Below are 50,396 nucleotides of genomic sequence, written 5' to 3'. Positions count from 1 at the left end.
CCTCTGCCTAGGAGGACTGCAGGTCACACTCCCCACGAGAACCTGAGGAGCCGCACACATGTGCTAATCGTAGCGGCCCCCACCGACAACGCGCTCACGCCAAAACCACTGTTACACAAGTGAAAAGAGTGAAATCAGAACCAGTTCGGCTGCATCTCCAGCGTGGTGCGGTCCAGGCTCGCGAGCAGATCGAGTTGTGGGCCGACCCGGGGCAGTTCGTAGCGGAAGAAGTACTGCGCGGCCCGGCGTTTGCCGTCGTAGAAGTCTCCGGTCCGCTGACCGACGGCCAGCAGCTGTTCCAGCCACATCCAGGCGATCACCATGTGGCCGAAGGCCTCCAGATAGATCGCACTGTTGGCCAGCGCGGCGTCGATGTCGCCGGAGGCGAACATGCCCGCGGTGACCGTGACCAGTCGCTGCACCACCGCGTCGAGTTGTGCTGCGGCATCGGCCAGCTGGCCGCCGGCGGCGCGCGCGGCCGCAATGCTCTCGGCCATCGCCTGTTGCAGCGCAGCCAGGCTCGCTCCGCCACGCTGAACCACCTTGCGGCCCAACAGGTCCAGGCTCTGGATGCCGTGGGTGCCTTCGTGGATCGGGTTGAGCCGATTGTCCCGGTAGTGCTGTTCGACGTCGTACTCGCGGGTGTATCCGTAGCCGCCGTGCACCTGAATGGCCAGGTCGTTGGCGGCCAGGCACCACTGCGAGGGCCAGCTCTTGGCGATCGGGGTGAGGATGTCCAGCAGCGCGGTGGCATGCTCGGATTCCGCATCGGAGGCGGCGGTGTGCGCGATGTCGACGAGCCGCGCGCAGTACAGTCCCAACGCCAGCGCCCCCTCGACGTAGGACTTCTGTGCCAGCAGCATCCGTTTGACGTCCCGTGCTCGATGATCGGAACCTGCTCCGTCGCCGGGTCTTTCGTCGTCGCCGGGCGTCCCTGCGGCCGGCTGCGGGCGTAGTCCAGCGACTTCAGGTAGCCGGTGTAGCCCAACGCGATCGCGCCCATGCCCACCCCGAGGCGGGCTTCGTTCATCATGTGGAACATGTAGTTCAGCCCGCGGTGCGCCTCGCCCACCAGGTAGCCGACCGCGCCCGGCTCGCCGCCCGGCCGGTGGCCGCCCTCGCCGAAGTTGAGCACGGTGTTGGTGATGCCGCGGTAGCCCATCTTGTGGTTGAGTCCGGCCAGCACGACGTCGTTGCGCTCACCGAGAGCGCCGTCGGGCCCCACCAGATACTTCGGCACGATGAACAGCGAGATGCCTTTGGTGCCCGCCGGGCCGCCGGGGATCTTGGCCAGCACCAGATGGACGATGTTGTCGGTCAGTTCGTGATCGCCACCGGAGATCCACATCTTCGATCCGAACAACCGATAGGTGCCGTCGGGCTGGGGTTCGGCGCGGGTGGTGATGTCGGCCAGCGATGATCCGGCCTGGGTCTCCGACAGGCACATGGTCCCGAAGAAGCGGCCGGCCAGCATCGGTCGCACGAACGCGTCGATCTGCTCGGCGCTGCCGAACTTGGCGAGCAGGTTCGCGTTCGCCATGGTCAGCATCGGATATCCGGCGGTGCCGACGTTGGCGGCGAACAGCCAGGCGAAGCCGGCCTGGGCCACCGTCGCCGGAAGTTGCGCACCGCCCAGGGCGTAATCCATTGCCATGCCGATCAATTCGGCCTCGGCGCAGGCGTTCAGCGCCTCCTTGACCTCGCCGATGATCGTCACCGTCGTCCCGTCGAAGGTGGGCTCGTTGGCGTCGCTCTTCTTGTTGTGCGGCGCGAAATAGCGAGTGGCCAGCTGTTCGCAGAGGTCCAGGGTGGCGGCGAACGTCTCCCGGGAGTGGTCGGCGAATCGCGAGCGCCGGGTCAGTTCTTCGACCCGCAGCCAGTCGAACAGCAGAAAATCCAGGTCTTGCCTAGACAGCAGGACAGACTTCATTGCGATCCTCTCAATCGAGGCCCAGTAGCGCGTTCTCGACGACCTCCGGCAGTGCCGGGTGGATCCAGTATTGACCGCGGGCCATCTCGGGTGCGGTCAACCCGAAACTCATCGCCTGGATCAACGGCTGGATGATCGACGACGCCTGATGGCCCATGATGTGCGCCCCCAACAGTCGCCCGCTGCCGCGTTCGCCGATCAGCTTGACGAACCCGGTGGTGTCCTCCATGGCCCAGCCGTAGGCCACGTCGCCGTAGTCCTGAATCTTCACCGAGATGTCGAATCCCTGTGCGATGGCCTGCGTCTCGGTGAGTCCGACGGTGGCGATCTGCGGATCGGTGAACACCGCGAACGGAACGTAGCGGTGATCGGTGGCCCGCATCGCGGCGGTGTCATCCCAGTCGCACAGCAGGTTGTGCTGCACCACCCGGGCTTCGTGGTTGGCCACGTGCTTGAGCTCGAAGGGGGAGGAGACGTCGCCGAGTGCGAAGACGCCGCGCGCCGAAGTTCGTTGGTACTCATCGACGCTGACCCGCCCGTCGGAGACCTCGACGCCGGCCAGCTGCGCGTCGAGCAGATCCCCGTTGGGTATCCGGCCGGTGGCCACCAGCAGGGCCTCGGCCCGCACAGAAGATCCGTCGTCGAGCCGCACCTCGACGCCCGTGCCGACGTTGCGGGCGCCGGCCACGGTTCGGCCCCTGTGCAGGTCCCACTTTCCGGCCGCGACGTCGGTGTAGCGCTGAGCGACGGTCTCATCGCAGTGCCGCAGCATGGTCTGGCCCCGGACCACCACACTGACCCGGACGCCGAGCGCGGAGAACACGTGGGCGAACTCCGCCGCCACGAATCCGGCGCCGACGATCACCAGGGACTCGGGCAGTTCGGCGATGCGCATGATGTCGTCGCTGGTGTGAAAGCGCACACCGCTGTCGGCGATCGCCGCCGGGACGGTGGCGCGTGCGCCCGCGGCGATCACCACCTGCTCGGCGGTGAACTCGTCACCGGTCGCGGTGCGCAGCAAGTACTTACCGTCGCTCCCGACCGGTCCGAACCGCGTGTGCGCGCCGTACACGTCGATGTTCGGCAGCCCGCGCCGGTACTCCTCGCCGCCGGCGGCGATCGGATCGATGCGCCCGAACACCCGCGCGACGATGTCGGGCCAGCGGATCCGCTCGATCCGGGCGTCCACGCCGTAGCGGGCCGCGTGGGTCACCGCCGCAGCCACCTCGGCGGCGTAGACGAACATCTTCGTCGGGATGCACCCCACGTTCAGGCAGGTGCCGCCGAAGGTGCCCTGCTCGCAGATCGCCACCCGCTTGTCGGCGTAGCGCTCATCGAGAATGCTGTTGCCCGAACCGGTTCCGATGACCGCCAGGTCATAGCTCTCCATTGCGCCAGCTTAGAGCCTGTGCCGGATAGCCTGGACAGCGTGCCTGCCCCCGCCACCACCGATATCGCACTGATCGGCGCGGGCATCATGAGCGCCACCCTGGGGGCGATCCTGCGCCGGCTGGAACCGGACGCCTCGATCACCGTCATGGAGCGATCCGAGGCTGCCGGCACCGAGAGCAGCGGCGCGTGGAACAACGCCGGCACCGGTCACGCCGGCCTGTGCGAGCTGTTCTACACGCCGCAACGGCCCGACGGCTCGATCGACGTCGCCAAGGCGGTGCGCGTCAACGAGCAGTTCCAGGTCACCCGTCAGTTCTGGGCGTACGCGGTCCAACACGGCATGATCGAGCGACCGCGCGACTTCGTGCATCCGATCCCGCATGTGAGCTTCGTCCACGGCGCGCACGGCGTGGACTATCTGCGGCGGCGCCACGACGCACTGGCCGATCACCCGTTGTTCGCCGGAGCGGAGTTCATCACCGACTTCGCCGAGTTCGCCGCGCGCCTGCCGCTGATGGCGGCCGGCCGCGATCCCGATATCCCGGTGGCGCTGGACTGGGCGTCGCACGGCACCGACGTCGACTTCGGGGCGCTGACCAGGCACCTGATCGACTACGGCGCGCGCAACGGCACGACGGTGTTGTTCGGTCACCAGGTGCGCACCATCGCCCGGGCGTCCGGCGGCCGGTGGGAACTGGATATCAGGGACCGTCGCACCGGTCAAAGCTCAAGAATCACAGCGAAATTCGTCTTCGTCGGCGCCGGCGGCGCGAGCCTGCCGCTGTTGCAGCGCTCGGGCATCCCGCAGGCGAGGGGGTTCGGCGGATTCCCCATCGGCGGGGTGTTCCTGCGCAGCGGGGCGGCGCAGCTCACCGCCGGGCACCGAGCCAAGGTGTACGGCGCACCGGCGCCGGGCGCCCCGTCGACCACGGCCCCGCATCTGGACGCCCGGACAGTCGACGGCGCAGATTGGCTGCTGTTCGGTCCGTTCGCGGGCTGGTCACCGAAATTCCTCAAGAACGGCCGGCGCAGCGATCTGGCCAGGTCGATCCGCCCCGGCAATGTGACGTCGCTGCTGCGTGCCGGGCTCGGGGAGCGGGAACTCATCGGTTACCTGATCAGCCAACTGCGGCGCACACATTCGGCCCGCACGCAAGAACTGCGCGACTTCGTTCCCGGCGCGCTGGAGCAGGACTGGTCGCCGGTTCGGGCCGGCCAGCGGGTGCAGGTGATCCGCGGCGGGCGGCTCGAATTCGACACCACCATCGTCCATGCCGACGACGGCAGCATCGCCGGGTTGCTCGGCGCCTCCCCGGGGGCGTCGACCGCGGTGCCGGCCATGCTGGAAGTGCTGCGACGCTGCTTTCCCGGCCGGGTGGGGGACTGGACGCCGACGTTGCGGGAGATGGTTCCGTCGTTGGGCACGCGCCTGGCCGATCAGCCCGCGCTGTTCGAGCAGGTATGGCGGTGGGGGACCCGGGCACTGGAGCTTTAGAGTTACCGGGTGACCGAGAACCCCTACCTGGCCGGACTGCGGCTGGCCGGCCGCAAGGTTGTCGTGGTTGGCGCCGGCGGCGTCGCGCAACGACGGCTGCCGCTGCTGATCGACAGCGGAGCCCAGGTAACGGTGATCGCGCCCGAAGCCACCCCGGCGGTCGAGGCTCTGGGGGAGCGCAAGCCCGGCATCACGCTGGTCTCACGCGCCTACCGCGACGGCGATCTGGCCGACGCCTGGTATGCCATTGCCGCCACCGACGACGCGGACGTCAACGCCGCCGTGGTCGCCGAGGCGGACCGGTGCCGGATCTTCTGTGTGCGTGCCGATCTGGCCGTCGAGGGATCTGCGGTCACCCCGGCGACCTTCGGCTACTCCGGCCTGTCGGTCGGCGTCCTGGCCGGTGGCGAGCACAGTCGGTCGGCGGCGATCCGCTCGGCGATCCGCGAAGCCCTGCAGTCCGGCACGATCACTGCCGAGACGTCCGACGTGGTGCGCGGCGGGGTGGCACTGGTGGGCGGCGGGCCCGGCGACCCGGAACTGATCACCGTGCGGGGCCGCCGCATGCTGGTCCACGCCGACGTCGTGGTGGCCGACCGGCTGGCCCCGCCGGAGCTGTTGGCCGAACTGCCGCCGCACGTCGAGGTCATCGACGCCGCCAAGATCCCCTACGGGCGGGCGATGGCCCAGGACGCCATCAACGCGCTGATGATCGAACGCGCCCGGGCCGGCAAGTTCGTGGTGCGGCTCAAAGGCGGCGACCCGTTCGTCTTCGCCCGGGGCTATGAAGAGGTACTGGCCTGCGCGGAGGCCGGGATTCCGGTGACGGTGGTCCCCGGCGTGACCAGCGCCATAGCGGTGCCGGCGCAGGCAGGTGTTCCGGTCACCCACCGGGCGGTGAACCACGAGTTCGTGGTGGTCAGCGGGCACGTCGCACCCGATGACCCCGAATCGTTAGTCAATTGGGATGCGCTGGCCGCAATGCGCGGAACCATCGTGCTGCTGATGGCCATCGAACGCATCGAGCAGTTCAGCGCGGTTCTACAAAAAGGCGGCCGACCTGCGGATACGCCGGTGTTAGTGGTTCAACACGGCACCACGCCGGCCCAACACACCCTGCACGCCACACTGGCCGACGCGCCCGAGAAAATCCGCGCGGAGGGCATTCGACCTCCCGCAATCGTCGTTATCGGCGCTGTGGCGGGCTTTGGGCTTTAAACATCTCTTAATATTACTGTAGGGTAGCCCGTTATGACTGCTCTCGATGATGCAGGACGAACGACCGCGCAGTGGCAGGCACAGGGTGCCGAATCAGTGCCGCCCGGCCGGAGCGAGGCAAATATTGTGAGCCGGACCCGCCGATTCGTGGCATCGCTGCTGCCGTCCCGCCGATTCATCTACGCCGTGATCGCCATCGGTGGCATGCAGCTGCTGGCCACCATGGACAGCACCGTGGCGATCGTCGCCCTGCCCAAGATCCAGGACGAGCTGGGCCTGTCCGACGCCGGCCGCGGCTGGGTGATCAGTGCCTACGTGCTGACCTTCGGCGGTCTGATGCTGCTCGGCGGGCGGCTCGGCGACACCATCGGCCGCAAGCGCACCTTCATCAGCGGCGTCGCGCTGTTCACCATCGCCTCCGTGCTCTGCGCGGCGGCCTGGGACGCCCCGACCCTGGTGATCGCCCGGCTGCTGCAGGGCGTGGGCGCGGCCATCGCCTCACCGACCGCGCTGGCGCTGATCGCCACCACCTTCCCGAAGGGGCCGGCGCGCAACGCCGCCACCGCGATATTCGGCGCGATGACCGCCGTCGGCTCGGTGATGGGCCTGGTGATCGGTGGCGCGCTGACCGAGGTGTCCTGGCGGCTGGCGTTCGCGGTCAACATCCCCATCGGCCTGCTGATGATCTACCTGGCCCGCACCGCCCTGACCGAGACCAATCGGGAGCGGATGAAGCTGGACGCCGCCGGCGCGCTGCTGGCGACGCTGGGCTGCACCGCCGCGGTGTTCGCGTTCACCATCGGCCCGGAGAAGGGCTGGATCTCGACGATCACCATCGGTTCCGGTGTGGTCGCGGTGCTGGCGCTGCTGGCGTTCGCCGTGGTGGAGCGCACCGCCGAGAATCCCGTGGTGCCGTTCAGCCTGTTCCGCGACCGCAACCGGCTGCTGACCTTCGCGGCGATCTTCCTGGCCGGCGGTGTGCTGTTCACCTTGACCGTGACCATCGGTCTGTACGTGCAGGATCTGATGGGCTATTCGGCGCTGCGTGCCGGCGTGGGATTCATTCCGTTCGTGATCGGGCTGGGCGTCGGACTGGGTCTCTCCTCCCAGCTCGTGCGTAAGTTCCCGCCCCGGGTGCTGGTGATCTCCGGTGGTGTGGTGTTGCTGGGCGCGATGATCTACGGCTCGACGATCAACCGGGACCTCCCGTACTTCCCGAACTTCGTGACGTTGATCGTGCTCGGTGGGCTCGGGATCGGTGTGATCGTGGTGCCGCTGACGCTGTCGGCGATCGCCGGTGTGGGTTTCGACCAGATCGGCCCGACCTCGGCGATCGCACTGATGCTGCAGAACCTGGGCGGACCGATCGTGCTGGCGGTCATCCAGGCCGTCATCACCTCGCGCACCCTGTACCTCGGCGGCACCAACATGCCGGTCAAGACCATGAACCCCACCCAGATCGCCGCGCTGGACGCGGGCTATACCTACGGTCTGTTGTGGATTGCCGCGGTGGCGGTGCTGGTCGGCGCCATCTCACTGCTGATCGGCTACACCGCTCAGCAGGTCGCACACGCCCAGGAGGCGCAGGACGCCTTCGGCGCCGGCAACATGTAACTTCGCCGCCAATCCCGGCCGGCGCCAGGTCAGGTTGTCAGCAGGTCATCCTGACGGGTGCTCAGTGTCCCACCGCCGGCCAGTGTCAGCACAGTCCATCGCGGGTCGGCTGCCGCGGTAGAACATGCCGCGGGATAACGGAATTCACTGATGGCGGCCCGTGGCGCGTACAACACGTCATCGGAGAGGGAACCCGCCCCCAGGTCCATTCGGTGACGCAGCAGCGGGCGGTGATCCAGGTCGACTCGCAGCGCGCCCGACCAGAAGCCCTGCCGCTCCCCGGTCCTGCCGACCTGCACCCGCTCCCGCAGACGCATTGACCCGCCGCCGCAGAGGTGCACGGCGGTGACACAGGCATGCCGGGCGTCGGCGGCGACGATGGTCGGCTCAAGATCGACTTCCAGGTCGCCTGCCACCTCCATCTGCCAATTCGCTTGCGAGGTCAGGGTCGTGGCACCGGGCAGCACCACGGTGGCGGCCGCGCTGCGCAGCGTCAGCCGGGCGCCGGGCTCCACGATCAGGCGGATCTCGATGACGTCGCCGCCCAGGGGAGTGGCGGCTGCCGACACCAGGTGCACCGTGTCCGCTCCGGTACGGCGGGCTGCCAGGCCGCCACCGAATTCGATGCGCGGCAGCCGGTTCGGGCAGGCGACCACCGTGACGCGGGAATGCATCAAAGGTTCGAATGCTCGCGCAACTGGTCCCGGACCCAGGCCAGGACCTCGGTGGCGGTCGGGTCCTCCGTCAACGACTGCAGCACGGTGGGCCGGCCGTCGCGGACCGTCGCGGCGTCGCGGGCCATCACTCCCAGATCCGCGCCGACCATCGGTGCCAGGTCGGTCTTGTTCACCACCAACAGATCCGAGAACGTGACGCCGGGACCGCCCTTTCGCGGCACCTTGTCGCCGCCGGCCACGTCGATGACGAAGATCTGCACATCGATCAACCCCGAGGAGAACGTCGCAGTCAGATTGTCGCCACCGGACTCGACCAGAATCAGGTCGAGCCCGCTGTGTGCGGCCGTCAGATCGTCGATGGCATCCAGATTCGCGGTGATGTCGTCGCGGATCGCGGTGTGCGGGCAGCCGCCGGTCTGCACGGCCGAGATCCGGTCGTCGGGGAGCACGGCGTGCTTGCGCAGGAAGTCGGCGTCCTCGGTGGTGTAGATGTCGTTGGTCAGCACCGCCAGTGACAACTCATCCCGTAACTGTCGGCACAGCGCCGCGACCAGCGCGGTCTTGCCGGAGCCGACCGGACCGCCCACGCCGATGCGCAGCGGTTCCCCGGGCTTGCGGACCCGTTTCGGCCGATCGGAATGGGTGTGCGGCGCACCGTCGAGGAAATGGGGTGGCATGAGGTTCCTTTCACGAAACGAATAGGGGGCGTTCGCGGGTGGCGTGCCGCTGAGCGAGCGTGTCCAGCAGAGGGTCGGACAGGTCGGCCAGGCCGGTGGTCGCTTCGGCGGCGGTGCGCTCGCACAGCTCCGCCAGACTGAATGTCAGGGCGGCGACATCGGCCGGATCCAGTGCCAGCAGGCGCTGCGCAGCGGTCGCCGGACTGGTCATCGAGCTGTACACCAGCGTCAGCGTGTTCTCACCGGGGCTCAGGCCGCTGACCGCACCCACCAGGCCGGCGACGGTGGCCAGGTGTGGCCGGGCGTCGAGCCCGTCCCAGCACGGACCGGGCCAGACCCGCCGCGCCAGCCGCGCCAGACCGCGTCCCTGACTGCGGGACGCCAGCCGGGAGGCCGGGGCCGGGGTGCGGGCGTCGGTCTCGTCGTCGGCATCGGCGACGCTGAGATCGCCCCGGTGCACCGCTGCCGCGATCGAGGCGGTGACCAGCCCGTGGCTGCGGATACGGCGCACCAGAAACGCCTCCAGCGTCGCCAGATCGATCACCAGTCCACTGGTCACGGCCTCCTCGAGGCCGCCGGAGTGCACGTGTCCGCCGATCGGCAACCGCGAATCGGCGAGGGAGAGCAGCGTTGCCAATCCAGACATCAGGGTGCCATCAGAACAGGAAGTAGCGTTGTGCCATCGGCAGTTCAGCCGCCGGTCGTTCCTCCCACACGTCGCCGTCGATGCGCACGGTGAAGGTGTCGGGGTCCACCACGATGTCGGGCAGTGCGTCATTGAGCGGCATCTGGGCCTTCCCGATCGAGCGGACATCGGCCACCGAAACCAGTCGCCGCTGCACCGCCAACTTCTGGGCCAGGCCTGCTTCGATGGCCTGCGGCGACACGAAGTGCACCGACGTCGCCGCGGCGGTCTTCGGGGCGGCGCCGAACATCGGCCTGGGAAAGACCGGCTGCGGCGTGGATATCGACGCGTTGGCGTCGCCCATTTCGGCCCAGGCGATCGCGCCGCCTTTGAGTACCGCGTGCGGGCGGACACCGAAAAACGCCGGTTCCCACAACACCAGGTCGGCGAGCTTGCCCACCTCCACCGAGCCGACCTCGTGGTGCAACCCGTGGGTGATCGCCGGGCAGATGGTGTATTTCGCGATGTAGCGCCGCACCCGGGTGTTGTCGGCCGCGCCGTCGCCGGGCAGGGCGCCGCGGCGGTGCTTCATCACATGGGCGGTCTGCCAAGTACGCAGCACCACTTCGCCGATGCGGCCCATCGCCTGAGAGTCGCTGCCGATCATCGAGATCGCACCCATGTCGTGCAGCAGGTCCTCGGCGGCGATGGTCGACGGCCGGATCCGGCTCTCGGCGAATGCCAGGTCTTCGGGCACCGCGGGATTGAGGTGATGGCAGACCATCAGCATGTCCAGATGCTCGTCGATGGTGTTGACCGTGTGGGGGTGGGTGGGATTGTTGGAACTGGGCAACACATTGGGTTGTCCTGCGACGGTGATGATGTCGGGCGCGTGCCCGCCGCCGGCCCCCTCGGTGTGGTAGGCGTGGATCGGCCGGCCGGCGATGGCGGCAAGGGTGTCCTCCACGAAACCCATCTCGTTGAGTGTGTCGGCATGCAGCGCCACCTGCACGCCGGCGGCCTGCGCGACGGTCAGGCAGGCGTCGATGGCCGCGGGTGTGGCGCCCCAGTCCTCGTGCAGCTTGAAACCCGATGCGCCGTCACGCAACTGCTCCCACAACGAGGCTGCGTTGACGGTGCTGCCCCTGCCGAGCAGTGCGACGTTGACCGGCCACGAGTCCAACGCCTCGAGCATCCTCGCCAGGTGCCAGCCGCCGGGGGTGACGTTGGTGGCCTGGGTGCCCTCGGCGGGCCCGGTGCCGCCGGCGATGAGGGTGGTGATCCCGGAGCCGAGCGCTTCGGGAATCTGCTGGGGGCAGATCAGGTGGACGTGGCAGTCGACGGCGCCGGCGGTGACTATGCGGCCATTGCCGCTGATGATCTCGGTCGACGGTCCGACCACCAGATCCGGATGGACGCCGTCCATCGTGTCGGGGTTTCCGGCCTTACCGATCGCGACGATGCGCCCGTCGCGGATCCCGATGTCGGCCTTGATGATTCCCCAATGGTCAATGATGACCGCGCCGGTGATGACGGTGTCGGGAGCGCCATCGGCCCGGGTCGCACGTGCCTGGCCCATCGACTCGCGCAGCACCTTGCCGCCGCCGAAGATCGCCTCCTCGCCGGAATGCCCTGGCCCACCACTGCGATCTTCGGTGATCTCCACCAACAGATCGGTGTCAGCCAGCCTGATCCGGTCGCCGGTGGTCGGCCCGAACAATTGCGCATAGCGCTCTCGGGACAGTCGAGCCATCAGTCGTCCAACCTCCCCGGCGGGTTCAGTGTGAGGCCGGGCACCTCACGGCGTCCGCCAAGCGGTATCAGCCAAACGGTGCGCGGCACCCCCGGTTCGAAGCGAACCGAGGTGCCCGCCGGGATGTCCAGCCGGCGACCGTGGGCCGCGGCCCGGTCGAACGACAGCGCCGTGTTGGCCTGCGGCAGGTGGACATGACTGCCGACCTGGATCGGGCGGTCGCCGGCGTTGACGATCTGCATCTCCAACCGATCGGCGCCTGCATTGATCTCGATCTCGTCGGGACCGAACAGGATCTCTCCGGGGATCACCGTCAGCCGATCGGATGGTGCACGGAGACCAGCTTGGTGCCATCGGGAAACGTTGCCTCGGCCTGCACCAGATCCAGCATCTCGGGAACGCCCTGCATGACGTCGTCGCGCCCGAGCACGTCGCGCGCGCTGGCGATCAATTCTGAGACGGTCCGTCCGTCACGCGCGCCCTCGAGAATGTGGTCGGTGATGATCGCGACGGCTTCGGGATGGTTCAGCCGCAGCCCCCGAGCGCGACGCCGGCGCGACAGCTCAGCGGCATAGGACAACAGCAGACGTTCCTGCTCATGCGGGCTGATGCGCATATCACGCGATCATGCCATGCGGCGGCGGGGAGGTTTCGGGTATCGGACCCGATAGGCTGGCGCGCTGTGATCACCCGGATGTCCCAGCTGTTTCTGCGTACCCTGCGCGAAGACCCCGCCGATGCCGAAGTTCCCAGCCACAAGCTGCTGATCCGGGCCGGCTACATTCGGCCCATCGCGCCAGGGCTGTACAGCTGGCTGCCGCTGGGTCTGCGGGTGCTGCGCAACATCGAACGGGTGGTGCGCGAGGAGATGAACGCCATCGGCGGGCAGGAGATCCTGTTCCCGGCGCTGCTTCCGCGCGCACCGTATGAGACCACCAACCGCTGGACCGAGTACGGCGACGGCCTGTTCCGCCTGCAGGACCGGCGGCGGAACGACTATCTGCTCGCGCCCACCCACGAGGAGATGTTCACCCTGACCGTCAAGGGTGAATACAACTCCTACAAGGACTTCCCGGTGGTTCTCTACCAGATCCAGACCAAATACCGCGACGAGGCGCGGCCGCGCGCCGGCATCCTGCGCGGCCGTGAGTTCGTGATGAAGGACTCGTACTCCTTCGACGTCGACGACACCGGGCTGGGTGCCGCCTATGACGCCCACCGGGCGGCCTACCAGAAGATCTTCGACAGGCTGGGGCTGCGCTACGTGATCGTCGCGGCGACGTCCGGGGCGATGGGCGGCTCGGCCTCCGAGGAGTTCCTGGCCGAAAGCGAGAACGGCGAGGACACCTTCGTGCGCTGCGTGGAGTCGGGGTATGCGGCCAACGTCGAGGCCGTCGTCACCGCCCGCCCGCAGCCCCTACCGGTGGCCGGGCAGCCCGAGGCGACCGTGCACGACACCGGTGACACCCCGACCATCGCCACCCTGGTCGACTGGGCGAACACGGCTTTGGGCACGACCGTCACCGCCGCCGACACCCTCAAGAACGTCATGGTCAAGGTCCGCGAACCCGGGGGCCAGTGGGAGTTGCTGGGCATCGGGGTCCCCGGTGACCGGGAGGTCGACGACAAACGGCTGGGCGCAGCGCTCGAACCCGCCGAGTACGTGCTGCTTTCCGAGGCCGACTTCGCCAAGTACCCGTTCCTGGTGAAGGGCTATATCGGTCCGAAAGCTCTGGCCGACAACGGGGTCCGCTATCTGGTCGACCCGCGCGTGGTGGACGGCACCAGCTGGATCACCGGTGCCGATCAGCCCGGTAAGCACGTGGTCGGGCTGGTGGCCGGCCGCGACTTCACCGCGGACGGCACCATCGAGGCCGCCGAGGTGCGCGACGGCGACCCCTCACCGGACGGCGCCGGGGAGTTGGTCAGTGCCCGCGGGATCGAGATCGGCCACATCTTCTCGCTGGGCCGCAAATACACCGACGCCTTCACCGCCGACGTGCTCGGCGAGGACGGCCGGCCGGTGCGCCTGACCATGGGGTCCTACGGGATCGGGGTATCGCGACTGGTGGCGGTGATCGCCGAGCAGCAGCACGACGAGCTGGGGTTGCGCTGGCCGGCGCAGGTCGCCCCGTTCGACCTGCATCTGGTGATCGCCAACAAGGACGACGCGGCGCGGGCCGGCGCCGAGGAGCTGGCCGCCGAACTGGACCGGCTCGGGGTGCAGGTGCTGCTCGATGACCGCACCGCCTCGCCCGGGGTGAAGTTCAAGGACGCCGAACTGCTCGGGATGCCCCTGGTGGTGGTGGTCGGCCGCGGCTGGGCCGACGGGGTGGTGGAACTGCGCGACCGCCTCGCCGGCGAGAAGCGCGAACTGGCCGTCGGCGCCGAACTGGCCGGGCAGATCGTCGCCGCGGTCCGCGGCGAAACCGGTTAGCCCGGCGCCATCCGGCACAGGCTGCCACGGGCCGCGCGCATGAGTTTGGCGGCCTGATCGTGGCTGGCGCCGTGCTCGGCCCCGACCTGGTCGATCACCGCCGCCGAAGGCTGGCCGGAGTACAGCAGATGGCACATGTACTTACCGGCCTGCAACAACTCGTCGTCGTCGCCGGGAAAGGTGCCACGCGCGGTGTTGAGGAATCGGATGTCGTCAGAGGTCAACGGGATCGGGTAGGCCGACGCCGGCCCGGCGGCGACCCCCAGCAGTGCACCTGCGGCAGCCGCAGCCGCGGCCAATCGGACGCTTCGACTCACCATTGCGGCTCCCATCAGTCCTCGCCGCCAGGGAATGGGCGGGTGATCGGCCAGTTGCCCAACGCGCGATTCCAGTGCGCAGCCAGCACCGCGCTCTGGCCCAGCGCGGTCGCGGCGAACTCGCGGTCGGCGGCGTCTCGGGTCTGCTCGACCACCGCGCGCCACGCCGTCGCGGTGTCGTTCTCCATCCGGACCGCCAGCCGCAGTGCGTCACCGGAGGAGTTCACCGGCAGCGGCAACTGGTAGCCGGCGGCGGCGGGCGGGGCCTCGACGGCGCGGCTGGTCAGAATCGTGATCGTCCGATCACGGCGCTCGCGGTGTTGGCGGATGGTCGCCACCACCAGGCCGTTGAACTCCGGCAGTGAATAGGCCGACACCAGCCCATAGCCGTAGACGACCCCGTGTTCGGTGGCCAGTGCTTCGCGCAGGGCCGCGTCGGGGCCATCGATCGGTTCGGTGGACGTCACGACTGCACCGCCAAGGCGACCGCGTAGGAGGCCGTGCAGGACGCCGCGATCGAGGCGAGCAGTCCCGCCCGGTAGCCGGATGAGGCGATCGCCAGCTTGCTGGAACTGTCGGCCGCGGCGCGCAGTGCGTTGACCACCTGCGTCACCGTGGGGGCCGGAGCATCCGGTACCGCGGTGGCCGTGCTGGTCTGCGATGTTTCGGGGGCGGGGCGCCCGGATGCTCGGATGATCTCGGTGGCCAGCGCCCGGGCGTGGTCGGCGCGCTCTTGCGAAACCTGCGCCAGCGCGGTGGCCTGGGCCGTGTCGTCCGGCCCGGTCAGGGCAGTCCCGGCCGCGGCGGCCAGCTCACTGTCGTGCTGCGCCAACAGTCGTTGCGCCTCCAGGGCGTCTACCTCCGGTGGAGTCGGCGCCGAGCCGCACGCCGGTGCCGCCACGGCGAGCAGCGCGAGAATCCCGGCGCCGGTCAGTACGCGCCGCCGGTCGATAGCGGTCAGGGGGCCGGACATCTGAGACATCCTGCCACTGCGGGTCGGGCGGGCGTATCCTTGGTATCCGGTTCCGGCTGCGCCTGGCGCGCGGGAATGCGTTGACCGCACAACTCAAGATGAGGAGCTCGCCGTGGCCACCGGGCTACCTTCCCAGACACAGGTGATCGAGCTGCTCGACGCTGAGTTCACGCGCGCCGGATACGAGATCGAAGACGTCGTCATCGACGCCGCCGCACCGTTACCGCGAATCACCGTGATCGCCGACGGCGACACCCCCCTGGATCTGGACACCGTCGCGGCGTTGTCGCGCTCGGCGTCGGCTTTGCTCGACGAGCTGGACTTCGACGCCCCCTACGTTCTGGAGGTCAGCTCACCCGGTGTGCAGCGACCGCTGACCACGGTGAAGCACTTCAGGCGCGCTCACGGCCGCAAGGTCGAAGTGACCCTGACCGACGGATCCGGTCTCACCGGCCGGGTGGGCCTGGTCGCCGACGACGACGTGCTGACGCTGGTGGTGCGGGCCGGGCGGGACTTCAACCTGCGCCGATTACCGCTGAGCGAGATCAGCCAGGCGGTCGTGCAGGTCGAGTTCTCACCGCCCGGTGAACGCGAGTTGGAGTTGGCGGGCCGGCAGGCCCCGGATGCCGGAATGGAGAGGCGCCAATGAACATCGACATGGCCGCGTTGCACGCGATCGAGGCCGACAAGGGCATTCCGGTCGACGTGGTGGTGGACACGATCAAATCGGCGTTGCTCACCGCCTACCGGCACACTGAGGGGCACCAGGCCGACGCGGTGATCGACGTCGACCGCAAGACCGGCGTGGTGCGCGTGCTGGCCCGCGAGACCGACGAGGACGGCAACGTCCTCAGCGAGTACGACGACACCCCGGAGGGATTCGGCCGGATCGCGGCGACCACCGCCCGGCAGGTGATCCTGCAGCGGCTGCGGGATGCCGAGAACGAGAAGGCCTACGGCGAGTTCTCGGCGCGGGAAGGCGACATCGTCGCCGGCGTGGTGCAGCGCGACGCCCGGGAGAATGCCCGGGGTGTGATCGTGGTGCGGCTGGGCACCGAGGCCAAGGGATTCGACGGAGTTATCCGGCCCGCCGAGCAGGCGCCCGGCGAGGGCTACGAGCACGGCGACCGGTTGCGCTGTTACGTCATCGGCGTCACCCGGGGGCTGCGCGAACCGCGCATCGAGCTGTCGCGCACCCACCCGAACCTGGTGCGCAAGCTTTTCGCCCTGGAGGTGCCCGAGATCGCCGACGGCTCGGTGGAGATCGTCGCGGTCGCGCGCGAGGCCGGCCACCGATCCAAGATCGCGGTGGCCTCGGCGGTGCCGGGGCTCAACGCCAAGGGCGCCTGCATCGGGCCGATGGGCCAGCGGGTGCGCAACGTGATGAGCGAGCTGGCCGGCGAGAAGATCGACATCATCGACTTCGACGAGGACCCGGCACGGTTCGTCGGCAACGCGCTGTCGCCGGCCAAGGTGATGTCGGTGACGGTGATCGACCAGGCGACGCGCGCCGCCCGGGTGGTGGTCCCGGACTTCCAGCTGTCGCTGGCCATCGGCAAGGAGGGCCAGAATGCCCGGCTGGCGGCCCGGTTGACCGGCTGGCGGATCGATATCCGCAGCGACACCCCCGAGCCGGGGGAGGACGATCATCCTGAGCACGACGCCAGTCAGGGTGCCGTGGGCGGTCGATAGCGGTCCTGGGTCTCCGACGTTGGTTCGGGACCACGTTGGTTCGGGACATCGCCGTTGTATGGGTAGACTGAGCCGTGATCCAGCGCGAGGTTTCGTCAACGGGCTCGCGGACGCACCGCTCCCCACGGGGACCGGTGCGCACGTGTGTCGGGTGCCGAAAACGCGAATTGGCCGTCGAATTGCTTCGAGTGGTCGCTGTGTCGACGTCGGACGGCAATGGGGCCGTGGCCGTTGACCGGGTGGGTAACCAGCCGGGACGGGGTGCGTGGCTGCACCCCGCGCCGGACTGCCTGCAGGCGGCGATCCGGCGACGAGCCTTCGCACGCGCGCTGCGGATCAGCGGTTCCCCGGATGTATCCGGGGTGGAGGAGTACTTCGATCACCAAGATCGGCTCGCCGCCCCGGGCAACAGAACAGGTAGCGAAGAACATGAGCACACCGTGAAGTCCCGATGACCATGCGTCATAGCTAAACCCGAGGCGCGGCCCACCACCGCTGTCGCCTCATAGACAGGAGATGTAGTGGCAAAGGCCCGCGTACACGAGTTGGCTAAGGAACTCGGTGTTACCAGCAAGGAAGTCCTCGCACGCCTGAGCGAGCAGGGCGAATTCGTCAAGTCGGCGTCCTCGACCGTGGAAGCGCCCGTCGCCCGACGGCTGCGCGAGTCGTTCGGGGGCTCCAAGCCCGCTCCCAAGAGCGAAGCACCGGCCGCCAAGGCGCCCGCACCGGAGAAGCCGACCCCGACCCCGACCCCGACCGCCGCCGCCCCGGCCGAAGCCCCGGCACCCGTACCGTCCGCGAAGCCGGCTGCCCCGGCCGCGCCGGTCGCCGAGACCCCGGCACCCGCGGCGTCGGCTTCCCCGGCCGCATCGACCGCAGCTCCGGAGGCGCCCCCGGCTCCCGGAGCCCCCGGCCCCCGGCCGGCCGCACCGGGCCCCAAGCCGGGCGCTCGGGCTCCGCGCGTCGGCAACAACCCGTTCTCGTCTGTGCAGCCGGTGGAGCGCGCCATCCCGCGTCCGCACCCGCAGGCCGCACCCCGGCCCGGCGGCGCACCGCGTCCGGGCATGCCGCGTCCCGGCGGCGGCGCGACACCGGGCAACATGCCCGGCCGCACCAGCAACTTCGGAGCACCCGGCCGCCCGGCGCGTCCCGGCGGCCCCCGCCCGGGTCCAGGCGGCGCTGGACGTCCCGGCGCTCCCTCCGGTCGTCCCGGTGGCGGTCCCGGCGGTAACTACCGCGGCGGCGGCCCGGGCGGTCCCGGTGGCGGTGGTGCTCCCGCCGGCGCCGGTGCCGGCGGATTCCGCGGTCGTCCCGGTGGCGGTGGCGGAGGCCGTCCGGGCCAGCGCGGCGGCGCGGCGGGTGCATTCGGCCGTCCCGGCGGTGCCCCCAAGCGGGGCCGCAAGTCGAAGCGGGCGAAACGCGCCGAGTACGAGAACATGCAGGCCCCGGTCGTCGGTGGTGTGCGGTTGCCGCACGGCAACGGCGAGACGATCCGGCTGGCCCGCGGTGCATCGCTGAGCGACTTCGCCGAGAAGATCGACGCCAACCCGGCTGCCCTGGTGCAGGCGCTGTTCAACCTCGGTGAGATGGTCACCGCCACCCAGTCCGTCGGCGACGAGACCCTGGAGCTGCTCGGCAGCGAGATGAACTTCGTCGTGCAGGTCGTCTCGCCCGAGGACGAGGACCGCGAGCTGCTGGAGTCCTTCGACCTGTCCTACGGTGAGGACGCCGGCGACGAGGAGGACCTGCAGGTCCGGCCGCCGGTGGTCACCGTCATGGGTCACGTCGACCACGGCAAGACCCGCCTGCTGGACTCGATCCGCCAGGCCAACGTCCGCGAGGGCGAGGCCGGTGGCATCACCCAGCACATCGGCGCCTACCAGGTCGGGGTCGACTTCGAGGGCGCCGAACGCTTGATCACCTTCATCGACACCCCCGGTCACGAGGCGTTCACCGCCATGCGTGCCCGTGGCGCCAAGGCCACCGACATCGCGATCCTGGTGGTGGCCGCCGATGACGGCGTGATGCCGCAGACGGTCGAGGCGATCAACCACGCCCAGGCCGCTGATGTGCCGATCGTGGTGGCGGTCAACAAGATCGACAAGGAGGGCGCCGACCCGGCCAAGATCCGCGGGCAGCTCACCGAGTACGGCCTGGTGGCCGAGGACTTCGGCGGCGACACCATGTTCGTCGACATCTCCGCCAAGCAGGGCACCAACATCGCCGCGCTGGAAGAGGCGGTGCTGTTGACCGCCGACGCCGCCCTGGACCTGCGGGCCAACCCCGACATGGAAGCCCAGGGTGTGGCGATCGAGGCGCACCTCGACCGTGGTCGCGGCCCGGTGGCCACCGTGCTGATCCAGCGCGGCACGCTGCGGGTCGGCGACTCGATCGTCGCGGGCGACGCCTACGGCCGCGTGCGTCGCATGGTCGACGAGCACGGCGAAGACGTCGAAGAGGCGACCCCGTCGCGGCCGGTGCAGGTCATCGGATTCACCTCGGTGCCCGGTGCCGGCGACAACCTGCTGGTCGTCGACGAGGACCGGATCGCCCGCCAGATCGCCGACAAGCGCAACGCCCGCAAGCGCAACGCGCTGGCGGCCCGCTCGCGCAAGCGGATCTCGCTGGAGGACCTGGACTCGGCGCTGAAGGAAACCAGTCAGCTGAACCTGATCCTCAAGGGCGACAACGCCGGTACCGTCGAGGCCCTCGAAGAGGCCCTGATGGGAATCCAGATCGACGACGAGGTGCAGCTGCGGGTCATCGACCGCGGTGTCGGTGGCATCACCGAAACCAACGTCAACCTGGCATCGGCGTCGGACGCGATCATCATCGGGTTCAATGTGCGCGCCGAGGGTAAGGCCACCGAGCTGGCCAACCGCGAGGGTGTCGAGATCCGGTACTACTCGGTCATCTACCAGGCGATCGACGAGATCGAGAGCGCGCTCAAGGGCATGCTCAAGCCGGTCTACGAGGAGAAGGAACTGGGGCGTGCGGAGATTCGCGCCATGTTCCGCTCGTCGAAGGTGGGCAACATCGCGGGCTGCCTGGTCACCTCCGGCATCATGCGCCGCAACGCCAAGGCGCGCCTGTTGCGGGACAACGTGGTGGTCGCCGAGACCGTCACGATCTCCTCGCTGCGCCGGGAGAAGGACGATGTCACCGAGGTCCGCGACGGCTTCGAGTGCGGTCTGACCCTGACCTACAGCGACATCAAGGAAGGCGATGTCATCCAGGCCTACGAGCTCGTTGAGAAGGCTCGTGCGTAGGCGCGGTCGTCATGGCTGATGCGGCCCGGGCGCGGCGGCTGGCCAAGCGGATCTCGACAATCGTCGCCTCGGCGATCGAATACGAGATCAAGGACCCGCGGCTGGCCGGCGTGACGATCACCGACGCGAAGGTGACCGCGGACCTGCACGACGCCACGCTGTACTACACGGTGTTGGGTCGCTCGCTGGACGACGATCCCGACTACGGGGGTGCCGCGGCGGCACTGGAGGGCGCCAAGGGTGTGCTGCGGTCCAAGGTCGGCGCCGGCACCGGGGTGCGTTTCACCCCGACGCTGACATTCGTCCGCGACACCGTGCCCGACACCGCGCACCGGATGTCGGAGTTGCTGGCCGCCGCGGCGGCCGCCGACGCCGACCTGGCCCGGATGCGTGAGGGCAGAAAGCCGGTGGGAGACGCCAACCCGTATCGGGAGGCACCCGCGGAACCGGATGCCGAAGACAGCGGTCTCGGTGAGCGATTCGGCGACTGAGCTGCCGCCGGAGGGTCGGCGCGTCGACGTCGCGGGGGCCGTGGGTCTGCTGGCTGCTGCCGGCAGCGTTGCGGTGGTCTGCCATGTGCACCCCGACGCCGACACCATCGGATCCGGGCTCGCGCTCGCGCTGGTTCTGAAACGATGCGGCAAGGCGGTTCAGGTCTCCTTCGCCCGTCCGGCAACCCTGCCGCAGTCGCTGCAGTCACTACCGGGCGGTGAACTGTTGGTGGCCCCTGACGAGATGCGCCGCGACATCGATCTGGTGGTGAGCGTCGACGCGTCGAGTGCGGACCGGCTCGGGGGGCTGGGGGAGCTGGCTGCCGGTCGCGAGCTGCTGGTGATCGACCACCACGCCTCGAATCAGTTCTTCGGGACCGCCAATCTTGTTGATCCGACCGCGGATTCGACGACGATGGTGGTGGCCGAGTTGATCAAGGAGTGGGGCCGGCCGGTCGACGCCGACGTCGCGCACTGCCTGTACGCCGGACTGGCCACCGACACCGGCTCGTTCCGGTGGGCCAGTCCTCGCGCGCACCGGCTGGCGGCGCAACTGGTGGACCTCGGAGTGGACAATGCCGCCGTTGCCCGCACGGTGATGGACAGCCACCCGTTCGACTGGTTGACGATGCTGTCGCGGGTGCTGGCGAAGGCACGGCTGTTGCCCGAGGCCGCGGGCGGCCGCGGCCTGGTCTATGCCGTGGTCGACCATGCCGAGTGGACTGCGGCGCGGCCCGAGGAAGTGGAGAGCATCGTCGACATCGTGCGCACCACGGCACAGGCCGAGGTGGCGGTGGTGTTCAAGGAGGTCGATCCGGCACGTTGGGCTGTGTCGATGCGGGCCAAGTCAGCGGTCGACCTGAGTGCGGTGGCCGTCTCCTTCGGCGGCGGCGGGCATCGGCTGGCCGCCGGGTACAGCGCGGCCGGCGGCGTGGACGACGTGGTCGCCGCTCTGGTCGCCGCCCTCGGGTGACAGTGGGCGGCGGCGGATACCGCCGGATCGCGGCGCTGGCGTTGCCGGCACTGGTGGTGCTGGCGGCCGAACCGCTGTACCTGTTGTTCGACACCGCGGTCGTCGGACGGCTCGGCGCTCGGGGGCTGGCCGGGTTGGCCATCGGCGGGCTGGTGCTGAGCCTGGTCGCCTCGCAGGGCACCTTCCTCTCGTACGGCACCACCGCGCGGTCGGCGCGTCACTTCGGCGCCGGAGATCGTCGCGCCGCCGTCGCCGAAGGCGTCCAGGCGACGTGGCTGGCGCTTGGCCTCGGTGTTGTGGTGGTCATCGGCGTCGAACTCGGGGCGGCGCCGTTGGTGGCGGCGATCGCCGGTGATGACGGGATCGCCCGAGCCGCCCTGCCCTGGTTGCGGGTCGCCATCCTCGGTGCCCCGGCGATCCTGGTCTCACTGGCGGGCAACGGCTGGCTGCGTGGTGTGCAGGACATCACGCGGCCGCCGCGTTATGCCACAGCGGGTTTCGCGCTGTCGGCTCTGCTGTGCCCGCTGCTGGTCTTCGGACTCCTGGGTATGCCGCGCATGGGCCTGACCGGCTCGGCGGTGGCAAACTGCACGGGTCAGTGGCTGGCCGGGCTGCTGTTCCTGGGCGCGCTGCGCTCCGAGCGTGCCGACCCGGTTCCGGACAGATCGGTGCTATGGGCCCAGCTGAGCATGGGGCGCGACCTGATCGTCCGGTCGCTGGCCTTTCAGGCCTGCTTCGTCTCGGCGGCCGCGGTCGCCGCGCGATTCGGGGCCGCAGCCCTGGGCGCGCACCAGATCGTGTTGCAGCTGTGGACGTTTCTGGCCTTGGTGCTCGATTCGCTGGCCATCGCCGCGCAGGCCCTGGTCGGTGCGGCGCTGGGCGCCGGCGATGGCGCCCGGGCCCGGTCGGTGGCCGCGCGGGTGACGGTGGTCTCCACGGCGGCCGCAGCACTGCTGGCTGCGTTGCTGGCCACCGGCGCGGCCGTGATTCCGGGACTGTTCACCACAGATGCCGCGGTGCTGGCCGCGGTGAGCGTTCCGTGGTGGTTCCTGGTCGCCCAATTACCCCTTGCCGGAATCGTTTTCGCCCTCGATGGCGTGCTGATCGGTGCCGGCGACGCAGCATTCATGCGGACCGCCACGGTGATCAGCGCGCTGGTCGGCTTCCTCCCGCTGACCTGGCTGGCGCTGATCCTGCACTGGGGACTGGCGGGCATCTGGTCGGGGCTGACCACGTTCATCGCGTTGCGATTGGTGTTCGTCGGGTGGCGGGCGTTTTCCGGGCGCTGGACGCTGGCAGGCCGGCCGCAGGATCGGCCGGCCTGAGCGGTCCGGCAGGGGTGCCCCGCAGGGTTGACCCGAAATCTCGACCCCAAGTTCCGGCGAAGTGAACTCCATTACGGATTTCCGACAACCGACAGAAAAAAGAAAAATTTTTCATGAGTTTGTCTATACATTCAGGTTACTCATCGGTAATGTCCTGCTGGTTGTTACAGGTGTCACACGCCGCCATCGGGCGGTGTTGGGCGCTCGGTCTTGGCCAAACCCACGGAACCGGGAGATACGGAATGATGAATTATCGGCTGATAGTCGCAGGTCTAGCCGCTGGTGGCGGATTGCTGACCGCTGCCTTTCTGCAGGCGGCCCTCGCGGTGGCCGACACGGGCGAGGCTGTCGCCCCCAGCGCCGATGGGGCTGATGCCTTCACGATCGGCGGCTACACGTTCGACCCGTTCTCAGGATCCGGCTCCTCGGCGCAGGAGGGCTTCAGCCTGGTCCACCCGCTCACCGGCTCCGCACCCCTGCTGACTTTGGGCGGCGGTAGCCCCGGCGGTCTGTTGCCCACCGCGCCGCAGAGCTTTGAGGTCTACGGTGCCGACGGCACCAGCCTGGGCAGCATCGACTCCAGCGTGGTCGTCACCAACCTGGCGGGCTTCACCAACACCGAGTTCACCGTCACCGGCGTCACCGGCTCGGCGGCGGATCTGCCGGCGTCGGGCTCGGTCTATGACGTGTTCAACCTCGGCGGCGGTTTCGCCAACATCTACGTCGCCACCCCCGGCGAGAACGGCACCGTCACCGACACCTTCGTGACGCCGTGGGGCAGCACGGACCTGAGCAAGATGTTCGGCGGGTTCAACGCGGCGAACCCGTTGCAGCCCGGCGACGCCTTCGCCCCGCTGCAGGCCGGTGCGGCCGGCGGTGGGGACGACGCCTTCGCCATCGGCGGCCTCACCCTGGACCCGTTCACCGGATCCGGCGACACGGCCGAGGAGGGTTTCGCCCCGATCACCGCGCTCGGCGGCGCCGCGCCGCTGCTGGCCATCGGCGGCGCATCGCTGGGTGACCCGAGCCACCAGGGCAACGGCCTCGCCTCGCAGGACTTCCACGTCTACAGCGGCTCCGGTGACGACGCCACGCAGATCGGCACCATCAACACCGGCGTCGATGTCACCAACCTGCTGGGGATGACCAACACCCAGTTGGTGGTCACCGACGGCTCGGACACCGGCGACGGCCTGCCGGCGGTGGGAACGGTCTACGACGCGTTCAACTTCGGCGGCGGCTACGCCAACGTCTACGTCGCCACCCCGGGTGAGGACGGCAAGGTCACCGACACCTTCATCACACCGTTCGGCAGCATGGACCTGAGCTCGCTATTCGCCGGCGTCAACGCGGCCGGGCCGCTGGACCCGGGCGCGGCGTTCACCGCCCTGGGCGGCAGCACGGTGGGTGACGACGCCTTCACCATCGGCGGCACCACCTTCGACCCGTTCACCGGGTCCGGGACCACTACCACCGAGGGCTTCGCGCCGGTCTTCCAGACCGTCGGCGCGCCGCCGCTGCTCAACATCGGCGGTGGCACACCGGGTCTCAGTCTGGGCGGTACCTACTTCCCGCTGCCGATCACGTCCCAGGACTTCAACATCTACGACGGCAAGGACCTGCTGGGCACCGCACACGCCCAGGAGACCGTCACCCAGCTGTTGGGCCTGACCACCACCGAGTTCACCATCGACGGTGTCACCGCGGGCAGTGGCGTGGACGCTTCGGACCTGCCGGAGGTCGGATCGGTGTACAGCGTCTTGAACCTCGGCGGTGGTTTCGCCAACGTCTACTCGGCCATCCCCGGCCTGGACGGCGCTGACGCCACGGTCACCGACACGTTCGTGACGCCGTTCGGAGACATGGACCTGAGCTCGCTGTTCGGCGGCTTCGACGCATCGTCGCTGATGGACCCGGGCGCCGCGTTCCTGGGCCTGTAGGGATTCACCTCGAGCACCCGTCCCGGGCGGCGCACCTGCCGCCCGGGACGGGTGCTCTGTGCGTGCGGCTGTACCTATCGTGGACTACATGAATGCCGCTGTGAGCACTCCAGCACTCAAGGAGTGGAGCGCGGTGGTGCACGCGCTGCTGGCCGGCCGGCAGTCGGTCCTGTTGCGCAAGGGCGGTATCGGCGAGAAGCGCTTCGCGGTGGCGGCCGATGATTTCCTGTTGTTCCCGACGGTTGCACACAGCCATGCCGAGCGGGTGCGGCCGCAACATCGGGTCCTGCTGGCCGCGGCCGCCGCGGACTGCGACGACGACCGGGTGCTGATCCGGTCGGCGGCCAAAGTGGTTGCGGCAGTGCCGGTCACCCGCCCCGAGGGGCTGGCCGCCATCGAGGATCTGCACATCTGGACCACCGAGTCGGTGCGGGCCGATCGGCTGGATTTTCGGCCGAAGCATCGGCTGGCCGCGCTGGTCGTACAGGCGGCCCCGCTGGTGGAGCCGGTGTGGGTGACCCGCACCCCGGAATACGCCGGCTGCACCAGCTGGGTGCAGGTACCGATCACCGCGGCGCGGTCCGCACCGGTGTTTGACGACCGAACCCTGGCGCAGGTGGCCGACCGGGTCCGCGACGCGGTGGGTTAGCGCTCGACGGGAAGCAGCAACCGTGACTCGCCGAACGCCACCGTGTGCACCGCGGGCCGCATCCGGGTGCCGCTGATCGGGGCTTCGCCGGTGCCCAGGTTCACCGCGTACCGGGGGTGGTTTCCGCCGCCTATCACCACCCGGATCCGGGAGCCCGCGGCGAAACGCCTTGCGACGGCGTCCAATTCGATGCGCACCGGGCCGGTGTGCCGGTGCAGTCGCCGATAACCCTCGGTCACATTCACTGAGCGGCCGCGCGGGTTGACCTCGCTGACCCGGACGAACACATCGACGTCGTCGTTGTCGGCACTGTGCTCCAACTCCACGACCGGGACGCCGCACACGTCCAGGTCACGGGTCAGTGCCGCGCTGGTGAAGTTGAGCATGTCGTCACGGCGAGCCAGCATGCTGTCGTTGCGGTAGCCGCCGGCCGCGGACAGCAGCCGGCCTCCGATCGTGGGCGGCGGGTCGGTGGGGTCGAACCGGAACGTGGCAGATGCCGGGGCGGGCGCGATCTGTGAGAGCGCGCCCCCGGGCTGCAGATACCACGCGTCAACGGCGTCGGCCGGTGCCCAGTCCGGCCGGTCCTGCCAACCCCGGCCGGCGGAGTAGATCCGCACCCTGCTCGGCCGCGGCACCGTTTCCACACCGGCCAGATGAGTGTCCAGCCACTGCAATGACTCCGAGGTGACCCGGCTCAGGCCGGACGTCAGCATCTGGGTGTGGGTCCACGGCCCGATGGTCATCGCCACCTCGACGTCTCGGTCTCGCAACGCCCGGTACTGGTCCAGGGTCTGATCCAGGAACAGGTCCTGCCAGCCGCCCAGCAGCAGCACCGGCACCTCGGAGCGCTTCAACGCTTCGGGGTGGCGCAGCGCATTCCAGAACGGGTCGTCGGCCTCGGGGTGTTCGACCCACGACTCGTACCACGGCGAACCGGTGCCCAGCAGTGCCCGCCCGGCCGCACCCAGGGGCCGCCGGGCCGCCGCGCGGCCCACCCTGCGCTGGGCGGTGAGCTGGTGCAGGCCGGCTCGCAGCCGCGGGCGATCTTCCTGGTGGGCCATCAGATGACTCCAGCCCAGGAAGTCGTTGAGTGCGAACGAGCCCACACCCCAGGTCGACTGGTGCAGATCGTGCGGCCCGACGGTGATGACGGCGGCCGCCAGCTCCGGTGGCGGATCAGCCAGCAGCGCCCATTGGGTGAATCCCAAGTAGGACAGCCCGATGGTGCCGAACGAGCCGGTGAACCAGGGCTGGGTGCGCATCCAGGCCACCGTGTCGGCGCCGTCGGCGGCCTCGTTGACCATCGGCTCGAACTCGCCGCCCGAGCCGAACGTGCCGCGAACGCTCTGCAGGATCACCCGGTAGCCGCGTGCGGCGTACATCCGGCCGAAGACCAGTGCGAACGGGAAACCCCGCCCGTACGGGCAGCGGACCAGCAGGGTGCCCCGGATGTCACCGGTCGGCTGGTAGTGGTCGGCAAGCAGGACCACGTCGTCGCGCATCGGGATGCGTTCCCGGCGCACGGTGTAGCCGGTGGTGGGTGGCGGAAGCTGCCGCAGTACCCGGTTCAGGATTACATCGGTGCGGCGCGGGCTGCTCACCGTTGATCAGTACTTGTAGTACGGCGCCAGCTGGTTGGCGCGCATCAAGTTCTCGGACTGGCAGTCCACGTCGGGGTTGGAGTACACCGGGGAGTAGTACAACGCCTGCTGGATCAGCCCGTAGCTGGTCTTGAACGCCACCATGCACGAGACCCACCAGCGGTTGTTCCACTCGGTGGGCTTCATCACCCAGAACTGCGCCGCACGATGTCCCCCGATGTTCGTCTCGATGGCGTCGGCCGGGATGCTCTCGTCGTAGCTGCGCCAGATAAACGTCTCGACGGCCATCTGATAGTTGCCGGCGTCGTACTCGCAGCGCACACCCTCGACGGGCTTGGGCGGGGTGTAGGCCAGCCCCAGCTGGGCGACGACGTCGAAGGGGATGTCCTCGCAGGCGTCGAACGGGCGCGGATTGGTGAGTTTGACCGGGTCGCTGGAGGTGGGCGGCGGCGCCAGCGGCAGGGCGGTGGAACGCAGTTGCACGCCGTGCGGGCCCATCTCATGGGACACACCGCCGAGCGGGGATTGCTGGCCGACCATGACGACAGCCAGGATCAGCGCACTGAAAGCGGTGATCAGGCGCAGTTTGGTGAGCATGCCACTCCTCTTGGTCCCGCTGGACATCTGCCGGGAGTGTACAAGTAGTGGTGGCGGCCACTGCCCGGAAGGTGAGAACACGTTCCAGTTTTTCGCCACCCGTTAGGCTCGAACCTCGTGACCACCGTTGAGCCGACGCCGTCGCACGGTCCGACGCTGTGGGCGATCTCCGACCTGCACACCGGCCACATGGGCAACAAGCCGGTCACCGAGTCCCTGCATCCGGCGACCGGCGACGACTGGCTGATCGTCGCCGGGGACGTCGCCGAACGCACCGATGAGATCCGCTGGGCACTGGATCTGCTGCGCAAACGCTTCGCCAAGGTGATCTGGGTTCCCGGCAACCACGAGCTGTGGACCACCACCAAGGACCCGATGCAGATCTTCGGGCGCTCGCGGTACGACTACCTGGTCGACATGTGTGACCAGATGGGCGTCATCACCCCCGAGCACCCCTTCCCGGTCTGGACGGAGGAGGGCGGACCGGCCACCATCGCGCCGCTGTTCCTGCTGTACGACTACACGTTCCTGCCCGCCGGGACCACCAGCAAGGCCGAGGGGCTGGCCGTCGCGCGGGAGAGCAATGTGGTGTGCACCGACGAGTTCCTGCTGTCGCCCGAGCCGTACGGCACCCGGGACGTCTGGTGCCGCGATCGGGTGGCCGCCACCCGCAAACGGCTCGACGACCTGGACTGGATGACGCCGACGGTGCTGGTCAACCACTTCCCGATGGTGCGCCAGCCCTGCGATGCGCTGTTCTATCCGGAGTTCTCGCTGTGGTGCGGCACCACCGAGACCGCCGACTGGCACACCCGCTACAACGCGACCTGCTCGGTCTACGGTCACCTGCACATCCCGCGCACCACCTACTACGACGGGGTGCGCTTCGAAGAGGTGTCGGTGGGCTATCCGCGGGAGTGGCAGCGCCGCAAGCCGCACCGGTGGCTGCGCCAGATCCTGCCCGACCCGCAGTACCCGCCGGGCTACCTCAATGAGTTCGGTGGCCACTTCGCCATCACCGAGGAGATGCTGGCGGCTCGAGCCAAATTCGCCGAGCGGCTGCGGCAACGGCAGTCCCCATGAGCGGGCTGTTGGACACCGTGCTGACGCCGGCATCGGGGCATGCGCTGGCGTGGGCCGAACGCTACGACGATCCGCCCGGGCTGGCTCCGCTGCCCGAGGAGGAGCCGCTGGTGGCGCGGTCGGTCGCCAAGCGCCGCAACGAATTCGTCACGGCGCGCTACTGCGCCCGGCTGGCACTCGAACAGATCGGCCAGCCGCCGGTGCCGATTCTCAAGGGGGAGAAGGGCGAACCCTGCTGGCCCGACGGCGTGGTGGGCAGCCTGACGCACTGCGCGGGCTTCCGCGGCGCGGTCGTGGGTCGCAGCGCGCAAGTGCGATCGGTGGGTATCGACGCCGAGCCGCATGACACGCTGCCCGACGGCGTCCTCAACGCGGTCAGCCTGCCCGTCGAACGGTCCGAGCTCTCGACGCTGCCAACGGAGCAGCACTGGGACCGGATCCTGTTCTGCGCCAAGGAAGCCACCTACAAGGCGTGGTTTCCGCTGACCAGGCGATGGTTGGGCTTCGAGGACGCCCACATCACCTTCGATCCCGGCGGGGGATTCGTCTCCCGCATCCTGATCGACCCGGCCGCGCTGTCGGGGCCGCCGCTGAGCGAGCTGCACGGGCGGTGGTCGGTGACGGGCGGGCTGGTGCTGACGGCGATCGTGCTGTGAGTGCACCTGAACCGGGCCTGGTGATCGTCGACAAGCCGGCCGGAATGACCAGCCACGACGTGGTGGGACGCTGCCGCAGATTCTTCGGTACTCGCAAGGTAGGTCACGCCGGAACCCTGGACCCGATGGCCACGGGCGTGCTGGTGATCGGCATCGAACGCGCCACCAAGATCCTCGGCCTGCTCACCACGTCGTCCAAGTCGTATGCCGCCACGATCCGGCTGGGTCAGACCACCACCACCGAGGACGCCGAAGGCGAAGTGCTGCAGATGATTTCCGCCGCGCACCTCACCGGTGCCGAGATCGAGTCCGGTATCGCACCGCTGCGCGGCGACATCGATCAGGTGCCCTCGGCGGTCAGCGCGATCAAGGTCGCCGGCAAGCGGGCCTACCAGATGGTGCGGGACGGCCAGACCGTGGAGCTGCCTGCCCGCCCGGTGCGAATCGAGCGATTCGAGGTGCGCGACGTGCGTCGCGCGGGCGATTTCGTTGATCTGGACGTCGAAGTCGACTGCTCGGCGGGCACCTATATTCGGGCGCTGGCCCGCGACCTCGGCGCGGCGCTGGGAGTCGGCGGGCATCTGATCGCGTTGCGGCGCACCCGCTCCGGGCGCTTCGGCCTGGATCAGGCGCGCACGCTCGAGGAGCTGGGGGAGAGCGCACAACTGAGCTACAGCCTGGATGACGCCTGCCTGCAGACCTTTGCGCGCCGGGACCTGGACGCCGCCGAGGCCCTCGATGTCAGTCACGGCCGGCCGCTGACACCCGCGGGAATCGACGGGATCTACGCGGCAACCGACGGCGGCGGGCGGGTGATCGCCCTGCTGGAAGACTCCGGAAAGCGCACGAAGTCGGTGGTCGTCATCCGGCCGGCGACGCTGTGAGCAGCAGAGGCATCTTTATGCCTGCCTTTGACGCTAAGATGTCATCATGCGCACCACGATCCGGATGGACGACGATCTCTACCGGGAGGTGAAGGCGCTGGCGGCCCGTTCGGGCCGGACGGTCGCCGCGGTCCTCGAAGACGCCGTGCGCCGGGGTCTGCGCCCGGACGTCGCGCAACCACCCCAGCCCTATGTGGTGACCCCGTTGGGCCGGGGAGGGCTTCGGCCCGGTGTGGACCTGTCTTCCAACGCCGCCGTCGCCGAGGCGATGGACGAACCCGGATCGATCGATGCGTTGCGTTGACGTCAACGTCCTGGTTTACGCACACCGCTGGGATCTGCCCGAGCACGACGACTACCGCGGTCTGCTCGAACGACTTGCCAACGACGACGAGCCGCTTGGACTGCCGGACCTGGTGCTCAGCGGGTTCGTGCGAGTGATGACCAACCGCAGGGTGTTCGCCGAACCGGCGAATCTGGCCGACACGACTGCCGCCGTCGACGAATTGCTGGCCGCCCGCAGCACCATGAGGCTGCGGGCCGGGGAACGGCACTGGACCTCGTTCCGCCAACTCGCCACTGAGATCGACGCCCGCGGAAACGACGTCGCCGACGCCTATCTGGCCGCCTACGCGGTCGAGAACAATGCGACCTGGCTGAGCGCCGATCGCGGGTTCGCCCGGTTCGACCGGCTGCGCTGGCGGCATCCGCTCGAACTCTGACTCCGCGGCGCCGGCGACGTCGTCGGGGGTGGTCGACGGCTCAGGTGTACAGCGTCTCGAAGCGCTTGATCGAACCCTCGATGTCGCCCTTGACCGCGCGGGCGGCGGTCGCCCCGATCGGCCCGAACAGTGCCCGACCACCCATGTCGAGCCGCAGTGTGAAGCGGGATCCGCCACCGGCCGGCGCGATCGCCAGTGACAGACCGTATTTGGTGCCGCCCACGCCGTCGCCGGTGAGCTCCAGCAGCCTGGGCGCCTCGAGCTTGCGGACCGTCCAGGTGACGCGGTTGCGCATACCTTTGGCGCCCGCCACCCCGACCAGGGTGGTGCCGACGGCGAGTTCGGCCGGGATCTCACAGCGCCAGCCCTGGTGCAGGGAGAGCCAGTCGCCCAGTTCGGCCAGGTTCGACGCGTGCGCCCAGGCGTCGTCGGGCGACAGCGAAAGGTCGCGGGACAACTCAAGTTTTGCCATCGGGTGATTACACCACCCAGATCGCCTGGGCCGCAGGACTTCCCAAGTCAATGGTGGTCTGTTCGCCCGCGGGTGCCCCGGGTGACTCCAGGGCCACCGAGATGATCCCGGCGAACTCCCGGCGGGTCAGCACCCGCAGCCGGGCGTCCAGGCTGATGCCCACTTGGGCGAAGTAGCGCAGCATCTCGGGGTCGTGGTCGGAGATCCGGGCCACCGTGCCGGACTCGCCGTCGGTGCACGCCCATAACTGGCGCGCCGGGGGCGTCGGCACCTGACCGTCGTCGGCCGGGATCGGGTCGCCGTGCGGGTCGCGTTGCGGAAACCCCAGCTTGGCGTCGATGCGTGCGATCAGCTGGTCGGACACCGCGTGCTCGAGCACCTCGGCCTCGTCGTGCACCTCGTCCCAGCCGTAACCGAGCTCGCACACCAGGAACGTCTCGATCAGCCGGTGCCGGCGCACCATCGCCAGCGCCGCCCGCCGTCCGTCCTCGGTAAGGCTCACCGCGCCGTACTTCTCGTGATCCACCAGGCCGGCGTCGGCGAGCTTGCGGATCGACTCCGAGGCGGTACTGGCTGACACGCCGATCTTCTCCGCCAGCATCTTGGTGCTGACTTTGTCCGGTGACCACTCCTGGGCGGTCCAGATGACTTTCAGATAGTCCTGGGCGACGGTGGTCAGCCCATCCGACTGCTCCCAAGGGCTCACGGCCAACAGTTTAGGCTTGCGGTTGTGCAGCGGTGGCGGGGGCAGGATGAGATCCCCACAGACTGGGGCAGGTGCGTGCTCACCATCGGGGTGTTCGACGGTGTGCATCGCGGCCATGCCGAATTGATCTCGCGTGCGGTGAAGACCGGGAAGGCACGCGGCGTACCGACCGTGCTGATGACGTTCGATCCGCACCCGATGGAAGTCGTCTATCCCGGCAACCACCCGGCGCAGCTCACCACGCTGGCGCGCCGCGCCGAGCTGGTCGAGCAGTACGGTGTGGACGTCTTCCTGGTGATCCCGTTCACCCCGGACTTCATGAAGCTCACCCCGGACCGCTACGTCCACGAGCTGCTGGTCGAGCACCTGCACGTCGTCGAAGTGGTGGTGGGGGAGAACTTCACGTTCGGCCGCAAGGCCGCGGGCAACGTCGAGACGCTGCGCCGCGCCGGTGAGCAGTTCGGTTTCGGCGTGGAATCGGTGTCGCTGGTGGCCGAGAACACCGACTCGGACGCCGCCTCCGCGGTCACCTTCTCCTCCACCTACATCCGGTCCTGCGTGGACGCCGGTGACGTGGCCGCGGCCACCGAGGCCCTGGGCCGGCCGCACCGGGTCGAGGGGCTGGTGGTGCGCGGTGACGGCCGGGGGCGCAATCTGGGTTTCCCGACCGCCAACGTGGCGCCGTCGGCGTATGCGGCCATTCCGGCGGACGGCGTGTATGCCGCCTGGTTCACCGTGTTGGGGCACGGCCAGGTCCCCGGGACCGTCGTCGCAGGTCAGCGTTGTCGGGCCGCGGTGTCGGTGGGCACCAACCCGACGTTCTCCGGGCGGGCCCGCACCGTGGAGGCGTTCGTCATCGATGAGACCGCCGACCTGTACGGCCAGCGCGTCGCCGTCGACTTCGTCAGTCGGATCCGCAGCCAGGAGAAGTTCGACTCGGTCGAGGACCTGATAGCGGTGATGAACACCGACGTGGAGAAGACCCGCGGCCTGCTCTGCTAGACTCGCCGCTCGGTGCGCTGCAGTCCGCGGTGGCCACCGTCATTTCATTCGCGGGACCTATTGATGGAGATTCGTCGTGGCACTGACTGCCGAGCAGAAAAAAGAGATCCTGGGCAGCTACGGACTGCACGAGACCGACACCGGCTCGCCCGAAGCGCAGATCGCCCTGCTCACCAAGCGGATCGTCGACCTGACCGAGCACCTCAAGACCCACAAGCACGACCACCACTCGCGTCGCGGTCTGCTGCTGCTGGTCGGTCGTCGGCGTCGTCTGCTCAAGTACCTGACCCAGGTCGATGTGGCGCGTTACCGCTCGCTGATCGAGCGCCTGGGTCTGCGTCGCTGACCACGAACGGGCCGGTGCACGCCGGCTCCATGTAGAGTGAGACCGTTCCGGGCCGTCCAGGTCCGGACATCGGTGTGGCTCGCGCAGTCCGTGCGCGCCGCTCCGGCACGTCACAACGGGACACGTTCCTGCGATCAGCGGAAGAACTTGCGTCGGGCGGTCTTCGGTAGTGGCAGCCGGGTCTGGATATGCGTCCAGCGATCCGGCCGCTTCGATCGACGACCGTAGCCGCATCCTCGTTCTTGCCGATCAGCAAAGCTGACGCTGCGAAACAGCAGAACGAATCAGAGAGGCCGCACGAGCGTCCATGTCTGCAACTGAAATTGAAGAAGGCGTATTCGAAACCACCGCTGTCCTCGACAACGGCAACTTCGGCAAGCGCACCATCCGCTTCGAGACCGGCCGGCTGGCCCAGCAGGCCGCCGGGTCCGTCGTCGCCTACCTGGACGACGAGACCATGCTGCTGTCGGCGACCACCGCCAGCAAGGCTCCCAAGGAGCACTTCGACTTCTTCCCGCTGACCGTCGACGTCGAGGAGCGGATGTATGCGGCCGGTCGCATCCCCGGCTCGTTCTTCCGCCGCGAGGGCCGGCCGTCCACCGACGCGATCCTGACCTGTCGCCTCACCGACCGTCCGCTGCGCCCGTCGTTCGTCGACGGCCTGCGCAACGAGATCCAGGTCGTGGTGACCGTGCTGAGCCTGAACCCCAACGACCTGTACGACGTGGTGGCGATCAACGCCGCGTCGGCGTCCACCCAGCTGGCCGGTCTGCCGTTCTCCGGCCCGGTCGGTGCGGCGCGGGTCGCCCTGATCGACGGCACCTGGGTGGCGTTCCCCACCGTCGAGCAGCTCGAGCGCGCGACGTTCGACATGGTGCTGGCCGGACGTGCACTCGAAGATGGTGACGTCGCGGTCATGATGGTCGAGGCCGAGGCCACCGAGAAGGTCATCGAGCTCATCGAGGCCGGTGGGACCGCGCCGACCGAGACCGTGGTGGCCGAGGGCCTGGAGGCGGCCAAGCCGTTCATCGCCGCGCTGTGCAAGGCCCAGCAGGAGCTGGCCGACGCGGCGGCCCGCCCGACCGCCGAGTACCCGCTGTTCCCCGCCTACGGCGAGGACGTCTACTACGCGGTCGCCTCGGTCGCCACCGACGAGCTGTCCAAGGCGCTGACCATCGCCGGCAAGGCCGAGCGTGACGAGCGCACCGACGAGCTCAAGGGTGAGGTGGTCGCACGACTGGCCGAGACCTACGAGGGCCGTGAGAAGGAGATCAGCGCGGCCTACCGGAGCCTGACGAAAAAGCTTGTGCGTCAGCGCATCCTGACCGACCACTTCCGCATCGACGGTCGCGGCATCACCGACATCCGGGCGCTGAGCGCCGAGGTCGCCGTGGTGCCCCGGGCGCACGGCAGCGCGCTGTTCGAGCGTGGCGAGACCCAGATCATGGGCGTGACCACGCTGGACATGATGAAGATGGCGCAGCAGATCGACTCGCTGGGGCCGGAGAAGTCCAAGCGCTACATGCACCACTACAACTTCCCGCCGTACTCCACCGGTGAGACCGGTCGGGTCGGTTCGCCCAAGCGCCGCGAGATCGGCCACGGTGCCTTGGCCGAGCGGGCCCTGGTCCCGGTGCTGCCCAGCGTCGAGGAGTTCCCCTACGCCATCCGGCAGGTGTCGGAAGCCCTGGGCTCCAACGGCTCCACGTCGATGGGTTCGGTCTGTGCGTCCACGCTGGCGTTGCTCAACGCCGGTGTGCCGCTGAAGGCTCCGGTCGCCGGTATCGCGATGGGCCTGGTCTCCGACGAGGTGGAAGTGGACGGCAAGACCGAGCGCCGGTTCGTCGCGCTCACCGACATCCTGGGGGCCGAGGATGCGTTCGGCGACATGGACTTCAAGGTCGCCGGCACCAAGGACTTCGTCACCGCGCTGCAGCTCGACACCAAGCTCGACGGGATTCCCTCGCAGGTGCTCGCGGGTGCGCTGGCGCAGGCCAAGGACGCCCGGATGACCATTCTCGAGGTGATGGCCGAGGCCATCGACGCCCCCGACGAGATGAGCCCGTACGCGCCGCGGGTCACCACCATCAAGGTTCCGGTGGACAAGATCGGCGAGGTGATCGGGCCCAAGGGCAAGATGATCAACTCGATCACCGAGGAGACCGGCGCCCAGATCTCCATCGAGGACGACGGCACCGTGTTCGTCGGCGCCACCGACGGCCCGTCCGCGCAGGCCGCGATCGACAAGATCAACGCGATCGCCAACCCGCAGCTGCCCAAGATCGGTGAGCGGTTCCTGGGCACCGTGGTCAAGACCACCGACTTCGGCGCCTTCGTGTCGCTGCTGCCGGGCCGCGACGGTTTGGTGCACATCTCCAAGCTCGGCAAGGGCAAGCGGGTCGCGAAGGTCGAAGACGTGGTCAAGGTCGGCGACAAGCTGCGCGTGGAGATCGCCGACATCGACAACCGCGGCAAGATCTCGCTGGTGCCCGTGGAGGATTCAGCGGACGCCGCTGAGCCTGCCGATGCCGCGACCGCCGAGGGCTGACCTGCGCCGCACCACCCTGGCGGGCGGACTGCGGGTGGTCACCGAGTACCTCCCCGCGGTTCGTTCCGCGTCGGTGGGTGTCTGGGTGGGCGTCGGGTCCCGTGACGAGGGCGCGACGGTGGCCGGGGCGGCGCACTTCCTGGAGCATCTGCTGTTCAAGGCCACCCCGACCCGCACCGCGGCCGGGATAGCCCAGGCGGTGGATGCCGTCGGGGGCGAGCTCAACGCCTTCACCGGCAAGGAGCACACCTGCTACTACGCGCACGTGCTCGACACCGACCTGGAGCTGGCCGTGGCACTGGTCAGCGACGTGGTGCTCAACGGGTGCTGCGCGGCCGAGGACGTCGACCTCGAGCGGGACGTGGTGCTCGAAGAACTCGCGATGCGCGACGACGACCCCGAGGACGCCCTCGGCGATGTGTTCTTGTCGACGTTGTTCGGTGACCATCCGATCGGACGGCCGGTGATCGGCAACGTCGAGTCGGTGTCGACGATGACCCGCGCCCAGCTGCGGTCGTTCCACCAGCGCCGCTACACGCCCGAACGCATGGTGGTGGCGGTGGCCGGCAACATCGACCACGACACCGTCGTGGCGCTGGTGCGAGAACACTTCGGGCATCGCCTGATTCGCGGCGAGAAGCCCGCCGAGCCGCGGCGCGGGACGTCCCGGGTTCCGGGAGTGCCCGGCCTGAGCGTGGTCAACCGGGACGCCGATCAGACGCACATGTCGCTGGGCGTGCGCGCGCCGGGCCGGTACTGGCCGCATCGCCAGGCGCTGGCGGTGCTCAACACCGCACTGGGCGGGGGACTGAGTTCCCGGCTGTTCCAACAGGTTCGGGAATCCCGCGGCCTGGCGTACTCGATCTACTCGTCGGTGGACACCTTCGCCGACGCCGGCGCGCTGTCGGTTTACACCGCATGCCAGCCGGATCGGTTCGGCGAGGTGGTCTCGGTGACCGCCGACGTGCTGGAGTCGGTGGCCCGCGACGGCATCACAGCCGACGAGTGCCGAATCGCCAAGGGCTCGCTGCGCGGCGGTCTGGTGCTCGGCCTGGAGGATTCCGGTTCGCGGATGAACCGGCTGGGCCGCGGTGAGCTGAACTACGGCCGGCATCGGCCCATCGCCCGCACGCTCAAGGAGCTCAACGCGGTCACCCTCGACGAGGTCAATGCGGTGGCCCGCCAACTGCTGAGCAAGCCCTACGGCGTCGCGGTGCTCGGTCCCTACCGGTCGAAAGGATCACTGCCCCGGAGGCTGCGGGCACTGGCTGGTTGATGGCAGGCTAGAGCGATGGCTTTCAGCTTCTCCGAACTCGCGCTCCCGCTGGTCGGTGCGCCGATGGCAGGCGGGCCCAGCACGCCGGCACTGGCTGCGGCGGTGTCGCAGGCCGGCGGCCTGGGATTCGTCGCCGGTGGCTACCGCACCCCGCAGCAGCTCGCCGATCAGATCACCGCGGCGCGGGCGGCGACCTCCGGTCCGATCGGGGCCAATCTGTTTGTGCCGCAACCCAGCGATGCCGACATGGTGGCGCTCGACGACTACGCCGACCTGCTGGCGTCATTGGCCGACCACTACGGCGTAGAACTCGGCCGGCCGCGCTTCGGTGACGACGACTGCTGGCCGGAGAAACTGGAGGTGATCGCCGATCTGCGGCCCACGGTGGTCTCGTTCACCTTCGGGGCACCGCCGCCGGAGGACCTGGATCTGTTGCGCGGCCTGCGCATCCTGACCGTGGTCACGGTGACCTCGGCCTATGAGGCCGGGATTGCGGTGGCGCACGGTGCCCAGGCATTGGCGGTTCAGGGCCCGGAGGCGGGCGGACATCGCGGGACCTTCGCTCCCGACACCCAGCCCGGAACTCAGAGTCTCGCCGCGTTGCTGGCCGAGATACGCCATGCGCACCCCGACCTGCCCCTGGTGGCGGCGGGGGGTCTGGGCACCGCGGACAATGTGGCCGGTGTCCTGGGCGCCGGCGCGGTGGCCGCCCAGGTGGGCACCGCACTGCTGCTGGCTGATGAGGCGGGCACCAATCCGACGCACCGGGCGGCGCTGACCAACCCGGAGTTCACCAACACGACCGTGACGTGTGCGTTCTCCGGGCGGTACGCCCGCAGCCTGGAGAACGATTTCACCAAGACCTTCGAGAATGTGGCGCCGGTGGGATACCCGGAGATCCATCACATGACCTCGCCCATCCGGGCGGCGGCGGTGGCGATGGACGACCCGCACGGCACCAGTCTGTGGGCCGGAACCGCCTACCGGACGATCCGCACGGGGCCGGCCGCCGAGATCATCACCGGCTTGACGCCCCTATGATCACCGCATGACTGACGCAGCAGCGCCTTCGGCCACCGGAACCGTGCAGATCAACGCTGCTCCGGACGTGGTGTACCGGCTGATCACCGACTTGTCCGTCCTCGCCGACTGTGCTGAGGAGAACGTCGGAATGGATTGGCGCACCGGCGATTCCGCTCGCCCCGGCGCGGTCTTCGTCGGTCACAACCGCCATGGCGGACGGCGGTGGAGCACCACGTGCACCGTCACCGACGCCGACCCCGGCAAGGTATTCGCCTTCGACGTGCGCTCCGCGGTGATCCCGGTGGCCCGCTGGGAGTACCGGATAACCTCGAATCCCGGTGGGCAGGGCGGCTGCCAGGTCACCGAGAGCATGTGGGACCGCCGGCCCCGTTGGTTCGTCGGCATCGCCGGGCTGGTCACGGGCGTCAAGGACCGGCCGACGGTCAACACCGAGCACATCCGGATCACGCTGGAGCGCGTGAAGCAACGTGCGGAAAACGGCGGCTAGCGCGAGCGTGAACCTCCGATGGGCGCGCGGTCTCATGGGCGTCGCCGTACTGGCGTCCGCGTCGATCGGGTGCACGACGACCGTACCCGGGCATCCGGTGGGTGCCGGGTCGATACCGGGTGACACGAGAGCCGCGCTCTCCGCAGAGGGGTTGCTGCTGCCCGATGGCAGCCGGACGCCGCTGGGGCAAGCCCAGGCGACTGAGGTTGGTGGGACGTACTTCACCCGGGCCGAGCCGGTGAAGTGTTCAGCGGCTGTCCTGTTCAAGGGTTCGCCACTGCCGCCGGAGGGCGCGACCGACGACGCCGAGTCGGCGTTTCTGATCAAGGGCACGGTTGCGCTGTACGCCGAATCGGTCAAGGTTTACGACCGACCGTTGGCCGTGGCCGACGTGGTGCGCGCTGCGCTGAGCGCGGTGACCGCCTGCGACGGTGCCGCACACGGAATCAGCCCCAGCGGCGGTCGTGGTGAGCCGATGCAGCTGAGTCGGGTGGTCGTTCCGTCTGACGGTGTGCTGGTGTGGAGTCTGGTGCGCAGCGGTTGGAGCTGCGGGTACGGATTGGCGGTCATTCCGGCGGCGGTCTTGATGACTTCGCTGTGCGATCGCGATCCCGGGTTCGACATGGCCGACTGGGCGACCACCCGGCGTAGCCAGATCCAGCGTCTGTCCGTGTAGCTCGGGCCCGGGGCAAGCTCCAGCGCTGGAGGAAATTAATTCATCAGTGTAGGAATCCGCTAGGCTGTCGGCATTGTGAGTGCACCAACGAAAACCCGGGCGAGCCATCTTGGGCCAGAGCGGCGTCGGCCGATGGTGTTGGATGCGGCGCTGGACGTCGCCGTGCAGCACGGCGTCAACGCGGTCACCGTCGGTGCGGTCGCCGAGCGCCTCGGTGTGACCCGCCCGGTGGTGTACGCGTGCTTCGCGGACCGGATCGAGCTGATCGAGGCCCTGCTGGAGCGTGAACACATCCGGTTGCTGACCGATGTGCTGGCTGCCCTGCATCGCACCGGCGGCGACGACCCGCAGGCGGCTTTCGCCGACGGCTACCGGGCCCTGCTGCTGGCGGCCGAGGGGCGTCCCGCCGCCTGGCAGCTGATCTTTGCCGCCGCGCCGGATGCGGCGGTCGCCGACCGGTTCCACCGGGCCCGGGGCGCGCTGGCCGCCGAGTCCGCACGGTGGATCCGGCCGGCGATGACGCGTTGGTGGGGCACCGCCGATCTGGACCGCAAACTGCCGGTGCTCATCGAGTTGTTCGTGTCGTCATGCGAGGCCGCGGTTCGGTCGCTGCTGGACCCGCAACTGGATTGGACCGCCGATCAGTTGGCGGACCTCTACGGTCGGGTGATCGCCGAGTCATTGCGGCTTGCGTAACCCAGTCGATATACTTTTACTCACGTTCTGTCGAGTATGAAGACAAATCATCCATAAATGTAAATCTTGGCAGGGGGTTTGACATGCTGAAAGTCGACGACACCGCGGCCGGTCCACACGACGCCTCGATCGACCACGAACGCATCGTTCTGCAGGCCCGGGACGTCAACTTCGACTGGTCGGACCTCCCGGTGCACTACGTCCCGGGTGAAGTGTTCGCCACGCATTTCTGCAACGTGCTGCACCTGCTGTTGCCCGCCGGCGAAGAGTTCTTCGTCGAGGTGTTCAAGCAGGCGCTGCCACTGATCAAGGACGACCAGCTGCGCCTGGACGTCCAGGGCTTCATCGGGCAGGAGGCCACTCACTCCCAGGCGCATGCCGGCGTCGTCGAACAACTGGCCGCCCGCGGCGTGGACATGGCGCCCTACACCGATCAGATCAAGTGGCTGTTCGCCCAGTTGCTCGGCGACCGGCCGAAGTGGAGCAAGCGCCGACAGCAGCGCTGGCTGCTGGAGCGGGTGGCGCTGGTCGCCGCCGTCGAGCACTACACCGCGATCCTGGGCGAGTGGGTTCTCGACAGCCCCGCACTGGACGCCACCGGTGCGCACCCGGCGATGCTGGACATGCTGCGCTGGCACGGCGCCGAGGAGGTCGAGCACAAAGCCGTCGCGTTCGACGTGATGAAGCACCTGCAGGCCGGTTACCTGCGGCAGGTCCGCACCCAGCTGGCCGTCACGCCGCTGATGCTGTGGTTGTGGGTGCGCGGGCTGCGGTTCATGTACAAGGTGGACCCGGAATTGCCGCCGGGCGTCAAACCCCGCTGGAGGGACTGGTTCGCGGTGTCGCGGCGCGGACTGGTGCCGGCGCCGTTCGAGTTCCTTCCCGCGATCGCGTCCTACTACCGGCCCGGTTTTCACCCGGCGCAACTCGGCGGCGTGGAGAAGGCAGTCAACTATCTCGCCGTCTCACCCGCAGCCCGCGCCACGCACTGACACTTGAGGAGCGCACTAGATGACCACCCTGACCGCATCCGACGGCGTGAGCCTTGCCGTCCATGCCTACACCGACCTGGATCCGCGCCGGCCGACCATCATGGCCATTCACGGCTACCCGGACAACCACCACGTCTGGGACGGGGTGGCCGAGCATCTGGTCGGCCAGGGGCGCTACAACGTGGTCGCCTACGACGTGCGCGGCGCGGGTGAGTCGTCGGCGCCGGCCGACCGCTCGGGATACCGCTTCCCCCAGCTGATCTCCGACGTCGGCGCCGTGATCGAGCAGCTGGGCGTGGATCAGGTTCACCTGTTGGGCCACGACTGGGGCTCCATCCAGGGCTGGGCGGCGGTGACCGACCCGGTCGTGTCGGCCAAAATCGCGTCCTACACCTCGGTTTCGGGACCGCACCTCGATTACGCCGGCAAGTTCCTTCGGTCGGCGCGCAACCTGCGCGGCGCGGTCGACGTCATCCGGCAGTTCCTGGAGTCGACCTACATCTGGCTGTTCTTGACCCCGCGGTTACCGGAGCTCATCTTCCGGTCCGGTTTAGGTGCCAGAGTCATTGGCGCGCTTGACCGCATCGGTCGGTCCGGCGGCCCGCAGCGCGAAGTTCCCCGCGGCGAGAACGACTACGTCAACGGGCTGAACCTGTATCGCGCCAACATGCCCAAGCCGCTGCTCATGCCGGCGTCACCGTTGCCGGTCACCGAGGTACCCGTGCAGGTGCTCGCACCGCGCTGGGACGTGTTCGTCAGTCCCGCTGTGCAGCGGTTCGGCGGCTCGATCCCCGCCCACCACCGGGTGCTCGACATCGACGGTGGCCACTGGGTGGTGACCGATCGGCCCGAGGTCATCGCCCGGCACACCGCGGAGTGGGTCGAGCTGACTGTCGCCCGCGGTGTGGCCTGATATGCCGCAACCGATCTGGGGTTCCCGGCCGCGCGACCTGTATGGCCGGCGCAAGCACGACAGATTCTTCAATCTGCTCTGGGGTGCGGTGACGGTCTTCGGCGGTGTCGCTGCGCTGTCGAGGTGGAAGCCGTCGCGCGTGGTGCCGGTGCCGCGGTCCATCGCCGCCGTCGTCACCAAGCGGGAGATGCTGACTCCCGATGTGGTCGCGCTGACGATCGCCGACCCGGATGGGGGACTGCTGCCGTCGTGGACGCCGGGCGGTCACATCGACGTGCAGCTGGCGTCGGGCCGTCGCCGGCAGTACTCGCTGTGCGGAGTGCCGGGGCGCCGCACCGAATACCGCATCGCGGTGCGCCGACTCGACGATGGTGGTGGCGGTTCGGTCGAGATGCACGAGTCCTACGCGGTGGGCGACACGCTGACCTTCGAGGGCCCGCGTAATGCCTTCCATCTGGGCACCGACGAATCTGAGGTGCTGTTCGTCATCGGCGGCATTGGGGTGACCCCGATCCTGCCGATGCTGCGGGAAGCCGATCAGCGCGGAATCAATTGGCGCGCAGTCTATGCCGGCCGCAGCCGTGCCGACATGCCGTTGCTCGACGAGGTGCTCGCGGTCGATCCCGAGCGGGTCACGGTGTGGGCCGACGACGAGCAGGGGCGCTTCGCCGGGGCCGAGGAACTGCTGGCCGGAGCCGGCCCCGGAACCGCGGTGTACGTCTGCGGGCCGTCGGCAATGCTCGAGGCGGTGTGCGCCACCCGCGACGAACATGCGGACGCCCCACTGCACTACGAGCGATTCAGTCCTCCGCCGGTGGTCGACGGTGTGCCGTTCGAGTTGGAGCTGGCCCGGTCGGGGCGCCTGCTGCTGATACCCGCGGATCGGTCGGCGCTGGATGTGATGCTCGACGCCGACCCGACCACGGCGTGCTCGTGCCGCCAGGGCTTCTGCGGCACCTGCAAGGTGAAGGTGGTCTCCGGTGACGTCGACCGGCGTGGTCGCACCGCCGAGGGTGGCGACGAGATGCTCGTCTGCGTCTCGCGGGCCAACGGCGGCCGGATCGTCATCGACGCTTGAACATCACAGCCTGAGGACCGGCGATAGACTGCCCGGATGTCTTCTGTGGCGCAGGTCCATCGCGCGAGTCTGCCGGCCAGGATCATCTACGCCGTGTTCGCGGCGCTGATGCCGCGCTGGGTGCGGTGGAACAACCGTCGTGGAGGTCCGGACGGCAGGGCCGGCGTCTTGACGAAGCTGGGCCGGCGCACCAACACCATCGCTCGCCTGCAGCGGGTGCGGCCGCATCTTGGGGTCCACTTCACCCGCGAGTCCGCCGGAGGTGTTCCCGTCGAGATCGTTCGCCGCACGGACGCTCCGTTGAGCGACGGCGTCATCCTCTACTTCCACGGTGGCGGATTCTTCACCGGTGGCCTGGACACCCACCTGCACGTGGTGGTCAAGCTGGCGCGACGCACCGGGCTGCCGGTGGTGCACGTCGACTACCGGCAGTTCCCGGAGGTGACCGTCGACGGCTCGGTGGCCGACTGCGTCGGCGCCTACCGCTGGCTGCTGGACCAGGGTGCCGTCCCGGCCAGAACGGTGATCGCCGGCGATTCCGCGGGCGGCTTCCTCACGTTCGCCACCGCGCTGCGAGCCCAGCAGGAGGGGATGCCGGCCCCGGCGGGGGTGATCGGGATCTCGGCGTGGCTGGAGCTCGACGGCGAGGCCCGCAGCACCCACCCGAACCAGGGCAGCGACGCGTTCGGCATCGCCGACGCGCTGCCGGACCTCGTCGACCAGGTGTGCCCGTCACCCGAGATGCGTCGCGAGCTCGCGCCGATCAACGGACCGCTGGCCACCATGCCGCCGGCGCTGCTCATCGCCGCCGAGTCGGAGATCCTGCGATGCGACAACGAACGGCTGCACGCCGCGCTGCTGGCGCACGGGCGGCCCAGCCGCCTTGAGCTGTGGGCCAGTCAGTTGCATGCGTTCCCGGCGTTGTTTCCGTTCCTGCCGGAGAGCCGGGCCGCCTTCGCGCTGATGACCCGCTTCGTCGCCGAGTGCCTGGCGGACGCAGACCGTCCCGACCAGAGCCGCCGGGAAGTGTCGTAAGTAGGGTGGCAGCCATGCGGGTAGCAGTGCTGGGCGCCAAGGGCAAAGTCGGAGCCACCATGGTGGCGGCGGTGCGCGACGCCGATGACCTGACGTTGTCCGCCGAGGTCGACGCCGGTGACGCGCTGAGTCTGCTGACCGACGGCGGCACCGAGGTGGTGATCGACTTCACCCACCCCGACGTCGTGATGGACAACCTGAAGTTCCTGATCGACAACGGGATTCACGCGGTGGTGGGCACCACGGGTTTCACCGCCGAACGGATCGAGCAGGTCCGCTCGTGGCTGGCCGCCAAACCCGATGCGGCGGTGCTGATCGCCCCCAACTTCGCCATCGGTGCGGTGCTGTCGATGCACTTCGCGGTGCAGGCTGCCAAGTACTTCGAATCGGTTGAGGTCATCGAGCTGCACCACCCGCAGAAGGCCGACGCGCCGTCGGGCACCGCCTCTCGCACCGCTGCGCTGATCGCCGCCGCGCGAAAAGGCCTGCCGCCCAACCCCGATGCCACCAGCACCGGTTTGCCGGGAGCTCGCGGCGCCGACGTGGACGGTGTTCCGGTGCACTCGGTGCGGTTGGCCGGGCTGGTCGCGCACCAGGAGGTGCTGTTCGGCACCATGGGGGAGACGCTGACCATCCGGCACGACAGCATCGACCGGACGTCGTTCGTGCCCGGGGTGCTGCTGGCGGTGCGCCGGGTCGCCCAGTTCCCGGGGCTGACGATCGGTATCGAACCCCTGCTCGACCTGAAGTAGGCGCGGTGAAGCTTTCGGCGCCCACGCGGATGAAACTGCTCCTCGCGTTCATGTGCCTGGCGCTGCTGATGTACCTGGTGTTCCTGGGCCGCATCGCGGTGCTGCTGATCGGCTCCGGTTCACTGTCGGCGATCGGGCTGGGCGCGGCGCTGCTGATCATGCCGTTCATCGGGCTGTGGGCGATGGTCGCCACGCTGCGCGACGGCTTCGTTCATCAGCGGCTGTCGCGGCTGATCGCCGCCGACGGGATGGAACTGGACGGCAGCGCGCTGCCGCGCCGGCCGTCCGGGCGTATCGAGCGCGACGCCGCCGACGCGCTGTTCCACACGGTTCAGGATGAGCTCGATGCCGACCCGGACAACTGGCAGCGCTGGTACCGGCTGGCTCGCGCCTATGAGTTCGCCGGGGACCGGCGCCGCGCGCGGGAGGCGATGAAGACCGCCGTGCGGTTGCAGGAGAGCCGATGAGCAAGACGCTGCTGGTGGTGCACCACACGCCGTCACCGCACTGCCAGGCCATGTTGGAGGCGGTGTTGTCGGGGGCGAGCGATCCCGACATCGAGGGCGTGGAGGTGGTGCGCCGGCCGGCGTTGAGCGTGTCGGTCTCGGACATGCTGGCCGCCGACGGCTACCTGTTGGGCAGCCCGGCCAACCTGGGGTACATCTCCGGTGCCCTCAAGCATGCCTTCGATGTGTGCTATTACCCGATCCTGGACGCGACCCGGGGGCGGCCGTTCGGCTTGTTCCTGCACGGCAATGAGGGCACCGAGGGCGCTCAGCGGGCGGTGGATTCGATCACCACCGGGCTGGGCTGGGTGAAAGCCGCTGACTACGTGGTGGTGTCGGGCAGCCCCGGCAAGGTCGAGTTGCAGGCGTGCTGGGAGCTCGGTGCGACGGTGGCCGCGCAGCTGATGGACTGAGCGCCGCTACGGGTCGATATGGGTTTCCGGCATGTAGAACGAGTGCAGCGGATAATCCCGGCCGGGGCCCATCGAGTGGCAGTCCTGTTGCATCGGTGGCGATTTCGGCGGCTCGTAGTAATAGAACACGCAACGCTGCCAGCTGCCGTCGGGCTGAATCGGGCCGTCGCACTTCTGGGCCGTGGAGAAGAACAGCAGCGGGTTGTCCGCACACCCGGCTCGGGCCGGAGGGGCCGAGGCGATCAGCCAGCCGGACAGGACTGTCGCCGCTCCCAACACGGCGCCTAGAACCCCGGCGTAATAGCGCTTCACGGCCCGTCCCCTTCCCGTCTCGGCTGACTATGCCGGATGCCGCCGCGGTTTGCTACGGGTTTGCACCCAGTACCCATCGTGAGGCGATAGGCTGCGATGCCGTGACGCAAGCTAACGACACCCAGACCACTGACCTGCTGGCGCGCACCCTGGAATCGGTGCGCGCAGCCTACGAGAACATCGCGGAGCTGGCCCAGCAGAAGGACGGCATCCATGCCGTGGCGAACACCGCCAAGGGCACCGCGCTGATCCATGACCTGCGCAAGGAACTCGACCAGCTCAACAAGATCCTGCCCTTCAAGAGCTGACCGGGTATCAAGGCGGGCCGTTGAGGGCCCGTTCGGCCGCTATCTGTGCCGCGCGGTTCTGAGCTCGGGTGCGGGTGCGGGTCGGCATCATCACGCTGCGGCACGCCGTTGGTGCCAGTGGTGTTCGTGGTGGTGGTGGTGGTGCGCCTGTGGGTAGGCAGAGCGTGGGGAAGAGCAGTTTGCTGTCCGGCGCGGTGGTGTAGGTGTGGCCGGTGGGGCTGGTCCATTCGATGCTGCCATCGGGGTGCTGGATATCGCGCCAGCCCTTGTCGCCGGTCCAAAAAGTCTTCAGCAAGTGATGTTTTCGACTGCGTGAAGTACGCTATACCGCATGGATGCCGCTGTCTACCTCCGAATCTCCGCCGACCGGGCCGGGCAGAAACTCGGCGTGGCCCGCCAACGCGCCGACTGCGAGAAGCTGTGCGCCGAGAAGGGCTGGACGGCGGTGGAGTTCTGCGACAACGATGTGTCGGCGGCATCCGGCAAGCGGCGACCGGCCTACGAGAAGATGTTGGACGCCATCCGCGAGGGCGCTATCGGCGCGGTAGTCGCCTGGGACTTGGACCGCCTGCACCGCCGCCCCATCGAGCTGGAGAAGTTCATGGCGCTGGCCGACGAGCACCGACTGGCCCTCGCAACTGCGTCCGGTGATGTCGACTTGTCCAATCCGCAGGGGCGCCTGATTGCGCGATTGAAGGGCAACGTCGCCGCGCACGAAATCGAGCAGATGCGGGTGCGGATGCGGGCGGCCGGCCGTCAGCGCGCCGAATCGGGTAAGCCGCGATGGCGACGGGCGTTCGGCTACACCGCCGACACCTACGAGCTGGACCCGCAGACCGCGCCGCTGGTGGCTCAGGCCTACGCGGCGGTGCTGGCCGGCGCATCGCTCGGCGACATCGCCCGGTTGTTCAACGAGGCCGGCTGCCACGGCCTGACCGGGAGGCCCTGGACCGCCTCGACGGTCAGCCTGTTCCTACGGGCGCCCCGCAATGCTGGTCTGCGGACTTACGACGGCGAAATCATCGGCACAGGCACCTGGCCCCCACTGGTCGACGAGGACACCTGGCGGGCGGCGCAGGCGGTGATGGGCGCACCGGGACGCCAGCCCGGTCGCAAGTCCGTACGCAAGCACCTGCTGACCCGAATGCTGTGGTGCGGCAAGTGTGGCCACCACCTGGGCGGCGTTCACACTGTCGGGCGCCAGCTCGCATACGCCTGCAAGAACCCGGCCTGTCGCGGCGTGTCGATTCGCCGCGACCATGTGGAGCCGATGGTCTACGAACTCATCATCGGCACGTTGGCCGCGCCTGATGCCGTCGACCTACTCAAGAGTGAGCGGCACGACACCGCTGAAGCCGAAGCGCTGCGGATCGAACGCGCCACGCTGCTGTCCCGCCTCGATGAGATCGCCGACGAACGCGCCGATGGCCTGCTGACCGGCGCCCAGGCCCGCCGGGCGACCGAGCGCATCACCGAGAAGTTGAAGGCCCTCGAGGCACGTCAGGCCGACCAGGAACGGCTACGAGTGTTCGACGGAATCCCGCTCGGCACAACGGAGGTCGCCGCTGCGGTCGAGAAGCTGTCACCGGACCGCCTACGCGCAATCATGGATGTGCTGATGACGGTCACGGTGATGCCAGTCGGCAAGGGCGGCAAGGAATTTAAGCCGGAACGGGTAAAGGTGGCATGGAAGTAGCGCATCGGGACTCGCTCCGCTCGACTCGCCGTCGCTTTGAAGCATCAGGAAACAACTTGACTTCCCTGCTAACGTTGTGAGTGGCACGCGGAGTTAGCCGAGTGCCATACGCGGACGACCAGCGGTTAATCGGTTGGCGTGGCCGACGGGTCACATACGGAGACGGCCACGGTTAACGGCCGGTGAATGCAATAACGCTGACGGGCGTATTCACCGAAGGTCGTCTCAAAATGCCTGTATCTGGCGATGTTTCACGTCACCGCGCGCAAGTAGCGCGCCGCTCACAGTCCTATCCTGCTAACCATCCGCGCGTGGTCGAGGCCAAGCGCGACCTGATCGAAGCGAATGCTCGGCGGTACATCAAAGACGTACTGGCCCAGCGCCCACCGCTCACCGATGAACAGCGCACGCGTCTGGCCGAATTGCTGCGGCCGGTCCGCAAGGGCGGTGCCCGATGACCGCCCCGCCGCCGGAAGGGCCGCCGGAAAAAGAAGAACCGGCCCCCCGCCCAGGAGACCGGCCCTCACAACACCTCACCACTGTTGACCAGCTTACCCGGATGAAGCGCCGCCGTGCTGCGTCGCAACGCCTGGCGATCTTGCCGTGCGGCTGCTCGGACCCGTGGACACACCGCCCAGCCCCCGGTGGCTACGCCGAGGCCGCGCAGCACTTGGCCGCGTGCGGGCTGCTCGCCGCACCGCCCGCCACCATCGCCGAGCTTCGTGAGATGTGGCGCAACACCGAAACCCGCGAGCTGGCCGGCGCAATCGCGGCCGGGTGGGGGGTCACCGCAGATGGGTAGCAACGACATCACGCGTGGCCGGGAGCTGGCCAACAGCGGGAAGTACCTGCCAAGTCCACTCACTGACGCACACAAGGTATTTCGACGGTGGCTCGGCGACGATTACGACACCGACGCGCTAGATGCGGTGCTTGCAACCGCTGCTGTCGAACGCCTCGATGGTGACCCGCTGTGGTTGCTGCTGGTCTCGGGGTCTGGCAACGCGAAAACCGAGACCGTACAGGCGCTTGACGGCATCGGAGCTGTCGTTACCAGCACCATCTCATCGGCCGGTGCATTGCTGTCGGCGACGGGCCGCAAGGACCGCGCAAAGGACGCTACAGGCGGCCTACTTCGCAAGATCGGATCGCGTGGCGTCCTAGTAATCAAGGACGTGACCAGCATCCTGTCGATGTCCGGCGAGGCCCGCAACGAAGTGCTCGCGGCAAAGCGCGAGGTCTACGACGGACGGTGGTCACGAAACGTGGGTTCCGACGGCGGTATGACGCTGGAATGGGCCGGCCGCATCGCCGTTATCGGAGCCGTGACGACCGCATGGGACAAGGCGCACGCGGTCATTGCGGCTATGGGTGACCGGTTCGTACTGATCCGCATGGACTCGACCAAGGGTCGCCAAGCTGCGGGCCGCAAGGCCATCGGCAACACGGGCAGCGAAGTTCAGATGCGCGCCGAGTTGGCTGAGGCTGCTGCCGCCGTCATTGCCGGAATGTCAGCCGCACCGGTGCAGCTCACTGCGACTGAGACCGACGTGCTGCTGTCGGCTGCGGATTTGGTGACGCTATCGCGCACCGGAGTTGAGTACGACTATCGGGGCGATGTGATCGACGCTCACGCCCCGGAGATGCCCACCCGTTTCGCTAAGCAGCTCGCCCAGGTGGTCCGTGGCGGTGTCGCCATCGGGGTCAATCGCAACGCTGCGTTGCGGCTGGCGATCCGATGCGCCCGCGACAGCATGCCGCCGCTGCGGTTGGCGATCATCGACGACATCGCTCGGCACCCGAACAGCCCGACCGCCGACGTACGCAAGCGTCTGGGCAAGCCCCGCGCCACCGTCGACCGGCAGTTACAGGCCTTGCACATGCTCGGCGTTCTCCAGTGCGATGAGCATGAAGTTCAGCACGCGGGACGAGACGCAACGCGCTGGTATTACCGCCTGGCCAACAATATCGACCCCGGAGCGCTCGACCCCAATTCAGTGCCAGATTTTGACGTACGTACCCCTTACCCCCAAGAAGAAGGGCCGGAAGATGGGCCGGAAACCGGCTCTGTAGGTATGGGTGCCGCTATTTGAGTGTGGTCACCTGAGTTGGCCCCAGTTGGGTCGGTTTTCTTCACGAATTTTG

54 protein-coding genes and 1 pseudogene are annotated in these 50,396 nt (G+C 68.6%); 38 read left to right on the top strand and 17 right to left on the bottom strand.

Annotated features, from left to right (window positions below; translation table 11 throughout):
• Window positions 1-134: 134 nt before the first annotated feature.
• Both K6T84_RS21165 and mtr read right to left on the bottom strand, forming a co-directional pair.
• Window positions 135-1,930 (bottom strand): annotated as a pseudogene (locus K6T84_RS21165) (acyl-CoA dehydrogenase C-terminal domain-containing protein).
• A 10-nt stretch (window positions 1,931-1,940) separates the two neighbouring features.
• Window positions 1,941-3,320, bottom strand: coding sequence for a mycothione reductase (mtr, locus tag K6T84_RS21160; RefSeq protein WP_225400292.1), 1,380 nt, complete (start codon window positions 3,318-3,320; stop codon window positions 1,941-1,943).
• Window positions 3,321-3,350: 30 nt separating this feature from the next.
• Here mtr and mqo point away from each other — a divergent pair, with 30 nt between their 5' ends.
• Genes mqo through K6T84_RS21145 form a run of 3 tightly spaced genes read left to right on the top strand, consistent with a single transcriptional unit; the run spans window position 3,351 to window position 7,649 of the window.
• Complete coding sequence (mqo, locus tag K6T84_RS21155; protein WP_408066159.1) at window positions 3,351-4,817, top strand: malate dehydrogenase (quinone); 1,467 nt, start codon at window positions 3,351-3,353, stop codon at window positions 4,815-4,817.
• A 9-nt stretch (window positions 4,818-4,826) separates the two neighbouring features.
• A complete protein-coding gene (gene cobA, locus K6T84_RS21150) occupies window positions 4,827-6,035 on the top strand; it encodes a uroporphyrinogen-III C-methyltransferase (RefSeq protein WP_224861172.1) in 1,209 nt (402 codons plus the stop codon).
• A 33-nt stretch (window positions 6,036-6,068) separates the two neighbouring features.
• Window positions 6,069-7,649: an MFS transporter gene (locus K6T84_RS21145; protein WP_408066158.1), complete on the top strand. Its 1,581-nt coding sequence runs from the start codon at window positions 6,069-6,071 to the stop codon at window positions 7,647-7,649.
• A 29-nt stretch (window positions 7,650-7,678) separates the two neighbouring features.
• On the opposite strand, the gene K6T84_RS21140 is transcribed toward K6T84_RS21145, so the two are convergent.
• The 6 genes from K6T84_RS21140 to K6T84_RS21115 are packed head-to-tail and all read right to left on the bottom strand — an operon-like array spanning window position 7,679 to window position 11,997.
• A complete protein-coding gene (locus tag K6T84_RS21140; protein ID WP_225400289.1) occupies window positions 7,679-8,323 on the bottom strand; it encodes an urease accessory protein UreD in 645 nt (214 codons plus the stop codon).
• Complete coding sequence (gene ureG / locus K6T84_RS21135; RefSeq protein ID WP_224861166.1) at window positions 8,323-9,003, bottom strand: urease accessory protein UreG; 681 nt, start codon at window positions 9,001-9,003, stop codon at window positions 8,323-8,325. Before ureG ends, K6T84_RS21140 begins: the two co-directional genes overlap by 1 nt.
• A 10-nt stretch (window positions 9,004-9,013) precedes the next feature.
• Window positions 9,014-9,649, bottom strand: a complete 636-nt coding sequence (locus K6T84_RS21130) for an urease accessory protein UreF (RefSeq protein WP_225400288.1) — start codon at window positions 9,647-9,649, stop codon at window positions 9,014-9,016.
• Window positions 9,650-9,659: 10 nt separating this feature from the next.
• The gene (locus K6T84_RS21125) at window positions 9,660-11,381 is read right to left on the bottom strand and encodes an urease subunit alpha (protein ID WP_225400287.1); all 1,722 of its coding nucleotides are present in this window, start codon (window positions 11,379-11,381) and stop codon (window positions 9,660-9,662) included.
• Window positions 11,381-11,692: an urease subunit beta gene (locus K6T84_RS21120; protein WP_224861160.1), complete on the bottom strand. Its 312-nt coding sequence runs from the start codon at window positions 11,690-11,692 to the stop codon at window positions 11,381-11,383. Before K6T84_RS21120 ends, K6T84_RS21125 begins: the two co-directional genes overlap by 1 nt.
• A gap of 2 nt (window positions 11,693-11,694) precedes the next feature.
• Window positions 11,695-11,997, bottom strand: coding sequence for an urease subunit gamma (locus tag K6T84_RS21115; RefSeq protein ID WP_225400286.1), 303 nt, complete (start codon window positions 11,995-11,997; stop codon window positions 11,695-11,697).
• Between the two features lie 66 nt (window positions 11,998-12,063).
• Between K6T84_RS21115 and K6T84_RS21110 the strand changes: the two genes are divergently transcribed.
• Window positions 12,064-13,818, top strand: coding sequence for a proline--tRNA ligase (locus K6T84_RS21110; RefSeq protein ID WP_225400285.1), 1,755 nt, complete (start codon window positions 12,064-12,066; stop codon window positions 13,816-13,818).
• On the opposite strand, the gene K6T84_RS21105 is transcribed toward K6T84_RS21110, so the two are convergent.
• From K6T84_RS21105 to K6T84_RS21095, 3 genes are read right to left on the bottom strand one after another with little or no spacing between them, the layout of a single operon-like run.
• Window positions 13,815-14,138: a DUF732 domain-containing protein gene (locus K6T84_RS21105; RefSeq protein WP_224861148.1), complete on the bottom strand. Its 324-nt coding sequence runs from the start codon at window positions 14,136-14,138 to the stop codon at window positions 13,815-13,817. The two genes, K6T84_RS21110 and K6T84_RS21105, sit on opposite strands and share 4 nt — an antisense overlap.
• 11 nt (window positions 14,139-14,149) lie before the next feature.
• Window positions 14,150-14,602 carry a ferritin-like domain-containing protein gene (locus K6T84_RS21100; RefSeq protein WP_224861146.1) on the bottom strand — a complete coding sequence of 151 codons (453 nt, stop codon included), beginning with the start codon at window positions 14,600-14,602 and terminating at the stop codon, window positions 14,150-14,152.
• Entirely contained in the window at window positions 14,599-15,108 is a 510-nt protein-coding gene (locus K6T84_RS21095; protein ID WP_224861144.1) for a hypothetical protein, read from the bottom strand. Before K6T84_RS21095 ends, K6T84_RS21100 begins: the two co-directional genes overlap by 4 nt.
• Before the next feature lie 112 nt (window positions 15,109-15,220).
• Here K6T84_RS21095 and rimP point away from each other — a divergent pair, with 112 nt between their 5' ends.
• The 9 genes from rimP to K6T84_RS21050 all read left to right on the top strand — a co-directional run bounded on the left by rimP (window position 15,221) and on the right by K6T84_RS21050 (window position 25,447).
• Window positions 15,221-15,757 carry a ribosome maturation factor RimP gene (gene rimP, locus K6T84_RS21090; RefSeq protein WP_224861142.1) on the top strand — a complete coding sequence of 179 codons (537 nt, stop codon included), beginning with the start codon at window positions 15,221-15,223 and terminating at the stop codon, window positions 15,755-15,757.
• Window positions 15,754-16,800, top strand: coding sequence for a transcription termination factor NusA (gene nusA / locus K6T84_RS21085; RefSeq protein ID WP_225400283.1), 1,047 nt, complete (start codon window positions 15,754-15,756; stop codon window positions 16,798-16,800). Before rimP ends, nusA begins: the two co-directional genes overlap by 4 nt.
• Before the next feature lie 197 nt (window positions 16,801-16,997).
• Window positions 16,998-17,255 carry a DUF448 domain-containing protein gene (locus tag K6T84_RS21080; RefSeq protein ID WP_329786822.1) on the top strand — a complete coding sequence of 86 codons (258 nt, stop codon included), beginning with the start codon at window positions 16,998-17,000 and terminating at the stop codon, window positions 17,253-17,255.
• A gap of 66 nt (window positions 17,256-17,321) precedes the next feature.
• Window positions 17,322-20,069, top strand: coding sequence for a translation initiation factor IF-2 (gene infB, locus K6T84_RS21075; RefSeq protein ID WP_225400282.1), 2,748 nt, complete (start codon window positions 17,322-17,324; stop codon window positions 20,067-20,069).
• 11 nt (window positions 20,070-20,080) lie between these two features.
• Window positions 20,081-20,560: a 30S ribosome-binding factor RbfA gene (rbfA, locus tag K6T84_RS21070; protein ID WP_224861132.1), complete on the top strand. Its 480-nt coding sequence runs from the start codon at window positions 20,081-20,083 to the stop codon at window positions 20,558-20,560.
• Complete coding sequence (locus K6T84_RS21065; RefSeq protein WP_225400281.1) at window positions 20,520-21,533, top strand: DHH family phosphoesterase; 1,014 nt, start codon at window positions 20,520-20,522, stop codon at window positions 21,531-21,533. Before rbfA ends, K6T84_RS21065 begins: the two co-directional genes overlap by 41 nt.
• Window positions 21,530-22,858: an MATE family efflux transporter gene (locus K6T84_RS21060; protein WP_225400280.1), complete on the top strand. Its 1,329-nt coding sequence runs from the start codon at window positions 21,530-21,532 to the stop codon at window positions 22,856-22,858. The genes K6T84_RS21065 and K6T84_RS21060 overlap by 4 nt, the downstream gene beginning before the upstream one ends.
• Window positions 22,859-23,100: 242 nt before the next feature.
• Window positions 23,101-24,798, top strand: a complete 1,698-nt coding sequence (locus tag K6T84_RS21055) for a hypothetical protein (RefSeq protein WP_329786821.1) — start codon at window positions 23,101-23,103, stop codon at window positions 24,796-24,798.
• Between the two features lie 88 nt (window positions 24,799-24,886).
• A complete protein-coding gene (locus K6T84_RS21050; protein ID WP_225400278.1) occupies window positions 24,887-25,447 on the top strand; it encodes a DUF1802 family protein in 561 nt (186 codons plus the stop codon).
• Here the strand turns inward: K6T84_RS21050 and K6T84_RS21045 are convergent.
• Both K6T84_RS21045 and K6T84_RS21040 read right to left on the bottom strand, forming a co-directional pair.
• Window positions 25,444-27,051 carry a CocE/NonD family hydrolase gene (locus tag K6T84_RS21045; RefSeq protein ID WP_225400277.1) on the bottom strand — a complete coding sequence of 536 codons (1,608 nt, stop codon included), beginning with the start codon at window positions 27,049-27,051 and terminating at the stop codon, window positions 25,444-25,446. The genes K6T84_RS21050 and K6T84_RS21045 overlap by 4 nt on opposite strands.
• A 6-nt stretch (window positions 27,052-27,057) precedes the next feature.
• Window positions 27,058-27,648, bottom strand: coding sequence for a DUF3558 domain-containing protein (locus K6T84_RS21040; protein ID WP_225402030.1), 591 nt, complete (start codon window positions 27,646-27,648; stop codon window positions 27,058-27,060).
• 117 nt (window positions 27,649-27,765) lie between these two features.
• Here K6T84_RS21040 and pptH point away from each other — a divergent pair, with 117 nt between their 5' ends.
• From pptH to K6T84_RS21015, 5 genes are read left to right on the top strand one after another with little or no spacing between them, the layout of a single operon-like run.
• The gene (gene pptH, locus K6T84_RS21035; RefSeq protein WP_225400276.1) at window positions 27,766-28,731 is read left to right on the top strand and encodes an ACP phosphodiesterase PptH; all 966 of its coding nucleotides are present in this window, start codon (window positions 27,766-27,768) and stop codon (window positions 28,729-28,731) included.
• The gene (gene pptT / locus K6T84_RS21030) at window positions 28,728-29,387 is read left to right on the top strand and encodes a 4'-phosphopantetheinyl transferase PptT (RefSeq protein ID WP_224861118.1); all 660 of its coding nucleotides are present in this window, start codon (window positions 28,728-28,730) and stop codon (window positions 29,385-29,387) included. Before pptH ends, pptT begins: the two co-directional genes overlap by 4 nt.
• Entirely contained in the window at window positions 29,384-30,271 is an 888-nt protein-coding gene (truB, locus tag K6T84_RS21025) for a tRNA pseudouridine(55) synthase TruB (protein WP_224861116.1), read from the top strand. The genes pptT and truB overlap by 4 nt, the downstream gene beginning before the upstream one ends.
• A 46-nt stretch (window positions 30,272-30,317) precedes the next feature.
• Window positions 30,318-30,575 (top strand): ribbon-helix-helix domain-containing protein, encoded by a 258-nt coding sequence (locus K6T84_RS21020; RefSeq protein ID WP_224861114.1) that lies wholly within the window; start codon window positions 30,318-30,320, stop codon window positions 30,573-30,575.
• Entirely contained in the window at window positions 30,562-30,993 is a 432-nt protein-coding gene (locus K6T84_RS21015; RefSeq protein ID WP_225400275.1) for a type II toxin-antitoxin system VapC family toxin, read from the top strand. Before K6T84_RS21020 ends, K6T84_RS21015 begins: the two co-directional genes overlap by 14 nt.
• 40 nt (window positions 30,994-31,033) lie before the next feature.
• On the opposite strand, the gene K6T84_RS21010 is transcribed toward K6T84_RS21015, so the two are convergent.
• Window positions 31,034-31,465 (bottom strand): type II toxin-antitoxin system Rv0910 family toxin, encoded by a 432-nt coding sequence (locus K6T84_RS21010; RefSeq protein WP_224861111.1) that lies wholly within the window; start codon window positions 31,463-31,465, stop codon window positions 31,034-31,036.
• A 7-nt stretch (window positions 31,466-31,472) separates the two neighbouring features.
• Window positions 31,473-32,171 (bottom strand): manganese-binding transcriptional regulator MntR, encoded by a 699-nt coding sequence (gene mntR / locus K6T84_RS21005; RefSeq protein WP_225400274.1) that lies wholly within the window; start codon window positions 32,169-32,171, stop codon window positions 31,473-31,475.
• A 24-nt stretch (window positions 32,172-32,195) separates the two neighbouring features.
• On the opposite strand from mntR, the gene K6T84_RS21000 reads away from it, so the two are divergent.
• From K6T84_RS21000 to K6T84_RS20930, 15 genes are all read left to right on the top strand, one after another.
• Window positions 32,196-33,173, top strand: coding sequence for a bifunctional riboflavin kinase/FAD synthetase (locus K6T84_RS21000; RefSeq protein ID WP_224861107.1), 978 nt, complete (start codon window positions 32,196-32,198; stop codon window positions 33,171-33,173).
• 76 nt (window positions 33,174-33,249) lie between these two features.
• Window positions 33,250-33,519 carry a 30S ribosomal protein S15 gene (rpsO, locus tag K6T84_RS20995; RefSeq protein WP_224861104.1) on the top strand — a complete coding sequence of 90 codons (270 nt, stop codon included), beginning with the start codon at window positions 33,250-33,252 and terminating at the stop codon, window positions 33,517-33,519.
• Window positions 33,520-33,826: 307 nt separating this feature from the next.
• Window positions 33,827-36,067 (top strand): polyribonucleotide nucleotidyltransferase, encoded by a 2,241-nt coding sequence (locus K6T84_RS20990; RefSeq protein WP_224861102.1) that lies wholly within the window; start codon window positions 33,827-33,829, stop codon window positions 36,065-36,067.
• Window positions 36,045-37,343, top strand: a complete 1,299-nt coding sequence (locus K6T84_RS20985) for a M16 family metallopeptidase (protein WP_224861100.1) — start codon at window positions 36,045-36,047, stop codon at window positions 37,341-37,343. Before K6T84_RS20990 ends, K6T84_RS20985 begins: the two co-directional genes overlap by 23 nt.
• A gap of 15 nt (window positions 37,344-37,358) precedes the next feature.
• Window positions 37,359-38,384, top strand: a complete 1,026-nt coding sequence (locus K6T84_RS20980) for a nitronate monooxygenase (RefSeq protein WP_224861098.1) — start codon at window positions 37,359-37,361, stop codon at window positions 38,382-38,384.
• A gap of 7 nt (window positions 38,385-38,391) precedes the next feature.
• Window positions 38,392-38,874: an SRPBCC family protein gene (locus K6T84_RS20975; protein WP_224861096.1), complete on the top strand. Its 483-nt coding sequence runs from the start codon at window positions 38,392-38,394 to the stop codon at window positions 38,872-38,874.
• 34 nt (window positions 38,875-38,908) lie between these two features.
• Window positions 38,909-39,550, top strand: coding sequence for a hypothetical protein (locus K6T84_RS20970; protein WP_224861094.1), 642 nt, complete (start codon window positions 38,909-38,911; stop codon window positions 39,548-39,550).
• Window positions 39,551-39,682: 132 nt separating this feature from the next.
• Window positions 39,683-40,246 (top strand): TetR/AcrR family transcriptional regulator, encoded by a 564-nt coding sequence (locus K6T84_RS20965; RefSeq protein ID WP_224861092.1) that lies wholly within the window; start codon window positions 39,683-39,685, stop codon window positions 40,244-40,246.
• A gap of 83 nt (window positions 40,247-40,329) precedes the next feature.
• Window positions 40,330-41,238 carry a metal-dependent hydrolase gene (locus K6T84_RS20960; RefSeq protein ID WP_224861090.1) on the top strand — a complete coding sequence of 303 codons (909 nt, stop codon included), beginning with the start codon at window positions 40,330-40,332 and terminating at the stop codon, window positions 41,236-41,238.
• A gap of 19 nt (window positions 41,239-41,257) precedes the next feature.
• Entirely contained in the window at window positions 41,258-42,151 is an 894-nt protein-coding gene (locus K6T84_RS20955; RefSeq protein ID WP_225400273.1) for an alpha/beta fold hydrolase, read from the top strand.
• A 1-nt stretch (window position 42,152) separates the two neighbouring features.
• Complete coding sequence (locus tag K6T84_RS20950) at window positions 42,153-43,229, top strand: PDR/VanB family oxidoreductase (RefSeq protein WP_224861086.1); 1,077 nt, start codon at window positions 42,153-42,155, stop codon at window positions 43,227-43,229.
• Window positions 43,230-43,265: 36 nt separating this feature from the next.
• Window positions 43,266-44,264: an alpha/beta hydrolase gene (locus tag K6T84_RS20945; protein WP_224861085.1), complete on the top strand. Its 999-nt coding sequence runs from the start codon at window positions 43,266-43,268 to the stop codon at window positions 44,262-44,264.
• A gap of 14 nt (window positions 44,265-44,278) precedes the next feature.
• Window positions 44,279-45,016, top strand: coding sequence for a 4-hydroxy-tetrahydrodipicolinate reductase (gene dapB, locus K6T84_RS20940; protein ID WP_225400272.1), 738 nt, complete (start codon window positions 44,279-44,281; stop codon window positions 45,014-45,016).
• Window positions 45,017-45,045: 29 nt separating this feature from the next.
• Window positions 45,046-45,483 carry a tetratricopeptide repeat protein gene (locus K6T84_RS20935; protein WP_225402029.1) on the top strand — a complete coding sequence of 146 codons (438 nt, stop codon included), beginning with the start codon at window positions 45,046-45,048 and terminating at the stop codon, window positions 45,481-45,483.
• Window positions 45,480-45,935, top strand: a complete 456-nt coding sequence (locus K6T84_RS20930; protein WP_225400271.1) for a flavodoxin family protein — start codon at window positions 45,480-45,482, stop codon at window positions 45,933-45,935. The genes K6T84_RS20935 and K6T84_RS20930 overlap by 4 nt, the downstream gene beginning before the upstream one ends.
• A 6-nt stretch (window positions 45,936-45,941) precedes the next feature.
• Here the strand turns inward: K6T84_RS20930 and K6T84_RS20925 are convergent, their stop codons facing one another.
• A complete protein-coding gene (locus tag K6T84_RS20925) occupies window positions 45,942-46,247 on the bottom strand; it encodes a CDGP domain-containing protein (protein ID WP_224861077.1) in 306 nt (101 codons plus the stop codon).
• Window positions 46,248-46,348: 101 nt separating this feature from the next.
• Between K6T84_RS20925 and K6T84_RS20920 the strand changes: the two genes are divergently transcribed.
• Window positions 46,349-46,555 (top strand): hypothetical protein, encoded by a 207-nt coding sequence (locus K6T84_RS20920; protein WP_224861075.1) that lies wholly within the window; start codon window positions 46,349-46,351, stop codon window positions 46,553-46,555.
• Window positions 46,556-46,562: 7 nt separating this feature from the next.
• Here the strand turns inward: K6T84_RS20920 and K6T84_RS20915 are convergent, their stop codons facing one another.
• Complete coding sequence (locus K6T84_RS20915; RefSeq protein WP_408066157.1) at window positions 46,563-46,850, bottom strand: hypothetical protein; 288 nt, start codon at window positions 46,848-46,850, stop codon at window positions 46,563-46,565.
• Window positions 46,851-46,886: 36 nt separating this feature from the next.
• Between K6T84_RS20915 and K6T84_RS20910 the strand changes: the two genes are divergently transcribed.
• The 4 genes from K6T84_RS20910 to K6T84_RS20895 all read left to right on the top strand — a co-directional run bounded on the left by K6T84_RS20910 (window position 46,887) and on the right by K6T84_RS20895 (window position 50,344).
• Window positions 46,887-48,251 (top strand): recombinase family protein, encoded by a 1,365-nt coding sequence (locus K6T84_RS20910; RefSeq protein ID WP_225400270.1) that lies wholly within the window; start codon window positions 46,887-46,889, stop codon window positions 48,249-48,251.
• 311 nt (window positions 48,252-48,562) lie between these two features.
• Complete coding sequence (locus tag K6T84_RS20905) at window positions 48,563-48,709, top strand: hypothetical protein (RefSeq protein ID WP_329786820.1); 147 nt, start codon at window positions 48,563-48,565, stop codon at window positions 48,707-48,709.
• 101 nt (window positions 48,710-48,810) lie between these two features.
• Entirely contained in the window at window positions 48,811-49,053 is a 243-nt protein-coding gene (locus K6T84_RS20900) for a hypothetical protein (RefSeq protein WP_162112696.1), read from the top strand.
• On the top strand, window positions 49,046-50,344 hold the full coding sequence (locus K6T84_RS20895; RefSeq protein ID WP_225400268.1) for an ArsR family transcriptional regulator: 1,299 nt from the start codon (window positions 49,046-49,048) through the stop codon (window positions 50,342-50,344). The genes K6T84_RS20900 and K6T84_RS20895 overlap by 8 nt, the downstream gene beginning before the upstream one ends.
• The last annotated feature ends 52 nt before the right edge of the window (window positions 50,345-50,396 follow it).

The organism is Mycobacterium zoologicum, from assembly GCF_020181635.2.
In the GTDB taxonomy this organism is placed as follows: Bacteria; Actinomycetota; Actinomycetes; order Mycobacteriales; family Mycobacteriaceae; genus Mycobacterium; species Mycobacterium zoologicum.
This window is presented reverse-complemented; position numbering and strand designations above follow the sequence as displayed.

What these genes read in the sequence shown, in the direction of transcription:
- K6T84_RS20945 (WP_224861085.1), top strand. Translation starts at nt 43,266, where the DNA reads ATGTCTTCTGTGGCGCAGGTCCATCGCGCGAGTCTGCCGGCCAGGATC.
- K6T84_RS21015 (WP_225400275.1), top strand. Translation starts at nt 30,562, where the DNA reads ATGCGTTGCGTTGACGTCAACGTCCTGGTTTACGCACACCGCTGGGAT.
- K6T84_RS20960 (WP_224861090.1), top strand. Translation starts at nt 40,330, where the DNA reads ATGCTGAAAGTCGACGACACCGCGGCCGGTCCACACGACGCCTCGATC.
- K6T84_RS20955 (WP_225400273.1), top strand. Translation starts at nt 41,258, where the DNA reads ATGACCACCCTGACCGCATCCGACGGCGTGAGCCTTGCCGTCCATGCC.
- K6T84_RS20985 (WP_224861100.1), top strand. Translation starts at nt 36,045, where the DNA reads ATGCCGCGACCGCCGAGGGCTGACCTGCGCCGCACCACCCTGGCGGGC.
- rbfA (WP_224861132.1), top strand. Translation starts at nt 20,081, where the DNA reads ATGGCTGATGCGGCCCGGGCGCGGCGGCTGGCCAAGCGGATCTCGACA.
- K6T84_RS21055 (WP_329786821.1), top strand. Translation starts at nt 23,101, where the DNA reads ATGATGAATTATCGGCTGATAGTCGCAGGTCTAGCCGCTGGTGGCGGA.
- K6T84_RS20980 (WP_224861098.1), top strand. Translation starts at nt 37,359, where the DNA reads ATGGCTTTCAGCTTCTCCGAACTCGCGCTCCCGCTGGTCGGTGCGCCG.
- K6T84_RS20895 (WP_225400268.1), top strand. Translation starts at nt 49,046, where the DNA reads ATGGGTAGCAACGACATCACGCGTGGCCGGGAGCTGGCCAACAGCGGG.
- K6T84_RS21115 (WP_225400286.1), bottom strand. Translation starts at nt 11,997, where the DNA reads ATGCGCATCAGCCCGCATGAGCAGGAACGTCTGCTGTTGTCCTATGCC.
- K6T84_RS20900 (WP_162112696.1), top strand. Translation starts at nt 48,811, where the DNA reads ATGAAGCGCCGCCGTGCTGCGTCGCAACGCCTGGCGATCTTGCCGTGC.
- K6T84_RS20910 (WP_225400270.1), top strand. Translation starts at nt 46,887, where the DNA reads ATGGATGCCGCTGTCTACCTCCGAATCTCCGCCGACCGGGCCGGGCAG.
- mtr (WP_225400292.1), bottom strand. Translation starts at nt 3,320, where the DNA reads ATGGAGAGCTATGACCTGGCGGTCATCGGAACCGGTTCGGGCAACAGC.
- K6T84_RS20965 (WP_224861092.1), top strand. Translation starts at nt 39,683, where the DNA reads ATGGTGTTGGATGCGGCGCTGGACGTCGCCGTGCAGCACGGCGTCAAC.
- K6T84_RS21140 (WP_225400289.1), bottom strand. Translation starts at nt 8,323, where the DNA reads ATGCATTCCCGCGTCACGGTGGTCGCCTGCCCGAACCGGCTGCCGCGC.
- K6T84_RS21020 (WP_224861114.1), top strand. Translation starts at nt 30,318, where the DNA reads ATGCGCACCACGATCCGGATGGACGACGATCTCTACCGGGAGGTGAAG.
- pptT (WP_224861118.1), top strand. Translation starts at nt 28,728, where the DNA reads ATGAGCGGGCTGTTGGACACCGTGCTGACGCCGGCATCGGGGCATGCG.
- K6T84_RS21040 (WP_225402030.1), bottom strand. Translation starts at nt 27,648, where the DNA reads ATGCTCACCAAACTGCGCCTGATCACCGCTTTCAGTGCGCTGATCCTG.
- K6T84_RS21065 (WP_225400281.1), top strand. Translation starts at nt 20,520, where the DNA reads ATGCCGAAGACAGCGGTCTCGGTGAGCGATTCGGCGACTGAGCTGCCG.
- K6T84_RS21145 (WP_408066158.1), top strand. Translation starts at nt 6,069, where the DNA reads ATGACTGCTCTCGATGATGCAGGACGAACGACCGCGCAGTGGCAGGCA.
- K6T84_RS20930 (WP_225400271.1), top strand. Translation starts at nt 45,480, where the DNA reads ATGAGCAAGACGCTGCTGGTGGTGCACCACACGCCGTCACCGCACTGC.
- K6T84_RS20935 (WP_225402029.1), top strand. Translation starts at nt 45,046, where the DNA reads ATGAAACTGCTCCTCGCGTTCATGTGCCTGGCGCTGCTGATGTACCTG.
- K6T84_RS21125 (WP_225400287.1), bottom strand. Translation starts at nt 11,381, where the DNA reads ATGGCTCGACTGTCCCGAGAGCGCTATGCGCAATTGTTCGGGCCGACC.
- K6T84_RS21130 (WP_225400288.1), bottom strand. Translation starts at nt 9,649, where the DNA reads ATGTCTGGATTGGCAACGCTGCTCTCCCTCGCCGATTCGCGGTTGCCG.
- ureG (WP_224861166.1), bottom strand. Translation starts at nt 9,003, where the DNA reads ATGCCACCCCATTTCCTCGACGGTGCGCCGCACACCCATTCCGATCGG.
- K6T84_RS21050 (WP_225400278.1), top strand. Translation starts at nt 24,887, where the DNA reads ATGAATGCCGCTGTGAGCACTCCAGCACTCAAGGAGTGGAGCGCGGTG.
- dapB (WP_225400272.1), top strand. Translation starts at nt 44,279, where the DNA reads ATGCGGGTAGCAGTGCTGGGCGCCAAGGGCAAAGTCGGAGCCACCATG.
- K6T84_RS20970 (WP_224861094.1), top strand. Translation starts at nt 38,909, where the DNA reads ATGGGCGTCGCCGTACTGGCGTCCGCGTCGATCGGGTGCACGACGACC.
- K6T84_RS21010 (WP_224861111.1), bottom strand. Translation starts at nt 31,465, where the DNA reads ATGGCAAAACTTGAGTTGTCCCGCGACCTTTCGCTGTCGCCCGACGAC.
- K6T84_RS21095 (WP_224861144.1), bottom strand. Translation starts at nt 15,108, where the DNA reads ATGTCCGGCCCCCTGACCGCTATCGACCGGCGGCGCGTACTGACCGGC.
- K6T84_RS20975 (WP_224861096.1), top strand. Translation starts at nt 38,392, where the DNA reads ATGACTGACGCAGCAGCGCCTTCGGCCACCGGAACCGTGCAGATCAAC.
- K6T84_RS20990 (WP_224861102.1), top strand. Translation starts at nt 33,827, where the DNA reads ATGTCTGCAACTGAAATTGAAGAAGGCGTATTCGAAACCACCGCTGTC.
- K6T84_RS21105 (WP_224861148.1), bottom strand. Translation starts at nt 14,138, where the DNA reads ATGGTGAGTCGAAGCGTCCGATTGGCCGCGGCTGCGGCTGCCGCAGGT.
- K6T84_RS20950 (WP_224861086.1), top strand. Translation starts at nt 42,153, where the DNA reads ATGCCGCAACCGATCTGGGGTTCCCGGCCGCGCGACCTGTATGGCCGG.
- nusA (WP_225400283.1), top strand. Translation starts at nt 15,754, where the DNA reads ATGAACATCGACATGGCCGCGTTGCACGCGATCGAGGCCGACAAGGGC.